Origin of the sequence: Vogesella indigofera, from assembly GCF_003633895.1 — a bacterium.
Taxonomy (GTDB): domain Bacteria; phylum Pseudomonadota; class Gammaproteobacteria; order Burkholderiales; family Chromobacteriaceae; genus Vogesella; species Vogesella indigofera.
Map to the genome: position 1 here is coordinate 1 of NZ_RBID01000004.1, position 46,258 is coordinate 46,258.

Consider the following 46,258-nt stretch of genomic DNA (forward strand, 5'->3'; position numbering starts at 1 on the left):
CTTCTGTGAATCTGCTCTTCTTCATGTCCGTCATTCTCCTTCAGTGACGGACTTCTCTCTACTTTTGATTGGTAAGACCTAAGGGGTGCAGATCAATACTGAAAAGTACAGGCCTAGGCCCCAGTTGCATTGATTGCGGGTCAGGCGCAGCAGGTGATCCGCAATCTCTGTGTTCTTGTCCGACTGTCGTGGCGGATAACGATCGCAGGCTTCGCTGATGCCAAACACCAAGCAGGCCTGCCGGAGCGATAGGCGATGCCGGTCTAGCGCCCATTGTGCCATCTCCCGCAGTCGAGATGGCGTCACACTTTTTCCAGCCCCCCTTTTTTCCAGCGTCTCTTTGACGACTTCGGCCTTGAGGAGCCTTATAACCTAGCTGGCATCAGTCCCAAAGCCTTTGAACGCACCCCGAAATGACAATGGTATTTGTCAATTACCCTTGGGACAGTCCTGTTACGAATTTTTATTCAGTATCTTACGCGACTTTCCATTCAAACCTAGGTAAGCCTTGTGCAATAGCAGAACTCTTGGAGACCGAAACGTAACTAGCTGTCGGTATGCCCATATATAAACAAAAACAAATATAACTGCACATAACTGCAGCATCCACTGTATTTTCCAAAACAGTAGTGCAGGCATAATCGAAAATAGGGCAACGCCCCACAAATACGGTGTAGTTTTACTGTTTCTTTGTGTAAGATGCTTGGCTTCCTGACTACCCACCATCCAACGAACAAGACGCTTGTAAACTATTTGATGGAAATGCAAGCTATCAGGTAATCCTGCCGGTACATTTCTTTTCTTGCGCCGGTAGATTGAAAATAATGTTTCCAGAACCGGATAAATCAAAATCTGCAACGGAAACCAAGGTGACACAGCATCCGGGTGTCGGCTTACCAGCAAAACCGCGATTTGCGCCAGTAAGAAGCCGATGAAATAAGCTCCGGCATCCCCTGCAAAGATCAATCCACGTGGATAGTTCCAAACCAGAAATCCGAAGATTGCCCCTGCCCCTGCCAAGCAAAGTACCAGCAATTCAAGGTCGCCAACTGCAAGTGCGGTATAGCCGAATGCCGCCAAGGCAAAAAGTGCGACTCCCCCCATCAGCCCGTTGTAGCCATCAATAATATTGATGGAATGACATACACCTCCCACCGCAAACACGGTAAACAGGATCGCAACTGTGGGGAATGCCTGCAAGACATAATCCACCCCAGGTATCCCCAGTTTGGGCAGGATGCTGCCACTGAGCCACGCGGCCAACCCAGCAGAGGCGAATGCAGCCAGCAGTCGCCATAGCGGGGAAACCCGCTTGGTCAAATCCTCTGCCAGACCAGCCAGGAATACGGGTAGCCCGGCCAGTAATAACCCACCAAACAACTTGCCGACGTGGTCATGGGCAAACTGCGATACCAGCGCCGCCACCACCATCCCTAGGAAGACCGGTAGCCCGCCGATGCGAGGTGTTGGATTCGCGTGGAATTTCTGCACACCGTTACTGCTATCCATGCTTAGCCGTGCATGCAGATGCTGGGTATGAATCAGCGCGATACAGCCAGCCAGGCTGGTAAGCAGCGCTACAATAAAAATCGATAACAACATGTTTTTAGAAGGTACCTACATGGTTCAAGCAGCACGCTTGATCGTTAAAAGCAGCTTTATGTACGGCATTGTATCGGAACGCTTACAGGATAAATATCCGCCAAACTGACATTGGTGCAATAAAAAACGGCACTTGCCAAGGCAAGTGCCGTTTACCTGAGTTCGCTGAACTTACCACACCTGCAAATAGCTCAGCATCCCTTCCGCCGCCTGACGCCCTTCGAACACTGCCCGTACCACCAGATCGGCGCCACGCACCTGGTCGCCGCCGGCGAAAATTTTCGGGTTGCTGGTCTGGTGTTTGAAGGCTTGCTGCTCCGGTGCCACGGTGCGGCCGCGCTTATCAGTCTTAATGCCGGTGTGGCCGAACCAGTCTGCCGCCTTGGTCTGGAAACCGAACGCGATCACGACGTGATCGCACTCGATGACCTGCTCCGAGCCTTCGACCACCTCGGCGGCACGACGGCCTTTCTCGTCCGGCGCGCCCAGCCGGGTCTCTGCCAGGTGCAGGCGCAGGCTGCCGTCGGCGCCCTCGCCGATGCCCAGCGGCTGGCGGTTCCACAGGAACTCGACACCCTCTTCCTTCGCATTGCCGACTTCGCGCTTGGAGCCTGGCATGTTGGCTTCGTCGCGGCGGTAGGCGCAGATCACGCTCTTGGCGCCCTGGCGGATGGCGGTGCGGTTGCAGTCCATCGCGGTGTCGCCGCCACCCAGTACCACCACGCGCTTGCCCTGCATCGACAGGTGCGCCTCGCCTTCCGGCAGGGTGCCCATGCTGTGGCGCACGTTGTTGATCAGGAACGGCAGCGCTTCCAGCACGCCGGGCAGGTATTCACCGTCGAAGCCGCCCTTCATGAACTTGTAGGCGCCCATGCCCATGAACACCGCGTCATACTCTTCCAGCAGCTCGTCGATGGTGACCTGCACGCCGATCTCGGTGTTGAGACGGAAGGTGACGCCCATCTCTTCCATGATCAGGCGGCGAGTCTTGATCACGCTCTTTTCCAGCTTGAACTCGGGGATGCCGAAGGTGATCAGGCCGCCGATTTCCTCGTAGCGGTCGAACACCACCGGCTTGACGCCGTTGCGCACCAGCACGTCTGCGCAGGCGAGGCCGGCCGGGCCGGCGCCGATGATGGCCACCTTCTTGTCGGTCCAGATCACCTTGGACATGTCCGGACGCCAGCCGGCCTTGAACGCCTCGTCGGTGATGTACTTCTCCACGCTGCCGATGGTGACAGCGCCGAAGCCGCCCTGCTCCAGGGTGCAGGCGCCTTCGCACAGCCGGTCCTGCGGGCAAACGCGACCGCAGATTTCCGGCAGGCTGTTGGTCTTGTGCGACATCTCGGCCGCCTCGAACAGCTTGCCCTCCTTCACCAGCTTCAGCCAGTTGGGGATGTAGTTGTGCACCGGGCATTCCCATTCGCAGTACGGGTTGCCACAGGACAGGCAACGCCCGGCCTGGTCACCGGCATCCACGCTGTGCAGCGGGGTGTAAATCTCTTTGAATTCGATCTTGCGCACCGCGGCTTCGACTTTGTCGCCGGGGTTGCGCGAGAGCTTCATGAACTGGAAAACGTCACCCATGATCATTCCTCCGTCCTTGCGGCCAACGTTGGCCGCAAGGCGTTTCTTTCTTGTCCAGGGGCGGACAGGCCGCCCGTCGCTTAGTCTTTCAGCAGGCTGTCGAGCTTGGCCGCCTTCGGTTTCACCAGCCAGAAGTAGTCGACGTAGTCGTCGAAGTTCTCCAGCATCGCGCGCCCGGTTTCGGAACCGGTCAGCTCGACGTGCTTGGCGATCTTCTCCAGCAGGTAGGCGCGGTACATGCCCATCGCCTCGCCGTTGATCAGGTTGATGTCGACCAGCTCGTTGTTGTAGCGGTAGGCAAACTTCTCGGCACGGTCAAACACGAAGGCGAAGCCACCGGTCATGCCGGCACCGAAGTTGTAGCCGGTCTCGCCCAGCACGATGACGCTGCCGCCGGTCATGTACTCGCAGCAGTGGTCACCGGCGCCCTCGATCACCGCCAGCGCGCCGGAGTTGCGCACCCCGAAGCGCTCGCCGGCGACGCCGGCCGCGAACAGCTGGCCACCGGTGGCGCCGTACAGGCAGGTGTTACCGATGATGATGGACTCGTCCGGCTTGTAGGCGGCGTCCTTCGGCGGGTAGATCACCACCCGGCCACCGGCCATGCCCTTGCCGACGTAGTCGTTGGCATCGCCTTCCAGCTCCAGGTGCAGGCCCGACGCGTTCCACACGCCGAAGCTCTGGCCGGCGGAACCGCTGAACTTCACCTTCAGGCAGCCGAACGGCAGGCCGGCGGCACCGTGCACGCGGGCGATCTCGCCGGACAGGCGCGCGCCGATGGAGCGGTGGATGTTCTCGATGTCGTAACGCAGTTCCAGCATCTGCTTGTTGTGGATCGCCGGCAGCGCATCCTTGAGGATCTGTTCCGCCAGCTCGCCCTTGTCGAACGACGGGTTGGAGTCGGTGACGCAGAAGCGCGGCACGTCATCCGGTACCGTGCCCTGCGACAGCAGCGGCGCCAGGTTCAGCTTGTGCTGCTTGTCGGTGACGCCGGCCTCGAGGTTGAGCAGCTCCATGCGGCCGATCAGCTCCTCCATGTTGCGGGCGCCGAGCTTGGCCATCCACTCGCGGGTTTCCTGGGCGATGAACAGGAAGTAGTTCATCACCATTTCCGGCAGGCCGATGAAGTACTTCGAGCGCAGCTTCACTTCCTGCGTCGCCACGCCGGTGGCGCAGTTGTTCAGGTGGCAGATGCGCAGGAACTTGCAGCCCAGCGCCACCATCGGGCCGGTACCGAAGCCGAAGCTCTCGGCGCCCATGATCGCGGCCTTGATCACGTCGAGGCCGGTCTTCAGGCCACCGTCGGTCTGCACCCGCACCCGACCACGCAGGCCGTTGGCGCGCAGCACCTGCTGTGCCTCGGTCAGGCCCAGCTCCCACGGGCTGCCGGCGTACTTCACCGACGCCAGCGGGCTGGCACCGGTACCGCCGTCGTAACCGGAGATGGTGATCAGGTCGGCGTAGGCCTTGGCCACGCCAGCGGCGATGGTGCCCACGCCCGGTTCGGCGACCAGTTTCACCGACACCAGCGCGGTCGGGTTGACCTGCTTCAGGTCGAAAATCAGCTGCGCCAGGTCCTCGATGGAATAGATGTCGTGGTGCGGCGGCGGCGAGATCAGCGAGATGCCCGGCTTGGAGCAGCGCAGCTTGGCGATCAGTGGCGATACCTTGTCACCCGGCAGCTGGCCGCCCTCGCCCGGCTTGGCGCCCTGTGCCACCTTGATCTGCAGCACTTCGGCGTTGACCAGGTAGTGCGGGGTGACGCCGAAACGGCCGGACGCCACCTGCTTGATCTTGGACATCTTCTCGGTGCCGTAACGCGACGGGTCTTCGCCGCCCTCGCCGGAGTTGGAACGACCGCCGAGGCGGTTCATCGCGGTGGCCATCGCCTCGTGCGCTTCCGGCGACAGCGCGCCCAGCGACATGCCGGCGGAGTCGAAACGCTTGAGAATGCTTTCCACCGGTTCCACCTCGTCGATGGAGATCGGGGTGATGCCGTCGAAGTTCAGCGTCATCAGGTCGCGGAACATCGCCACCGGACGGTTGTTGACCAGCTCGGCATACTGCTTGTACGCGTCGTAGTCGGTGTTCTGCACCGCCTTCTGCAGCGTCATCACCACGTCCGGGTTGTAGGCGTGGTACTCCTCGCCGTGCACGTACTTGAGCAGGCCGCCCTGCGTCACCGCCCGCATCGGGTTGAAGGCCAGCTTGGACAGCTTCTGCTGGTCGTCCTCGAAGTCGTCGAAGTTGGCGCCGGAGATGCGCGACACGGTGCCCTTCAGGCACAGCGCCACCACGTCTTCGTGCAGGCCGATACCTTCGAACAGCTGCGCACCGCGGTAGCTGGCGATGGTGGAGATGCCCATCTTGGACAGCACCTTCATCAGGCCCTTGTTGATGCCCTTGCGGTAGTGCTGCAGCGCTTCGTTGATGCGCAGGTTGACGTCACCGGTGGCCACCAGATCGACAATGCTCTGGTAGGCGAGGTACGGGTACACCGCGGTGGCGCCGTAGCCGATCAGCGCGGCCATCTGGTGCGGGTCGCGCACGGTACCGGTTTCCAGGAGGATGTTGGACTTGCAACGCAGACCGGCATCGATCAGCGCGTGGTGCACGGCACCGGTGGCGAACAGTGCGTGGATAGGCAGACGGTTGGCCGCAATGGTGCGGTCGGACAGCACCACGATCACGGTGCCCTCCTGTACCGCCTCCACCACGTGGGCGCACAGCTTGCGGATCGCCTGCTCCAGATTGCCTTCGGCCGGGTCGTAGCACAGGTCGAAGGTGGTGGCCTTCAGGTAGGCTTCCGGACGGGTGGTGATGCGCAGGAATTTCTCGCGCGACAGCACCGGGCTGCGCACTTCCAGCCGCTTGGCGTGCTCGGCGGTTTCCTCGAACATATTGCGCTCGGGGCCGAACACAGTGTTCAGCGACATCACGATCGCTTCGCGGATCGGGTCGATCGGCGGGTTGGTCACCTGCGCGAACTGCTGGCGCAGGTAATCAAACGGCGAGCGCACCTTCTGGCTCAGCACCGCCATCGGGGTGTCGTCACCCATCGAACCGACCGCCTCCTGACCTTCCTCGGCCAGCACGCGCAGGATCTGGTCACGCTCCTCAAAACTGATGTTGAACAGTTTCTGGTAGGTCAGCAGCTGCTCTTTCGGCCACGCTTCCAGGCCGGCGTCGTCCTCGATCGACAGTTCCAGACGCGAACCGGCGTCCTTGATCCACTGCCGGTACGGCTTGGCGGATTTCAGCTGCGCGTCGATGTCTTCCGGATACAGGATCTCGCCGGTCTGCAGGTCGGCGGCGAACAACTGCCCCGGCTTCACGCGGCCCTTCTTCACCACGTCTTCCGGCTTGTAGTCCCAGACGCCGACTTCGGAGGCGATGGTGAGGATATTGTCCTTGGTCAGCACCCAGCGCGCCGGGCGCAGGCCGTTACGGTCCAGCATGCAACCGGCGTAGCGACCATCGGTCAGCACGATACCGGCCGGGCCGTCCCACGGCTCCATGTGCATGGAGTTGAATTCGTAGAACGCGCGCAGGTCCTTGTCGGTGGAATCGACGTTCTGCCATGCCGGCGGCACCAGCAGGCGCAGTGCGCGGAACAGCGGAATGCCCCCCATCAGCAGGCCTTCCAGCATATTGTCCAGCGACATCGAGTCCGAGCCGTCGGTCTGCACGATCGGGCGGATGGCGTCCATGTCGATGTGCGGCGAGGACATGATGCGCTCGCGCGCGCGCGCCCAGTGGCGGTTGCCCTGCACGGTGTTGATCTCGCCGTTGTGGGCGAGGAAGCGGAACGGCTGCGCCAGCTTCCATTGCGGCCAGGTATTGGTGGAGAAGCGCTGGTGGAATACCGCCAGGCTGGACTCGAAACGCGGGTCGGACAGGTCGAGGTAGAACTTGTGCAGGTTGTCCGGCGTCACCAGCCCCTTGTACGACAGCGTGTGCGGCGACAGCGTCGGCAGGTAGAAGTACGGGTCGTCGGCCTTGTTGGCCTTTTCCGCCTGGCGGCGGCCCATGTACAGGCGGCGCTGGAACGACAGCTCGTCCATGCCGAACGGACAGTTGACGAATACCTGGTAGAAGCTTGGCAACGACGCCAGCGCCTGCTCGCCACAGGCGGCGAGGTCGATCGGCACCACGCGGAAGCCCGCCACTTCCAGCCCCTGCTGCTCCAGATACTCCTTCAGCCGGTTGCGGCTGCGCTCGCCCTCTTGCGGGTGCGCAAACACCAGGCCGGCGGCGTACACTGCCTTGAGGGTGATGCCGGCTTCGGCGGCCACTTCGCGCAGGAAGCCGTCCGGCTTGCGAAACAGCAGGCCACAGCCGTCACCGGATTTGCCGTCGGCGGCGACAGCACCGCGGTGCGTCAGCTTGGCCAGCGAGGAAATGGCGGTGTTCACCAGCCAGTGTGACGGCTTGTCGTCCAATTGCGCGATCAAGCCGAAACCACAGCTGTCTTGTTCGAAGTCGGGGCTGTATAAGGTGCCCTCCAACCAACGCTGTCTGTCCATTCTAGGTCCCTGATTATAATGTGTAGCGAATGGATTGATTCTAAGGTCAAGATAGCTGACCTGCAACCGCTTTTTGTGCGACGCATTATCGACATAAAATCAACAACTTGAGTCGTTTTTATGCAAAAAAAATACAACACAAACACCACAAAAGTTTATGTTTAAGAGACATCAACATTCAAAAACACGACCAGACAAAGCCACGTCTGACACCCTACAAACTACTGTGTAATGTATACAAAACAGGATAAGCGATGAGCATGCGCGACGGCCGTCCCGCCCCGACGCCCAGCCTGTTCCGCCAGCTGGCGGAGCAGGCGCTGGCGCGCTCGGCCGGCGCCCCGCTGGTGGCCGGCAACCGTGTCGAGCTGCTGTTCGACGCCGCGGCCAACTTTGCCGCCTGGCTGGACGCCATCGCTCGCGCCGAACACTGCATCCTGGTCGAAATGTACCTGTTCGCCGACGACGATTTCGGCCGCCAGCTGCGCAGCGCGCTGCAGGACAAGGCACGGCAAGGCGTCAGGGTGTACCTGCTCTACGACTGGCTGGGTAGCTGGCGCGAACACTACCGCGGCTTTTTCAAACCGCTGCTGCAGGCCGGCGCCGAGGTACGGGTGTGGCAGCCGCCGTCGTTCGGCAAGGGCTTCCGCCTGCTGGGCCGCGACCACCGCAAGCTGATCGTGGTCGACGGCCACACCGCCTTCATCGGCGGGCTGTGCGCCAGCTCGCGCTGGAACGACTGGCGCGATACCGGGCTGCGGCTGCGGGGGCCGCTGCTGGACGATGCCGTCGCCGCCTTCGCCGACAGCTGGCTGCACGCCGGCGACGGCGCGCTGCCGCCTGTCGCCACCGACCGCAGCAGCCATGGCGAGGTCGCCGCGCGGCTGATCGCCACCACCCCGGCCACCGCCAACCTGATGCGGCTGGATCTGCTGATCGCCGGCTTTGCGCGGCGGCGGCTGTGGCTGACCGATGCCTACTTCATGGGCACCAGCACCTATCTCACCGCCTTGCAGCAGGCGGCGCGCGACGGCGTCGACGTGCGGCTGCTGGTGCCGCGCTCCAGTGACATCGGCTGGATCGCCACCGTGTCACGCACGCTGTACCGGCCGCTGCTCAGCGCCGGAGTGCGGGTGTTCGAGTGGGACGGCACCATGATCCACGCCAAGACCGCGGTCGCCGACAGCCGCTGGGCGCGCATCGGCTCCACCAATCTCAATGTCTCCAGCTGGCTGGCCAACCGCGAGCTGGACCTGGCGATCGAGGACGAGGCGCTGGCGCGGCAGATGGAAACCCGCTTCCTGCACGACCTGGACAACGCCACCGAGATCGTGCTCAGCGGTCAGCACCTGCGCCCGGCGCTGAAACACGCGCGCGGCGAGCGCCGCCGGCTGCCGGTGCGACAGCAGGCGGTGGTCGGTGCCGCCGCCGCCGCGCGCCAGGCGCTGCGCATCGGCGATGCCGTCGGCGCCGCGGTGCGTGGCACCCGCAACGTGGAGCAGAGCGAGGCCGCCTCCTTCCTCAGCATCGCGCTGACCCTGCTTGGCCTGACCCTGCTCGTGCTGCTGTTTCCGTGGCTGGCGGCGCTACCGCTGGCGCTGCTGCTCGGTTTTGCCGGCATCTCGGTGCTGCTGCGCGCCGCCACGCTGTACCGCCGGCGCTGGCAAAAAAAACAACACCCCGCCGCGCCCGCCAGGCCGGACAAGCCGCCGCCGGACGATGATGTTAAGCCTTGATTTTGCGACCATCCGCCGCGCCCCGGCCAGCCTTGCCCGGCGCAGTATTACCGCGAAATGACAGCAACGGCGGGCGCACGATACTGCTGTGCAACATCTGTGCCGCCATTGCCGCTACAATGCGCGCTTTCTTGGGTTATTCGAAGGTGTTTTCCGTTGCGGCCAACCTTGCAGGGCCACCCGGACGACAACACCCTAAGCCGGCAGACGTGAAGGCAAAGCAAGGCTTTGCCCAGTGCGGACCGCGGTGCAAAGCGCCCCTTTGCTCCGGCCTTGCGCCCGATTTCCATCGGGAGGGCAAGACGGAAAAACCACGCGCCTCAAGGCCAGCCATCCAGGGCGGCGGCATCACGTCGTACGTACAGAACTGTGCCCCAACGCGCACCGAGTGACACTTCCGGCCATGCCGCGAAGGCCGTAACAGGCGTTACAGGTGCCCGGGATCTTCCCTGCCCGCAGCAGGGGACCCAAGCCTTCGTCTGCAGCCGCCTTGCGCATCACGGCAGTGTCCGAGTTAACCGCAACAAGGACTCAGGTATGCGTTTTCACTTCCCGATCGTCATCATCGACGAAGATTTCCGTAGCGAGAACACCAGCGGCTCCGGCATCCGCGAGCTGGCCAACGCCATCCAGGCCGAAGGCATGGACGTGATCGGCTACACCAGCTACGGCGACCTGACTTCGTTCGCGCAGCAGCAAAGCCGCGCCGCCGGCTTCATCCTGTCGATCGACGACGAGGAATTCCAGACCGACGAAGATGCCACCTCGGCACTGGGCGGCCTGTACGGTTTTGTCGCCGAGATCCGCCGCCGCAACCCGGACATCCCGGTGTACCTGTACGGCGAGACGCGCACCGCGCGCCACATCCCCAACGACATCCTGCGCGAGCTGCATGGTTTCATCCACATGCACGAGGACACCCCGGAATTCGTGGCGCGCCACATCATCCGCGAGGCCAAGAGCTACCTCGACACCCTGGCGCCGCCGTTCTTCCGCGCGCTGGTCAACTACGCGCAGGATGGTTCCTACTCCTGGCACTGCCCCGGCCACTCCGGCGGCGTGGCCTTCCTGAAGTCGCCGGTCGGCCAGATGTTCCACCAGTTCTTCGGCGAAAACATGCTGCGCGCCGACGTGTGCAACGCGGTAGAAGAACTCGGCCAGCTGCTGGACCACACCGGCCCGGTCGCGGCGTCGGAACGCAATGCGGCGCGCATTTTCAGCTCCGACCACTGCTTCTTCGTCACCAACGGCACCTCGACCTCGAACAAGATCGTGTGGCACAGCACCGTCGCCGCCGGCGACATCGTGCTGGTCGACCGCAACTGCCACAAGTCCAACCTGCACGCGATCATGATGACCGGCGCCATTCCGGTGTTCCTGATGCCGACGCGCAACCACTACGGCATCATCGGCCCGATCCCGAAGGCGGAATTCTCACTGGACGCGATCCGCGCCAAGATCGCGGCCAACCCGTTCGCCCGCGAGGCACTGGCCAAGAACCCGAACGCCAAGCCGCGCATCCTGACCATCACCCAGTCCACCTACGACGGCATCATGTACAACGTCGAGGAGATCAAGGGCATTCTGGACGGTGAGGTCGACACCCTGCACTTCGACGAAGCGTGGCTGCCGCACGCCAGCTTCCACGACTTCTACGGCGACTTCCACGCTATCGGCGAGGGCCGTCCGCGCTGCAAGGAGTCGATGATCTTCTCGACGCAATCCACGCACAAGCTGCTGGCCGGCATCTCGCAGGCGTCGCAGATCCTGGTGCAGGACCCGCAGAACCGCCAGCTGGATACCCACAGCTTCAACGAAGCCTACCTGATGCACACCTCCACCAGCCCGCAGTACGCGATCATCGCCAGCTGCGACGTGGCGGCGGCGATGATGGAACAGCCGGGCGGCCAGGCGCTGGTGGAAGAATCGCTGGCCGAAGCGCTGGAATTCCGCCGCTCGATGCGCAAGGTGGACGAGGAGTACGGCGAGGACTGGTGGTTCCGCGTGTGGGGCCCGGAAAAGCTGTCGGAAGACGGCATCTGCGACCCGCAGGACTGGGAACTGAAAACCGGCGAAACCTGGCACGGCTTTGCCGGCATCGAGGACGGCTTCAACCTGCTGGACCCGATCAAGGCCACCATCCTGACCCCGGGCCTGAACGTGGACGGCAGCTTCGAAGAGCTGGGCATCCCGGCCTCGATGGTGACCAAATACCTGGCCGAACACGGCGTGGTGGTGGAAAAGACCGGCCTGTACAGCTTCTTCATCATGTTCACCATCGGCATCACCAAGGGCCGCTGGAACACGCTGCTGGCGGCGCTGCAACAGTTCAAGGATGACTTCGACAAGAACCAGCCGCTGTGGCGCTGCATGCCGGACTTCATCGCCAAGCATCCGGAGTACGAGCGCGTCGGCCTCAAGGACCTGTGCCTGAAGATCCACCGCGCCTACCACGAGCACAACGTGGCGCGGCTGACCACAGAGATCTACCTGTCGGAAATGGTGCCGGGCATGAAGCCGTCGGACGCGTTTGCCAAGATGGCGCACCGCGAAGTGGAGCGCGTGCCGGTGGACCAGCTGGAAGGTCGCATCACCGCGGTACTGCTGACCCCATACCCGCCGGGCATCCCGCTGCTGATTCCGGGCGAAGTGTTCAACAAGACCATCGTCGACTATCTGCGCTTCACCGAGCAGTTCAACCGCGGCTTCCCCGGCTTCGAGACCGACGTGCACGGCCTGATCGCCGAAGTCCGTGACGGCAAGAAGACCTACTTCGTGGATTGCGTGAAGGCCTGATCCCGAGCACGGGCAAACGATGCGGCCAACCTTGTACAAGGTTGGCCGCATTTTTCATGGCCGCGCGCCAGGCTCACTGGTAGCCGCGAAAGGTGCGGGCGAAGCTGCCGTCGCGCAGCAGCGCCTGGTAGCTGTGGCGCAGCCGTGCCAGCGTCGCCGGCGGTGTGCCGAGGCTGGCGGCCAGGTACAACTCCATGGTCAGCGGCAAGGGCAGCAACTGGCGGAACTGGCGGCAATCCAGCAGCTCGCGGCGGCAATAGGCCTGCAAGCTGTCCGCGGAAATCGGCACCGCATCGATCCAGCCCAGCTGCAGCCGGCGCAGATTGGTTTCCATATTGTCGGCGACATCCAGCCCGGCGTGGCGGTTGGCGCTGGCCTCGGCAAAACCCTGCTCGCGCAGCCACTGGCCGCGCACATCCTGGTTGCTGATGCCGATGCGCAGGCGACCCGCCTCCGCCAGCGTGCTGGCGCGCAGGTCGCGACGGCTGACCAGCGCATACAGCGCCACCCGCTCCGAACCCAGCCGCCCCAGCCAGTGGAACTGCGCCTCGCGCGCCGGCGTGCGCGCCAGCGAATAGATCAGCACGTTGGGCTGGTGGCTGGCCAGCGCCATGCTGCGCGCCCACGGATAGACATGATGCTGGAACGGCAGCCCGGCATGACGCAGCAACTGCTCGACAAAGCGCGGCGCCGGCCCCTGCAGGCGCTGGCCGACGATGAAATTGAACGGCGGCGCGTCTTCGGTCACCACCTTGAGCATGACATGTGCCCCCGCCAGCAGCGGCTGCAGGCAGCAACAGGCCAGCAACAGAGCATTCGCAAGCCGCATAAGCCCTCCGCGACGGGACAAGGGAGCCTCTTGCTGCGTTGTAGCCCACCGCGGCACGCGGCACAAGCCGGCCGCCAGCAAAGCGCCACGGCTCCGTAGCGCTACGGAACGACTGCCACCAGCGGCAATGCCATAATGGCAGCATGACACCCCTGCGCCCCTATCTGCTGCCCGCCAGCTGGCTGCTGCTGAGCCTGCTCGCCGGCGGCGTGCTGCTGCTGGCCGGCTTCAGCCAGCAACGCAGCCTGTTCCAGCAGAACAGCAGCATCGCCCACCGCCTGCTCAGCCAGAAAATGGTGCAGCACGAGGCGGTGCTGGCCACCCTCGCGCTGCAGCAACGGCCGCCGCCAGCCGCGGAACTGCTGGCCGGCCTGCGCCCGGCGATGCCGCAGCTGCTGGCGCTGGGCCTGCGGCAGGACGGCCGCTGGCTGGGCAGCGGCAGCACACCGCCGCCACTGGCCGCCACGCTGGCACGGGCGCGGCAACAGCACCGCATCCAGACCCAGGCCGCCGGGGTCGCGCAATACTGGCTGGTGGCGCCGTCCGGCTGGAGCCTGCTGCTCGACAGCCGCCGCCTGCTGGCGGCCAGCGAATGGCCGGCCACGCTGCAGCGGGTGCAGCTGCACCTGCCCGGCGGCAATAGCGTGCTGCTGAACCAGCCGATGCCGGACTGGGGCTGGCCGATGGCGCTCGACAAGCCGCTGCCGACCAGCGCGCAGCCGTTCACCTTTCACAGCCAGCAGCGCTACGGCATCGCGCAGTGGCCGTGGCTGAGCTGGCTGGCCACGAGCGCGGCGCTGGCGCTGCTGCTGGCGTGGCAGCACAGCCGCCGCCAGGCGCGGCAACAGGCGCAGCGCGAGCGGGAACAGGCAAGGTTGGCCGCGGTCAGCCGCCTCAGCACCTTGGGCGAGATGGCCGCCGGCATGGCGCACGAGCTGAACCAGCCGCTGACCGCTATCCTCGCCAACCTGCGCGCCTGCCAGCGGCTGCTGGACGACGACGACGAGCGCGACACGGTGCGCCAGGCGCTGGCCAGCAGCGCGGCGCAGGCCAAGCGCGCTGGCGACATCATCGCCCGCCTGCGTGCGCTGGTGACGCAGCAGGCGCCGCGGCCACTGGCCGCCGTCGACAGCGCCGCACTGCTGGCCTCGGTGCAGGACCTGCGCCGGGCCGAGCTGGCGGCGCTGGGCATCCGCCTGCACTGCCTCGATGCCAGCGGCGGGCGGCGGGCGCTGGCCGACAGCGTGGCGCTGGAGCAGATCGTGCACAACCTGCTGCAGAACGCGGTCGACGCGCTGGCCGGCCAGCCCGGCAGCATCGAGATCCGCGCCGACAGCGACGCCGGCCGCTACCGGCTGCAAGTCAGCGACAGCGGCCCCGGCATCGCCGCCACCGACCTGCCGCAGCTGTTCCAGCCGTTTTTCAGCACCAAAGCCGGCGGCATGGGGCTGGGACTGAGCCTGTGCGAGACACTGGCGCACAGCCTGCACGGCCAGCTCACTGCGGCCAACCTGCCCGCCGGCGGCGCCTGCTTCACGCTGCGCCTGCCGCTGGCCGACGAGGACAACGCATGAACCAGCAGCACTCTCCACTGATCTACCTGGTCGACGACGACGACGCAGTGCGCGAGGCACTGGCACTGCTGCTGAAAAGCGTCGGCCTGCGCGCCGAGGGCTTTGCCAGCCCGCAGCAGTTCCTGGCGCAGCACGACCGCCACAGCATCGGCTGCGTGGTGCTGGACATCCGCATGCCCGGCATCAGCGGGCTGGACGTGCTCGACACCCTTGCCGCCGGCAGCGACCTGCCGGTGATCATGCTCACCGGCCACGGCAACGTCGACCTCTGCCGCCGCGCGTTCAAGAACGGCGCCGAGGAATTCCTGCAGAAACCGGTCGACGACGACGTGTTCCTCGACAGCGTGCAAAAAGCGGTGCGCCAGCACATCGCCCGCCGCGACAAGCAGGCCGCCAGCCTCGCCGCGCAGCAGCGGCTGCAACGGCTGTCCGGACGCGAACTGGACGTGCTGCAGCGTATCGCCGACGGCATGACCAACAAGGAGATCGCGCGCGAGCTGGCGCTGTCGCCGCGCACGGTGGAAACCTACCGCGCCAACGTGTTCGCCAAGCTGGAAGTCGACACCCTGGCGCAGCTGATCCGCCACTACCTGCTGCTGCTGCCGCAACGCTGAGCACCGCGCCGGCAATGCGCGGCCCCCCCGGCGTCAAGCGCGCCGGGCGGCCCTGCCCTCGCCGCCGCTCGTGCCGCGACCAGCCTCCGGCTCCGTACTGCTACGGAGGCCGCCGCGTAATCGACCGAATATCGCGCCGGCGGCGCAGCAGCTAAGCTGATCCTGTCGTCCCCACTCATTCCGCACAGGAGCTTGATCATGATCCGTACCCTCATCGCCGTTACCCTGCTCGCCGCCAGCGCCGCCCATGCCGCCCCGGTGACCGAACGCAATATCGCGCTGGCCGACGCGCAGAAGCTGGCCAGCGACGCGGTGGCGCAGTGCCTGGCCAAGGGCTGGAACGTCGGCGTCAGCGTGGTCGACCGCGCCGGCAACCTGAAAGCCTTCGCCCGCGCCGACAACGCCGGCCCGCACACCATCGAGGCCAGCCGTGCCAAGGCGTTCACCTCCGCCTCCGCCAAGGCGCCGACCCAGGCGATGATGGAAAACGCGCAGAAGAATCCCGGTGCGGCCAACCTCACCGACATCCCCGGCTTCCTGCTGCTGGGCGGCGGCGTGCCGCTGAAGGCCGGTAACGAGGTGATCGGCGCCATCGGCATCGGCGGCGCCCCCGGCGGCCACCTCGACGAGCAGTGCGCACTGGCCGCCATCGATGCCAACGCCGCGCTGTTCAAGTAAGTCCCAGCCCGCGTTTCGCAGCATGAAAAAAGCCACGCCCGAGAGCGTGGCTTTTGTTTTCCCGGGCTGAGTTGCGGCCAGAGTTGGCCGCAGGACATACCCGCACCAAAAACGTAGCCCGGCGAAGCGCCAGGCAGCGGCCAGCCGGCCATGAAAAAGCCACGCCCGGGAGCGTGGCTTGTAAGCAACTGCGTTGCGGCCAACGTTGGCCGCAGCGCTTACTCCGCCAGCGCCTGCGCCAGGTCGGCGAGGATGTCGTCAATGTCCTCGATGCCGATCGACAAGCGCAACTGGCCCTCGCGGATGCCCAGCGCCGCCTTCTGCTCCGGCGGCATGCCGCCGTGCGACATGGTGTAGCTGTGGTTGACCAGCGACTCCACCCCGCCCAGCGATTCCGCCAGCAGGAACAGCTGCAACCGGCTGGCGACGCGGCTGGCGGCGGCGCGGCTGTCTTCCTTCAGGTAGACGGTGACGATGCCGCCGAAGCGGCGCATCTGGCGTTTCGCCAGCTCGTGCCCCGGGTGTTCGGGCAGGCCGGGGAAGAACACCTTGTCGATGGCCGGATGGCCCTGCAGGAAGGCGGCCACCTTCTCGGCGTTGTCGCAGTGCCGCTCCATGCGCAGCGCCAGCGTCTTGATGCCGCGCAGGGTCAGGAAACAGTCCTGCGGCCCCGGTACCGCGCCGGCGGCGTTCTGGATGAACTTGATCGCCTTGAACAGCGCCGCGTCGTTGACCGCCACCAGCCCCAGCAGCACGTCGGAATGGCCGCCGAGGTATTTGGTGGCGGAGTGCACCACGATGTCGGCACCCTGGTTCAGCGGGTTCTGCAGGTAGGGCGTGGCGAAGGTGTTGTCCACCGCCACCACCGCCCCGTGGCTGTGCGCGATCGCCGCCAGCGCGGCGATGTCGACCATGCCCAGCAGCGGGTTGGTCGGCGTCTCCAGCCACACAAGCCGGGTGTTGCTGCTGATGACGGCCTCAAGGTTGGCCGCATCGGACAGGTCGGCAAAGGTCACCTTGATGCCCTGCGCCGCCAGCACCTTGTCGAGGATGCGGTAGGCGCCGCCGTACAGGTCAGCCACCGCGATCACCTCGTCACCGGGCTTGAGCGTGGCGCGCAGCACCGCGTCGATCGCCGCCATGCCGCTGGCGAAGGCGAGGCCGTGCGCCGCGTCTTCCAGCGCCGCGAAGTTGGCCTCCAGCGCCGCCCGCGTCGGGGTGCCGGTGCGGGCGTAGGCGAATTCCAGCGACTCGCCCACCGCGTCGTGGGCAAAGGCGGAGGTCTGGTAGATCGGTGGCATCACCGCGCGGTTGTGCTGGTGGTAGTCAAAACCGGCGTGGATCGCCTTGGTGGCAAATTTCATGGTATCCCTCGTTTCGCTCATGGCCGCATGGGGCGCGTCAGCGGGCGTGGGCGCGGCCGAAGTGGCGCTCCACCCGTTGCTGCACCTGTTCGAACAGCGCGCTCAACACCCAGTAGATCGCCGCCGCCATCAGGTACAGCGGCAGCGGCTGGAAAGTCTGCGCGATCAGGTCCTTGGTCACCATCATCAGCTCGGAGACGGTGATCACCGATACCAGCGAGGTGTCCTTGATCAGCGAGATCAGGCTGTTGGCGAGGCTGGGCACCGCCAGCCGCACCGCCTGCGGCGCGATGACGAAGCGCACCGCCGGCCACCAGCCCAGTCCCAGCGATAGTGCCGCGTCCCACTGCCCGCGCTCGACACCGGCCATCGCGCCGCGCAGGCTCTCCGACAGATAGGCGGCCACGTTCAGCGTCAGCGCCAGAATGCCGGCGGTGACCGGCTCGAACTCGATGCCGACGCTGGGCAGGCCGTAGTAGATGACAAAAATCTGCACCAGCAGCGGCGTGCCGCGCATCAGGCTGACATACAGCGCCGCCAGCTGCGACAGCAGCGGCACCTGCGCGATGCGCAGCAGCGCCACGGCGAAGCCCAGCGTCAGGCCCAGCACCATCGCCGAGACCGCGAACAGCAAGGTATAGCCGACCCCGGTCATCAGCACCGGGACGGCAGTCATTGCCAACTCAAGCCATTCCATCATTCATCCTTCAAATACAAACGCCTCCGCGACTGGCGGAGGCGTCAAGGTTGGCCGCAGCGCTCAGCGTGCGCCCGGAGCCTTCGATACGTCGATGCCGAACCACTTCACCGAGATTTTCTTGAAGCTGCCGTCCTTGTGCAAGGCATTCAGCGCGCCGTCCAGCGCCACCTTGAACTTCGGATTGCCCTTGGCGAACGGGATGCCCATCTGCGTCGCGCTGCCCACCGCGGCGCCTGCCTTCAGCGGCAGCTTGGCTTCCTTGATCGCGAACGGGATCAGCAGGCTGTCGTTGATGCCGGCGTCGATGCGGCCGGTGGCCAGATCCTGGAAGATTTCCGGTGCCGACGGGTAGAACTTGGACTCGATACCGCCCTGCGCCTTCACCATCTCGGCGTAGTTGCTGCCCTGGGTCACGCCCATCTTCTTGCCGGCGAGGTCGGCCAGGCTCTTGAAGCTGCGCTTCTCGTTCTTGCGCACGATCAGCTGCGCGCTGGAGATGGTGTACGGTTGCGAGAAGTCGAACACTTCCTTGCGCTTGTCGGTGATCGACACCTGGTTCAGCACCACGTCGAACTTGCCGCCCTGCAGGCCGGCCAAGAGGCCGCTCCACTCGCCGGTGATGAATTCCGGCTTCAGCTTCAGCTTCTGTGCCAGTGCCGCGCCCAGCTCCACTTCAAAACCGGTCAGCTTCTGGTCCTTGTCCTTAAAGTTGAACGGTGGGTAGGTGCCTTCCAGCGCGATCTTCAGCGTGCCGCGCTGCTGCACGGTGTCCAGCAGGTCGGCAGCGTAAACGTTGGCCGCAACGCCCAGCAGCGACAGGGTAAGCAGAATTTTTTTCATCTTTTATTCCTTTTTGATATTGATTTCAAAATCAATAAAATAGAAAGAACTATAACAAAGCCGACCGCTTTGCTCCAGCCTTGGCAGCGAATGAAAACGCATAAGGAAATCACCAAAAGCGGATAACAGCGGTGCCGAGTCAGCGGCAATCCAGAGCGCGATTGTACGCAATATCCCGCGCGCTGGCGCGGAAGTATTGCCAGTTGCCAGCTAGGCGGCCCGCCAGGCCACAGCCTGCCGGCAAAGAAAAAGCCCGGCGACGCCGGGCTTGCTGATGCCGTCGCGGCCGGCACGGCCGGGAACGGGCTTAGACGTTGAACAGGAAGTTCAGCACGTCGCCGTCCTGCACCACGTAGTCCTTGCCTTCGGCGCGCATCTTGCCGGCTTCCTTGGCCTTGGCTTCGCCGCCGTAGGCGACGAAATCGGCGTAGGAGATGGTCTGCGCGCGGATGAAGCCGCGTTCGAAGTCGGTGTGGATCACGCCGGCCGCCTGCGGCGCGGTGTCGCCGACGTGGATGGTCCAGGCCCGCACTTCCTTCACCCCGGCGGTGAAGTAGGTCTGCAGGCCCAAGAGCTTGTAGCCGGTGCGGATCAGGCGGTTGAGACCCGGCTCTTCCAGGCCCATGTCGGCGAGGAATTCCACCTTGTCGGCGTCGTCGAGGTCGGCGATTTCGCTCTCGATGGCGGCGCACAGTGCCACTACCGGCGCGCCTTCGGCCTCGGCCAGCGCCTTCAGCTTGTCCAGGTGCGGGTTGTTGTCAAAGCCGTCTTCCGCCACGTTGGCGACATACATCGCCGGCTTGATGGTCAGCAGGCACAGCGGCTTGAGCAGCGCCTGCTCGTCGGCATCCAGCTTCATGCTGCGTACCGGCTTGCCTTCGTTCAGGTGCGGCATCAGTTTTTCCAGCAGCGCCACCAGCTTCTGCGCGTCCTTGTCGCCGGCGCGGGCCTTCTTGCCGTCGCGGATGATCGCCTTTTCCACCGCCGACATGTCGGCCAGCGCCAGTTCGGTGCCGATGGTTTCCAGGTCGGCGATCGGATCGACACGACCGGCAACGTGCACCACGTTGTCGTCGTCGAAGCAGCGCACCACGTTGACGATGGCGTCGGTCTCACGGATGTTGGCCAGGAACTTGTTGCCGAGGCCCTCGCCCTTGGAGGCGCCAGCCACCAGACCGGCGATGTCGACGAATTCGACGATGGCCGGCTGGGTCTTCTGCGGGTTGACGATCTTGCACAGCTCGTCCAGGCGCGGATCCGGTACTTCCACGATGCCGACGTTCGGCTCGATGGTGCAGAACGGATAGTTGGCCGCTTCGATACCGGCCTTGGTCAGTGCATTGAACAGGGTGGACTTGCCGACGTTGGGCAGACCGACAATACCGCATTTCAGACTCATGGGAATTCCTCGAATTTTCCGGCCTGCGCGCTTGGCGCCGCAGGCATTGACCGGTGGCATTGTACCACCTGGCCGATCATTTTTTGTGCACTCGGGTGTTGGCCACAGCCTGCGGCCAACGTTTACTTGGCGGCGGTGTGCAGCGTTTTCATCGCCGCCGCGCTGTTGCCGGCCAGCACGTCCGGCATCACCTGCAGCGCCTTGGTGATGGCCTCGTCGATCGCCTGCTGCTCTTCGGCGCGCGCCTTCTTCAGCACGAAGTTGGCGACCTCGTTACGGTCGCCGGGATGGCCGATGCCCAGGCGCAGACGCCAGAAGTTGGGCGAGCCCAGCTTGGCGATGATGTCCTTCAGCCCGTTGTGGCCGCCGTGGCCACCACCCTGCTTCAGCCGTGCCGCGCCCGGCGGCAGGTCCAGCTCGTCGTGCACCACCAGGATTTCTTCCGGCGCGATCTTGTAGAAACGCGCCAGCGCGCCCACCGCCTGGCCGGACAGGTTCATGTAGGTCATCGGCTTGAGCAGCCACAGATCGCCTGTGGCCAACGTGGCGCGCGATACCTCGCCGAAATACTTGCCCTCGCCACGCAGCGGCGTCTTGTGCTGCCAGGCCAGTTCGTCCACCAGCCAGAAGCCTGCGTTATGGCGCGTTCTTTCGTATTCCGGCCCGGGATTTCCCAGTCCCACCACCAGACGGATTGCCGACATTCTCTTGACCCCAACAATGAAAAACCCGCTGCAGAGAGTATCAGCAGCGGGCCTCGTACCGCACCGTCAAACGGTGAGGCGCTTAAGCATTACACGCGAGCGAAGTCGATGTGCAGCACCAGTTGCTTGAACGGGTGGTTCTGGAAAGCAGCAACTTTAACTTGCTCTTTCTGACCGTCGATCACCAGTTCCAGCACTTCGTTGTGGAAGGCTTCGGTTTTCAGCGCGTAGTACATGGTGTTGTGGTCCAGGGTGATGGACACGGCTTCTTTACCTGCGCCGTAAACAACAGCAGGGGTTTGACCAGCGCGACGCAGGCGGCGGCTCGCACCAGTACCTTCCAGAACGCGCTTGGTAGCGATAACTTCGATTGCCATTTGAATAACTCCAGTTAGCTTTGCAGCTTGATTTAAATCTCCAGCCCACCGCGACCAGTGGGCTGAACGTTTACGGCAGGCAGGCGCCCGACGAAACCAGATCCTCATTGAAGAGGTAGGACACCGATTCTTCGTTGTTGATGCGACGCAGGGTTTCTGCGATCAGGCCACCAATCGATACCACGCGGATGCGGGTGCTCTGCTTGGCTTGCGCCGACAGCGGAATAGTATCGGTGATCACGACTTGGTCGATGTCCGAATTGTTGATGCGATCCACGGCCTGTCCGGAGAAGATGGCGTGGGTTGCGTAAGCCAGTACGCGCTCGGCGCCACGCTCTTTCAGCGCGGAAGCGGCCTTGCACAGCGTATTGGCGGTGTCGATCATGTCGTCGATGATCAGGCAGGTACGACCCTGCACATCACCGATGATGTTCATCACTTCGGCCACGTTGGCTTTCGGACGACGCTTGTCGATGATGGCCAGATCGGTATTCAGCGCCTTGGCCACGGCACGGGCACGGACCACGCCACCGACGTCCGGGCTGACCACGATCAGGTCTTCGATGCGCTGCGAGCGAATGTCTTTCAGCAGCACCGGGGTGGCGTAGACGTTGTCCACCGGCATGTCGAAGAAGCCCTGGATCTGGTCGGCGTGCAGGTCAACGGTCAGCACGCGGTCGATACCGGCGCTGGTCAGCATGTTGGCCACCAGTTTGGCGGTAATCGGCACCCGGGCAGAGCGCGGACGACGATCCTGGCGGGCGTAACCGAAGTACGGAATCGCGGCGGTGATACGACCGGCGGAGGCGCGTTTCAGCGCGTCGGCCATGGTCAGGATCTCCATCAGGTTGTCGTTGGTCGGCGCACAGGTCGACTGCAGGATGAACACGTCGCGACCGCGCACGTTTTCCAGCAGCTCAACGGCGACTTCGCCATCGCTGAATTTGCCGACATCGGCACGTCCCAGCGAAATGTCGAGGTGCTTGACCACGTTTTGCGCCAGTTCCGGATTTGCCGTCCCGGTGAAGACCATCAAACTATCGTATGCAGCCATAAAAGAATTGCCTTAAATCGGTAGATAAAGAAAAAGCGTGTAAGGAGCCTTACACGCTTTTTTTCTTAGTTTACTCTCGTAAGCCTGGCTGAGGAGGAAGGATTCGAACCTTCGCATGCCGGAATCAAAATCCGGTGCCTTAACCAACTTGGCGACTCCCCAGTATTCTTTAAATTGTGCAGGGTTTGGCTGAGGAGGAAGGATTCGAACCTTCGCATGCCGGAATCAAAATCCGGTGCCTTAACCAACTTGGCGACTCCCCAGTAGCACTGCTATTCCCCGTCAAACATCGGATGCGCTGCCAACCCCTTGGCAACAAAGCCGCTGAATCGTGACGACAAGGACTGATATACTGTTTTTGCTTGATCTTCGTTACCGCATTCCAGAAATACACAGGCTCCGGAACCGGTCATCAACGGCGAGCCACATTCTCTTAATGCGCTCAAGGCTTCATTTACCGCTGGATACATTTGGCAAACAACGCTTTGCAAATCGTTTTGTTTTTGCGGCGTCGTTGCTAGGGTTCGCATTGTGGAGAAACTGGCCTGCCCTGTCAACACCTGACGTGAAAATTCCTTGAAAACCGTCGCCGTCGGCACATGCACTGTTGGGTGCAACACCACATACCAGGCCGCCGGCAGGCTGATCTCGCTCAGCTGCTCACCGATGCCGGTGGCGCGCGCATTGCGCCCGAAGATGAACACCGGCACGTCGGCCCCCAGCTGTACACCCAGCTGCATCAGCGCCGCGCGCGACAGGCCGCAGCCCCACAGGCGGTTGAGTGCCAGCAGCACCGTCGCCGCATCGGAAGAGCCACCGCCGAGGCCACCGCCCATCGGAATGCGCTTGTGCAGGCGCAGGCTGGCGCCCAACGTGCTGCCGCTGGCCTGCTGCAACAGCCGCGCCGCACGCACGGTCAGATCGCTGTCTGGCGGCACACCGGGGATCGGGTTCAGCAGCACGATGTCGCCGTCGTCGCGCAGCGCGATGTCGATGCTGTCGCACAGGTCGATAAAGCGGAAATCGCTGTCCAGCAGGTGATAGCCATCGTCACGCTTGCCGGTGATCAGCAGGTTAAGGTTGAGTTTGGCCGGAGCGGGAAAGGCATGAAAAACGGAATCGGTCATGGCAAAGCGGGGGCAACGGGTAGCAAGGGAACAAACTGGCGCCAGTCGGACAGCACCAGACGGATGGTCAGGCCCTCGCGCTCCAGCTCGATGCGGCGCGGCTGGGCAAGGTTGGCCGCATCGCGGTGGATGCGGATCAGCCAGCCCTGCTGCTGCAGGTGGCCTTCCGGGGTGGTGGTGTAGGGAAACTGCGGCGCCGGGTGGCCGCGCACCCACCACACCAGATTGGCCAGCGGCAGCGGCCAGCCCAACTGGCGCTCGGTCAGCGTCTCGACATCGCTGGCGAACTGCTGCTGGCCATCGGCCAGCAGGGTGACGCCATGACTGTCGCGGTGCAGGCTGGCCACGGTATTGCCCACCGGCGTCTTGATCGCCAGCTGGTCGTCGTCCACGGTGTGCTGCCAGTCAAAGCCGGCGACGTGGCCCTTGCCGTCCAGATTCACCGCCAGCCGGCCGGCGACGTCGAAAGGCTGGTCCTGCACCTGCGGCTGCAGCGGCGCCGCAGTGGACGGCACCTCCTGAAACGAGGCACAGCCAGCGAGCAGCCACAACGGCAGCAGCAGTAACAGCCAGCGCGCGATCATGGCTGCAGGCGTTGCAGGGTTTCACGCAGCACCGGGTGATCCGGCTCCTTCTTGCGCGCCTCGGCCCACAGCTTGCGCGCCTCGTCGAGGCGCCCGGACTGCCACAGTACCTCGCCCAGATGGGCGGCCACTTCGGCGTCCGGCATGCTGGCGTAGGACGCCTGCAGGTATTGCAGCGCCTGCTCCAGTTTGCCGAGCTTGTAGTACACCCAGCCCAGGCTGTCGAGGATCATCGGATCGTCCGGTGCCGCCTGGTGCGCCTTCTCCACGTAGGCCAGTGCCTCGCGGTAGCGGGTGGTGTGGTTGCTGAGCGCATAGCCCAGCGCATTCAGCGCGTGCACATGGTCCGGCACCAGCTCCAGCACCTGCAGCAGGTCTTTTTCCGCCAGCGGGAACTGCCCGTCCAGTTCCGACAGCAGCGCGCGGTCGTACAGCAGTTCGGTGGCACGCGGTTGGCGTTGCAGGCCCTGGTTCAGCAGCGTCATCGCCTGCGCGCGGTCGCCGGCATTCTTGGCGATCTGCGCCTGCAGCGTGACCACCCGCACCAGCTGGTTGCCGTCGTTGCCCAGTGGCTGCAGGTCGTTGATCGCCTGCTGCCAGTTGCCGTCCGCCGCGTCCAGCTGTGCCAGGCGCAGCCGTGCCGGCAGGTAGTTCTCGCCCTGCCCCACCTGCTGATACCAGTGGCGCGCCTGTTGCGGTTGTTTCTGTTCGTCCGCCAGCTGGCCCAGCGTGTAGCGCAGGGTGTCGGCATCGGCGTAACCGGCCTGCAGCGAGGCCTCCAGCTGGCGGCGCGCCAGCGGCAGGTTGCCGTTCTGGAACGCCAGCAGGCCGGCCATGTTCAGCAGTTCCGCTTGTTTTGGGTATTGCTGCAGCGCCTTTTCGGCGTGGCGCTGGGCGTCGGTGTAGCGCTTCTCGCTGGCCAGCAACCGTACCATGGTCAGGTTCAGCTCCAGGCTGGCGGCAGGACGCAGTTGCAGCTGCGCCTGCAGGAAGTCGATGGCGCCAGGCACCGAGTGGCGGCGCAGGCGGTCGACCTGCCACAGCAGCGGCAGATCCCACGTCGGGGCAATCTTGGCGAGACGGGCGAACTCCTTGTCGACCTCGGCCTGCTCGCCGGCCTCGGCGGCCACCGCCAGATGGGCAAAGCGCGCTTCCGGCAGCTCCGGATAGCGTTCGGCGAGATCGCTGACCAGTTTCGCCGCGGCGACCCGGTCCGGCTGCCGTGCCAGCAGCCGCGCCAACTGCACGAAAATGGCACCGGCACGCGCCGGTTGTCGCGCCAGCATGCCTTCCACCAGCGGCTGGCTTTCCGCCAGCTTGCCGGCACGCAGCAGCGCGATCAGCAGCTGTTCGCGTGCCGAATCGGCATCCGGGTCCAGCTCGATCCACAAGGCCAGCGCCTCGGAGGCCTGGCGCACGTTGCCGGAGAACATCGCGAATTCGGAGGCGCGCTGCGCCACGCGCGGGTCGCGGGTTTCGCGCGCCAGTTGCAGATAGGTTTCCGCGGCGACACCGGCGCCGCCGCGCTGCACCACGATCTCGCCGGCCAGCAGGCCGTACAGCCACTCCTCGCTCAGCTCCAGCTTGGGAATGCGCGGGTTGTCGACCGTTTCCTCCTCGACCGCCTCGTCGGCGAGATCCTCGACCACCGCTTCCGCGCTGACGGACGACGCGGGGGGAGCGGGCGGGACACTGGCGCAGGCGACCAGGGCAAGGGGAGCAAGTGCTGCGGCGATACGGAGTAGTGCGTTCATGCTTGGCCTAAACATCGGTTCAGACGGGTAGAATACCACGCCCATTCATTTAATCATGCTCACGGCAAGGAAAACTGCAATGCCGGAATTGCCAGAAGTCGAAACCACCTGTCGCGGCATCGCGCCCCTGCTGCTGCACGCCACCATCCGTGGCGTGACCGTGCGCGAGGCGCGCCTGCGTTGGCCGGTGCCGCCGGATCTGGCGGCCAACCTTGCCGGTCGCCGCGTGCGCGGCATCAGCCGCCGCGCCAAGTACCTGCTGGTCGACTTCGAACACGGCACGCTGATCCTGCACCTGGGCATGTCCGGCAGCCTGCGCTTCGTGGCGCCGGGCACGCCGCCGGAAAAACATGACCATGTAGACATCGATCTGGGGCAAACGGTTCTGCGTTATCGCGATCCGCGCCGTTTTGGCGCCATCCTGTGGCAGCAGGGCCCGGTCGAGGCGCACCCGCTACTGGTGCAGCTGGGGCCGGAGCCACTGTCGTACGCCTTCGACGGCGCGGTGTTGCAGCAGGCGATCCGACGCCGCGGCAGCGCCATCAAACTGGCGATCATGGACAACCACGTGGTGGTCGGCGTTGGCAACATCTACGCCAACGAAGCGCTGTTCCACGCCGGCATCCACCCGGCCCGCGCCGCCAACGGCCTCAGCGGTGAAGAGTGTGCGCGGCTGGCCGCCGAGATCAAGACGGTGCTGGCGCGCGCCATCGACGCCGGCGGCAGCACGCTGCGCGACTTTGTCGACGCCAAGGGTAAACCGGGCTACTTCCAGCAAAGCTATATGGTCTACGGCCGCCGCGACCTGCCCTGCCACGTCTGCGGCAGCCTGATCCGCGAGCTGCGCCAGGGGCAGCGCAGCTCCTGCTTTTGCCCGCATTGCCAGCCGTGTTAAATTGCGCCGCGTCGCCTGACTGATAAAGCCTATCGTGCATCGTCCCACCTCCTGGCCTACCCGCCTGCTCCGCCTCGGCCGCCTCGGCATGCACTTGCTGCGCGGTCTGCTGGTGATCGCCACCCGCTACCCGCACCTGTCGCAACCGGCCCGCGCGGTGATCACCCAGCGCTGGTCGCGGCACCTGCTGCACATCCTGGCGATCAAGGTGCGCGTCCACGGCACGCCGCCGGCGGTCTACCCGGCCAACACGCTGGTGGTCGCCAACCACATCTCGTGGCTGGACATCTTCGCGCTCAACAGCGTCACCGTGTCGCGCTTCGTGGCCAAGAAGGAGCTGCGCGACTGGCCGCTGGCCGGTTTCCTGATCAAGAACGCCGGCACCCTGTTCATCGACCGCAACAACCGCCGCGACGCCAGCCGCGTCAACGAGCAGCTGGCCAAGGCCTTGCAGGACGGCGGCTGCATGGCGGTATTCCCGGAAGCCACCACCTCCGACGGCCGCAGCCTGCTGCCGTTCAAGGCCTCGCTGTTCGAGGCCTCGCGCCTGGCGCACGCCACGGTGCAGCCGGTGGCGATCCGCTACCTGACCCCCGGCGGCCACTACTGCGCCGCCGCCGCCTACGCCGGCGACACCAGCTTCTGGCAGAGCCTGTGCCTGATCCTGGCCAGCCGCGCCATGGTGGTGGAGCTGAGCTACACCGCCGCCATCCCGCCCTACGACACTGCGCTGGCCAGCCGCTTCCAGCTGTCGGAAACCGCGCGCGACGCCATCCGCGACGCACTGCAGCTGCCGGCCGAGCCCGTCGCCGCCGCCGAATAGCCATCTAGGCCAGCCCCGGCCGGCCCGCACGCCGCCGGCATGGGGCATCACCGATGCTGCACCGCAATAATGCCAGCCTGCTAGCCGGAAAAAGCCAATACGGAGATTCCCCAATAGGGTTTTCCGCGATGGGGAAATACCCAATGTTGGCGCCCTGCCCGCCTGCCGCATGATCCTCGCCAAGACGCCAACACAGCGTGGGCGACCATCACGGCGCCAGACACAGGAGAGTGCACCATGCAGAAAAAACCGTTCTACAAGAGCCTGTATTTCCAGGTCATTGTCGCCATCGTACTGGGGGTCACCCTCGGACACCTGATGCCGGAATTCGGCGCCAAGCTGAAGCCACTGGGTGACGGCTTCATCAAGCTGGTGAAGATGATGATCGCGCCGATCATCTTCTGCACCATCGTGGTCGGCATTGCCGGCATGGAAGACATGAAAAAGGTTGGCCGCGTCGGCGGCAAGGCCTTGCTGTACTTTGAAGTGGTGACCACGCTGGCGCTGGCCATCGGCCTGCTGGTGGTGAACTACGTGCAGCCGGGTGCCGGCATGAACGTGGACCCGAGCACGCTGGACGCCGGTGCCATCGCCAAGTACACCGAAAAAGCCGCCGGCCAGAGCACGGTGGACTTCATCCTTCACGTGATTCCGCAAAGCGCGATCGGCGCCTTTGCCGAAGGCGAGATCCTGCAGGTGCTGCTGTTCTCGGTGCTGTTCGGCGCCGGCCTGTCGCTGATGGGCGAGCAGGGCAAACCGGTACTGGGCTTCTTTGAAAAAGTGTCGCACGTGCTGTTCGCGATGATCGGCTTCATCATGAAGCTGGCCCCGATCGGTGCCTTTGGCGCGATGGCATTCACCATCGGCAAATACGGCGTCGGCAGCCTGGTGCAGCTGGCATCGCTGATGGGCACCTTCTACCTGACCTGCGTGCTGTTCGTCGGTCTGGTACTGGGCAGCATCGCCCGCTTCTACGGTTTCAGCGTGTGGAAGCTGATCAAGTACATCAAGGAAGAGCTGCTGATCGTGCTGGGCACCTCGTCGTCCGAATCCGCGCTGCCGCGCCTGATGACCAAGCTGGAGCAGCTGGGCTGCGCCAAGCCGGTCGTCGGTCTGGTGGTACCGACCGGTTACTCCTTCAACCTCGACGGCACCTCGATCTACCTGACCATGGCGGCGATCTTCATTGCCCAGGCGTGCAATATCGACCTGACCCTGACGCAAGAGCTGACCATCCTCGGCGTGCTGCTGCTGACCTCCAAGGGCGCCGCCGGTGTCACCGGCTCCGGCTTCATCACCCTCGCCGCCACCTTGGCCGTGGTACCGGAAATCCCGGTCGCCGGCCTGGCGCTGATCCTCGGTATCGACCGCTTCATGTCCGAAGCCCGTGCCATCACCAACCTGATCGGCAACGCGGTGGCCACCGTGGTGGTCGCCAAGTGGGAAGACTCGCTGGACGTGGCTCAGATGCAGCGCGAGCTCGCCAACCCGACACCGATCAACCACGGTGCACCGGTACAAGCGCCGCACCTGATCCGCGAAGTATCGCAAGAACTGAGCTGATCCCGGCCTGCAGCCAAACAAAAAGCCCCTGTCGCGAGACAGGGGCTTTTTCATTGCCAAGGTTGGCCGCAACCCTTGCGGCCAACCTTTACTTGCTCTTGCCAATCTTGCGATACGGCGGGCACGGTAGCGAGAACTGGGCGCGGTCTTCCAGCCGCACCGCGGTCAGGCTGCCACCCCACAGGCAGCCACTGTCGATGGCCAGCACGTCCTCGGTCAGCATCAGCCCCAGCGCCGACCAGTGGCCGCAGATGATCGGCGTGTCCATGCTGCGCCGCCCGTCCACCGCGAACCACGGCCGCAGCTGCGCCGGCGCGCCGTCCAGCTCGCCCTTGTAGGACAGATCCAGCTCGCCGTCGCTGTTGATGAAGCGCATCCGCGTCATCGCGTTGATGATCAGCCGCCAGCGGTCCATGCCCTTCAGCTCGCCGTGCCAGCGCGCCGGCTTGTTGCCGTACAGCTTGGCGAACAGCTTGCGGTAGTCCTTGCCCGACAGCTCGTCCTCCACCTCCTCCGCCAGCCGCAGCGCCTTGTTGATGCTCCACTCCGGCAGCAGGCCGGCGTGCACCATCGCGTAGCCCTGTTCGTAGATCATCAGCGGCTGGCAGCGCAGCCAGTCCAGTAGCAACTTGCTGTCGGCGGCGTCCAGCACGTCGTTAATGGTGTCGTCGCTGTGGATCTTGCCGTAGCCCTCGGCCACCGCCAGCAGGTGCAGGTCGTGGTTGCCGAGCACCATCTGCGTGCAGTCCTGGTGCTCGAACACCCAGCGCAGCACCGCCAGCGATTCCGGGCCGCGGTTGACCAGGTCTCCGGTCAGCCACAGCGTGTCGCGGCCGGGGTTGAATTCAATCTGGCGCAGCAGCGCCATAAAGGGCGTGAAGCAGCCCTGCAAATCGCCAATCGCGTAGGTGGCCATGTGTTGTTGTCCTGTTGATGAATGCGGCCAACCTTGGCCTGAGCCGTGCCGCAACGTCGCGCCCGCCGCGATTGCCACGGCAGCGCGCCGGCCGCCAATGATAAAGGAAAGCGCATGGCCGTATCGTGCCGCTGGCTCTACAATGCGCGTTGTCCATGAAAGATTGACGACACCTCATGTCCCTGCTGCAACTGAATCCGCCGCAACGCGCCGCCATCATGTCGCTGGACGGCCCGCTCTTGGTGCTGGCCGGCGCCGGCTCCGGCAAGACGCGGGTGATCACCCAGAAGATCGAGTACCTGATCCGCGAGGGCAATTACGACGCGCGCAACATCGCCGCCATCACCTTCACCAACAAGGCGGCGCGCGAGATGCTGGAGCGCGTCGGCAAGCTGATGAACAGCCGCGAGCTGAAGGGCATCACCGTGTCGACCTTCCACTCGCTGGGCATGCAATTGCTGCGCCAGGAGGCGCCGCACCTCGGCTACAAGCCGCAGTTCTCCATCCTCGACAGCTACGACGCCGCCAAGATCATCTCCGACGTGCTAAAGACCACGCACAAGGACGAGGTGCGCAAGGTGCAAAGCCGCATCTCGCTGTGGAAGAACGAACTGCTCGGCCCCGACGCCGCCATCGTGCAGGCCGACAACGAGTTCGACCGCATCTGCGCGATGACCTACGCCAGCTACCAGACCACGCTCACCGCCTACCAGGCGATGGACTTCGACGACCTGATCCGTTTCCCGGTCGAGCTGTTCCTGAGCAACGCCGAGGTGCTGCAGAAGTGGCAGCACAAGCTGCGCTACCTGCTGATCGACGAATACCAGGACACCAACACCTGCCAGTACCAGCTGGTGAAGCTGCTCACCGGCGCGCGCGGCATGTTCACCGCGGTGGGCGACGACGACCAGTCGATCTACGCCTGGCGCGGCGCCAACATGGAAAACCTGCGCCTGCTGCAGCACGACTTCCCCAGGCTGAAGGTGATCAAGCTGGAGCAGAACTACCGCTCCACCGCGCGCATCCTGCGTGCCGCCAATTCGGTGATCTCCAACAATCCCAAGCTGTTCGAGAAGCAGCTGTGGAGCGAACTGGGCCTTGGCGAACCGATCCACGTGGTGCAGTGCAAGGACGAGGAGCACGAGGCCGACGTGGTGGTGCAGCGCCTGTTGGCGCACAAGTTCGAGCACCGCACCGAGTTCAAGGACTACGCGATCCTCTATCGCGGCAACTACCAGGCACGCATCTTCGAGCAGGCGCTGCGTAACCAGCGCATCCCCTACCAGATGGCCGGCGGGCAGAGCTTTTTCGACAAGCCGGAAATCAAGGACGTGCTGTCCTACCTGCGCCTGATCGCCAACCCCGACGACGATCCGGCCTTCATCCGCGCGCTGACCACGCCCAAACGCGGCGTCGGCGCCACCACGCTGGAGCGGCTGGGTGCCTGGGCCGGCCAGCGCGGCAACAGCCTGTTCGCCGCCGCGCACGAGGAAGGCTTCCAGCTGCAGGTCGGTGCCGCACAGCTGGCACCACTGCAGGACTTCTGCCGCTTCATCGTCAACCTGGAATACCGCGCCACGCGCGAGCCGGCCGGTGAACTGGTGATGGAGATGCTGAAGGCGATCGGCTTCGAGGCCTGGCTGTACGACAGCGAGGACAGCCAGCGCGCCGCGGAAGTGAAGTGGAAAAACGTGATGGACCTGGTGGCGTGGCTGCAGAAGAAGGGCGACGCCGACGGCAAGAACCTGATCGAGCTGTCGCAGACCATCGCGCTGATCACCATGCTGGAAGGCCGCGACGAGGGCGAGGTCGACGCGGTGAAGATGTCCACCCTGCACGCGTCGAAAGGGCTGGAGTACCCGCACGTGTTCCTGATCGGCTGCGAGGAAGGCATCCTGCCGCACAGCGAATCGGTGGACAACGGCATGGTGGAGGAAGAACGGCGGCTGATGTACGTCGGCATCACCCGCGCCCAGCGCAGCCTGACACTGACCTACTGCGTGAAGCGCCGCCGCGCCGGCGAGTGGCTGTTCGTCGAGCCGTCGCGCTTCATCGGCGAGATCAACGGCGACGACATCCGCCACTTCGGCAAACCCGGCGCCGAGCCCATCGTCAGCAAGCGCGAAGGCAAGAGCAAGCTCGCCAGCCTGATGGCCAGCCTGGACAGCAAGGTACAGAAGCCGGAGGAGTGAGCGCCGCCTTACGGCCAACGTTGGCCGCAATGAAAAACGCCGCGCAACAGCGCGGCGTTTTTCATGACCACTGCCAGCAGCTTACTTGGCGGCGTTGGTCAGGTATTCCACGGCAGCCTTGAATTCGGCATCGGAGCCGCTGTAGCCGCCCTTGGCCGGCATCGCGTTGAGGCCCTTGGTCGCGGAAGCCACCAGACCGTCCAGACCCTTGGCCAGACGTGGCGCCCAGGCGGCCTTGTCGCCGAACTTCGGTGCGCCGGCCGCGCCGCTGTCATGGCAGGCCATGCACACGCTGGCGTACACCTTCTTGCCCACCACCGCCGGATCCGCAGCCGCGGCACCTTCGGCACCACCTACTGGCGGCTCGGTGAACTGGCCACCGCCGGCGTTACCCATATAGGCCACCGCGCGTTTCAGCTCGTCGTCGGACAGGTCGGCCGCGCCGCCCTTGGCCGGCATCGCGTTGAAGCCTTCCAGTGCGTGCTTGACCAGGGTATCCCAGCCCTGTGCCACGCGCGGTGCCCAGGCACCGGCGTCACCGAATTTCGGTGCGCCAGCCAGGCCGGCGCCGTGACAGGAAATGCAGATGCCGCTGTAAACCTGCTGGCCGGTGCGCATGCCCGGAGGCGCGTCGCTGGCCACGGATTCGCCGATCGGCTTGAGGCGGGCGGCAACGGCTTCCTTGCTCATCACTTCCGCATTGACATCAAAACCGCTGGTGGCCAGTTTCGCCAGCAACCAGATACCCACCACGACCAGTACGACGATACCGAGCAAGATCGTGACGATCTGGCCTGGCGCTTTGGTTTCGTTACTCATTCCAGCCTCGCTGTAATAATGTCATTCAAAAATTGGGGAAATTATACGGAAAGCCCCCGCACAAGGCAAAGGCGCCAGGAACTTTCCGGAAATCCGTGAAACCGGCAGTCACGACTGGACGCTGGGCGCCGCTTTGCGCTATGATCCGCCTGCTTTTTTGCGCAGCACCCGTAGCTCAGTTGGATAGAGTGTCAGTTTCCGAAGCTGAAGGTCAGTGGTTCGATCCCACTCGGGTGCGCCAATCCGCCGGATTATCCGGCATCCCGCCGCAGTGTTCTTTGCGGATTGTCAAAGCAGCCTCCTCGCTGCGTCTCCCCTCGCTGTCAGCTGCATTTATATACCCTGGGCATGTTCCGTGCGCAGGCAATCGCCGCGACTGTTGCACATGCACACGCCGGCACGCGCGCCAGATGCCATCCTGCTGCAAATTCCTGTTCGTCGCGGCAAATCTCCGTAAGATGTCGCCTTCACGAAAACAGGCAGGAGATGTCATGCAGTTGCAAGCCGTTACCGCCGCACTCGAACAGATCGTGTGCTACGACAAGACTGGTTATTCCCCTCTTGAACTTGCAGGTCAGCGTATCGGCTGTGTCAACGACATCTGGCGCGAACGCCTGCTGGCGCAGGAAGCGGCGATCTTCCGCGAGGAAAACGGCGTGCTGAAGGCGCTGGATGACGAAGCCGACTTTGCCGCGCGCAGCGCCACCCTCGCCTCCGCCGCGCTGCGCTGGCGCGATGCCGGCTGGCTCAACGGCTGGCGCGACGAGAAATTCACCGCCTATTTCACCGACGGCACGCCGGCCTTCGAGATGGAACGCGCCGCGTTCCGCCCGCTGGGGCTGACCAGCCGCGCAGTGCACCTCAACGGCCTGCAGCGCATGGCCGACGGCGAAATCCGCATGTGGGTCGGTCGCCGCAGTCCGTTCAAGGACGTGGCGCCCAACCGCCTCGACAACCTGATGGGCGGCGGCATCGCCGCCGGCGAGAGCATCCAGATCGCGCTGGAGCGCGAGGGCTGGGAAGAAGCCGGCATTCCGCCGACCCGGCTGGAACTGCTGCCGCAGACCGCGCTGCTGCTGGCCGAGCGGCCGGTGCCGCGCGGCCTGCACCGCGAATGGCTGTACGTGTTCGACCTGTGGCTGAAGGAAGGCGAAATCCCGCAGAACCAGGACGGCGAAGTGGCCGAGCACGTACTGATGCCGCTGCCAGAAGTGGAACAGCACTTGGTCAACGGCCAGTTCATGAGCGACGCCGCGCTGACCGCCATCGATTGCATGGCGCGACTGGGCTACTGGGGCGACGATGCCGCGCTGCACGCGCTGCTGGCCGGCGTACGCGGCGTGCCCGGCACCGATACCGCCGGCCGCTGAGAACCTGTTCACGGTCTGCTGCGCCCCGTGAAACCTTGCGCGGTGAGTACGGCGTCGGCATGCGTGTTTAAAGCCGGATAAACGCCGCTTCCTCAGCCGTTTTCGCCTTGGTCTCGCGTAAGCGCGAGATCGTGAGCATGCCCCGAGCCAACACCAGGTTGGCCGCAGCCCTTGCGGCCAACCTTGCCGCCTGCCGCGACGGGTGGATTTTTGCTACAGTGACCGTCTTTCCCCGTAGCCAAGCCGCCGCGTCATGACCGCCTTTACCAGCTGCAATCCTGCCTCCGGCGAGGTGGTGTATACCCGCCCCGCCCTGTCCGCCGATTCCCTGCCGCCACAACTGGCCGCGCTGCGCCGCGCGCAGCACGCGTGGTCGCACCTTGCGACCGCCGAACGCGCCGAACGCCTGCTGCTGCTGGCCGACCAGCTGGCGGCCAGCCGTCATGCGCTGGCGGCGCTGGTGTCGCTGGAAGTGGGCAAGCTGGAACGCGAATGCCTGGCCGAGATCGACAAGTCGGTGCAGCTGATCCGCTACTACGCCGACCTGGCACCGACGCTGCTGGCCAGCAAGGACATCGCCACCGGCGCCAGCAAGAGCGGCGTCGCCTTCGAGCCGCTGGGCATCGTGCTGGCGATCATGCCGTGGAATTACCCGATCTGGCAGGTGCTGCGCTTCGCGGTACCGGCGCTGATGTCCGGCAACGCCTGCCTGGTGAAGCCGGCGCCGTCGGTGCCGCAGTGCAGCGCGCTGCTGCTGGACATCGTGCGCCGCGCCGGGCTGGCGGTGCTGGACGTGGCGTGGATCGACCACGAGGCGGTCGACGACGCGATCCGCGGCTGCGACGCGGTCGCCTTCACCGGCTCCACCACCACCGGGCGCCAGATCGCGGCCATGGCCGGTCGTCACCTGAAAAAGACGGTACTGGAGCTGGGCGGCAGCAACCCCTTCATCGTGCTGGCCGACGCCGATGTCGAAGCCGCCGCCAGCGAGGCCGCGCACTCGCGCTTTCGCGACGCCGGCCAGAGCTGCAACGCCGCCAAGCGCATGATCGTGGTGCCGGAGATCGCCGATGATTTCGTCGCCGCGTTCCTGGAACACGTCCGCGCGCTGGTGCCCGGCCATCCGGCCGACGCCGCCACCACGCTGGCGCCGCTGACCCGCGCCGACCTGCGCGAGGCGCTGCACGCGCAGGTGCTGGACGCGCAGGGCCACGGCGCGCAGCTGCTGGCCGGCGGCATCATGCCGCACGGCGCCGGCTTCTACTACCCGGCCACGGTGCTGGACCACGTCAACAGCGCCTGCCGTATCTACCACGAGGAGGTGTTCGGCCCGGTGGCCAGCATCCTGCGTGCGGCCAACGTCGACGACGCCATCCGCCTCGCCAACGACACCCCGTTCGGCCTCGGCGCCACCATCTTCAGCGCCGACACCGAGCAGGCGTGGCGGCTGGGGCGCGAGATCGAGGCCGGCGCGGTGTTCATCAACCGCTACACCAGCTCCGACCTGCGCCTGCCCTTCGGCGGCGTCAAGGCCTCCGGCTACGGCCGCGAGCTGTCCGAGTTCGGCCTCTACGAATTCGTCAACGTGAAGACCTACTGGCAAAAATAAGGCTCGGGGCGGCCGCGGCCTGCAACAAATTCGCCATGCGCCGGTCGCATAGTGCTTGTTGCCTTCATTCCGTGGATCGCCATGCTGCCTCACCGCTCCCGCCCCGCCCATACCCGCCGCGCACGCGTCCTCCCTGCCCCGCTGTCGCACGCCACCCTCGGCGAGGCCGTCGGCCGCCACCCGCGCCAGCAGTTGCGCTGGCTCGGGCTGCTGGCGCTGCCGCTGCTGTTGCCGCTGACCTTGCCCGGCATGGCCACCAGCGTCGGCGTGCTGTGCCTGCTGCTGGCCGGCGGCCTGCTGCTGGCGCGACCGGTGACACTGCCGCCGTGGCTGGCGCGGCGACGCCTGCCGCCGGCGCTGGGCGAGCGCCTGCAACGGCTGCTGGCACAATTCAACCAGCGCCTGCTGACGCGCAGCCGGCCGCGGCTGTTGCGGCTCAGCTCGCCGCGCTACCGCTACCTCAATGGCGGCATGCTGGCGCTGGCCGGGCTATCGATGATGGTGCCGGTGCCGGTGATCTCCTTCGACAATATGGTGCCCGCCGCCGCGGTGGTGCTGCTGGCGTGGGGGCTGCGGCTGCGCGACGGCGCGCTGCTGCTGGCCGGCTACGTCGTCACCGTGCTGGCGTGGGCCTATGTCGCGCTGCTGTGGTGGGCCGGCGCCGAGATCCTGGCCTGGGGCTACCGCCTGCTGCGCGGCGGCTGGACCGGTTAAGCGCCACGCCCACCACTCCTGTGTGGCGCCGCCTTGCCGTACCGCTGCTAAGTTCAGCGTTGGCGTGGGGACACGGCGAGGTGTGGTGAGCAGCGCCAGGCCGCCACTTGCGCGTATCATCGTGGGCTTGAGCGGGCCACGCCCGTACTGGCACAGGAGTCCCCCATGAGCAGTCTCATCCTCTACGGCAACCGTCTGTCCGGCCACAGCTACAAGATCAGGCTGGCACTGGTGCTGGGCAATATCGCACACCAATACCGCCACGTTGCGCTGTCCACCCCGCGCGCACAGCGCCCGGCCGATTTCCGCGCCGCCAGCCGCTGGGACGAGGTGCCGGCGCTGGTGGTCGACGGCGTGGCGATGGTGCAGTCCAACGCCATCCTGCAGTGGCTGGCGGAGAGCCAGGGCGTGCTGGCCGGCCAGCCGGGCGAGCGCCAGGCGCTGCGCGAATGGCTGAGCTGGGAGAGCAACCGCATCGGCCTGTCGCTGCCCAATCTGCGCTACGCGCGCCGCTTCGAGCCGCAGCCGGCGGCAGTCGAAGCCTGGTTGGAACAGCGCTGCCGCGCCGATCTCGACGTGCTGGACGCGCAGCTGGCAACGCAGGACTACCTGCTCGCCGGCGGCCTGTCGCTCGCCGACCTGTCGGCCAGCGCCTACCTGTGGTGGGCCGCCGACGCCGGCATCGACCTGCAAGCCTGGCCGCAGGTCGGCGCCTGGCTGGCACGCATCGCCGCCCAGCCCGGCTGGCAGCATCCGGACGCGCTGATGGCGCCGGAGCGTGGGCACTGACATGAGCGCGCCGCAGCGCATCTGGCTGGCCCGCGCCGCCCCGGCCAAACCGGCACTCGGCGCCGCCTGCAACGGCTGCGGCGTGTGCTGCGCCGCCGCCCCCTGCCCGCTGTCAAAGCTGCTGCTGCGCCACCGTGGCGGCGCCTGCCCGGCACTGCAGTGGCAGGCCGCGGCCGCGCGCTACCACTGCGGCCTGCTCACCGCCCCCACCCACTACCTGCGCTGGCTGCCCGCCGTCGCCGTGCCGCTGTTCACGCCGCTGGCGCGACGCTATCTGGCGATCGGCGCCGGTTGCGACTCGGACACCAGCGCTGAACCGGAAACCACCTCATGACCGATCTGCTTGCGCCACTGGCCGCCATTGTCGGCGCCGCCAACCTGCTGACCACGCCGCACGACATCGCGCCCTTCATTACCGACTACCGCGGCCGCTACCACGGCTCGCCGCTGGCGGTGGCGCTGCCGGCCAGCCGCGACGAAGTGGCGGCGCTGGTGCGCTTCTGCGCCGCCCACCGCATCGCCATCGTGCCGCAAGGCGGCAACACCTCCACCTGCGGCGCGGCGACGCCGGACGGCAGCGGCCGGCAGCTGGTCATCGCGCTGCGGCGGTTGAACCGCATCCGCGCCGTCGATGCGGCCAACCAGACCATCACCGTCGAAGCCGGCTGCACGCTGGCGGCGGTGCAGACGGCCGCGGCCGGCGCCGGGCTGCTGTTCCCGCTGTCGCTGGCGAGCGAGGGCAGCTGCCAGATCGGCGGCAACCTGTCCACCAACGCCGGCGGCCTCGCCGTGCTGCGCTTCGGCACCATGCGCGAGCTGACGCTGGGGCTGGAGGTGGTGCTGCCGGACGGGCAGTTGCTGGACGCGCTGACCGCGCTGCGCAAGGACACCAGCGGCCTGGACGTGAAGCAGCTGTTCATCGGCGCCGAGGGCCAGCTCGGGCTGATCACCGCCGCCACGCTGAAGCTGTTCCCGCAGCCCACCGCGCACGCCACCGCGCTGCTCGGTGTTGCCAGTGCCGACGAGGCCATCGCCACCCTCAACGCGCTGCAGGCGGCGTTCGGCGACCGGCTGACCAGCTTCGAGATGATGTCCGAGGTGTGCCAGCAGCTGGTTGAAAAGTACCAGCCCGGCGCGCTGCCGTTCCAGGCGCCGTGGGCGCTGCTGGTCGAGCTGTCCGACAGCGGCGACAACACCAGCCTGCAGGAGCGGCTGCTGCAGTGGCTGGCCGCGCGCGGCCTCGGCGACGGCGTGCTGGCGCAGAACGACAGCGAACGCACGCGGCTGTGGCAGCTGCGCGAACAGATGTCGGAGCTGCAAAAGCGCGACGGCCCCAGCATCAAGCACGACATCGGCGTGCCGACCTCGGCGATTCCGGCCTTTCTCGACGCCTGCGGCGCGGCGCTGCAGGCCGCCTTCCCCGGCGTGCGCATCGTCGCCTTCGGCCACGCCGGCGACGGCAACCTGCACTACAACATCAGCCACACCCGCCCCGGCAATGCCGAACTGTTTGCCGACGAGGACGCGGTCAACGCCATCGTCTACGAACAGGTTCACCGCCTGCGCGGCACGCTGGCGGCCGAACACGGCGTCGGCCAGCTCAAGGGCCACTGGCTGCAGCGCTACAAGGACCCGGCGGCGCTGGCGGTGATGCGCGCGGTGAAACAGGCGCTCGATCCGCAGCGCATCATGAACCCGGGCAAGTGGCTGTAAACACGGCCACGCACCAAAAACAATGCGGCCAACCTTGGCACAAGGTTGGCCGCAAGCACATCGACCATGCATTTGTATTTCTATAAAAAACAATGGCATGGAAATACAAAACAGCCATAATCCGGCAACAAAAGCCCTCAAGAACAAGCGCGCCGCGCCGATAAGGGATCATCCCTTGCCACCGGCATCGCTCTGCGAGATCGCGCTTCGTGCAAATCAATACCAATACGCTGGCCATGCATGCGCAGCGGCAACTAGAAAAGTCGAGCAACAGCCTGACGCGGACCCTGGCGCGGCTGTCTTCCGGCCTGCGCATCAACAGCGCGATGGACGACGCCGCCGGCCAGGCCAGCGCCAGCCGCATGGATGCAAAAATCCGCGGCGAGCGCCAGGGCCTGCGCAATGTCACCGACAATACCTCGATGCTGCAGGTGACCGAAGGCGCGCTGGCCAAGGTCAGCGACATGCTGCAACGCATGCGCGAGCTGTCGGTGCAGGCCGCCAACGGCACGCTGAGCAGCCCCGACCGGCAGGCACTGCAGGCGGAAGCCAACCAGCTGCTGCAGGGCATCGACCAGATCGGACGCGAGACGGAATTCAACGGCCAGCAGGTGTTTTCACAATCCACCACCAGCCTCGGCGGGGATGCAGACAAGCGCGCGGTGATGGACGGCCTGCAACTGGGCTGGCTGGAGGCGTCGGAACGCCGCATCAAGCAGTTCTACGGCATCCAGGGCGACGGCGCCACCATGACGGTGAACCTCAATCCGGGCACCCCGGGCGGCACGCTGGCCTCGGTCAGCTACACCGGCACCGATGGCGGCGGCAGGATGCTGGGCGTGGCGCTCAATGTCGAGATGGCCGACTTCACGCCGGCCAACCTGCCCAACGGCGGTAGCGCCCCGTTCTACAACGATCGCGTGATCGCCCACGAGATGGTGCACGCGGTGATGGGACGCAGCATGAACATCACCACGCTGCCGACCTGGTTCATGGAGGGCACCGCCGAATTCATCCACGGCGCCGACGAGCGGCTGGCCGGCGACGTGGCGGCGGCCGGCAGTGCCGCCGCCCTGGTCGGCGGCAATAACCTCGGCGGCGCGTGGGCCAGCGACTCGGCGCACTATTCGGCCGCCTACGCCGCCACCCGCTACCTGCACCAGCAGGTGAAACAAGCCGGCGGCAGCGGCATCAAGGACGTGATGCAGGCGCTCAATGGCGGCGCCACGCTCGACGCCGCGATCAACAGCGCCACCAAGGGCAACCTGGCCAGTAGCGCCGCCTTCATCGCGTCGTGGAACACCAACGGCGCCGCCTTCATCGGCAGCATGGACCTGAGCAATGCCGACACCGGTGCCGTCGGCGGTGCCGATGCCGACGGCGGCACGGTGCTGAGCGCGGAAACGGCGCTGGACGACAACAACGCCTCGCTGTCCGGCGCCAACGTGCTGCAGGGCTTCAAGCTGGATTTCCCCGACATTGCCGGCGCCACCGGGCAGAACTTCTTTACCGTGCAAAGTGGCAGCAATGCCGGCGACACGCTGCAAGGCTCGGTCGGCGCGGTGAACGTGGCCTCGCTCGGGCTGCAGGATCTCGATCTCGACAAGCTGGCCAAGTTCGCCATCTTCCACCTCGACCAGGCGCTGGACTACGTCTCGCAGGAGCGGGCCAAGATTGGCGGCATGATGTCGCGGCTGGACAGTGCCAGCCAGAACCTGCAGAGCTCGACCGAGAACGCCAGCGCCGCACGCTCGCGCATCATGGACGCCGACTACGCGCAGGAAACCGCCAACCAGACGCGGCAAAGCGTGCTGCAGCAGGCCGGCACCGCGATGCTGGCGCAGGCCAACAGCCAGAGCCAGAACGTGCTGCGGCTGCTGCAGGTCTAAGCGCCGCCTTCACTGCGGCGGCGCGCCACGGCTCAGGGACGCTGCGGGCATTGTTGCCAGCGCAAGCACGCACGGCAGGCCGCGCCACCGGCGCTCGAATGAGCGGCAACACCCACAAAACAATGCGGCCAACCTTGTCTCAAGGTTGGCCGCATTGGCGTATTCGGTGCTGGTAGCGCGGCCGGCCGGTCACGGCGAGCAGGCAAAAAAAATCCCCTGAGGGTTTCCACAGGGGCCAACACGAGGAAGAAACACCACACCGGCACGGGGCCGACGGATGCTTCGAGGGGCTAACACCACAAAAACCTTTCGGCTTGAGTGCAGCGCACAATTTAAGGCAATTACTCTAATTTGTCCACTGCTTTATCAGGGGCTTAGCCGCGGTTCACGATCCCGCGCGCCCAAGTCAGGCAAGGCGGAGCTGGCCCAAAAAGCGCCGTTGATGCTGATATCGATACCCATGTTTTGGCCAATGCCAACACAGGATCACCCACTGATATCAGGTCGCAGCAGATTGTGCACAGGTTCTTGTGCGACGACACACCGTTGCCGACGCTCGCCGCGGCGGGCAGATCGGCGCCTCAATCGCGTACCGGACGCTTGGCCAGCATGCGCTGCACGCTGCGGCGGTGCATGTTCAGCGCGCGGGCGGTGGCGGAAACATTGCCGTCGTGCTCGGCCAGCACCCGCTGCAGGTGTTCCCAGCTGACGCGCTTCAGCGACATCGGCGCGACGGGCAGCGCGCGCTCCGGGTTCGGTGCCGGCGCGCCGAGCGCGGCCAGGATCTCGTCGGCGCCGGCCGGCTTGGCCAGGTAGTTGACCGCGCCCAGCTTCACCGCCTCCACCGCGGTGGCGATGCTGGCGTAGCCGGTCAGCACCAGCAGCCGTGCCTGCGGCGCGGCGGCCAACAGTTGCGGCAGCAGGCGCAGGCCACTGTCGCCGTCAAGATTGAGGTCGAGGATGATCGCCTGCGGCGCACTGGTCACCGCCTGCAACGCGGCGGCCACGTTGGCCGCATGGCGTACCGCATGGCCGCGGCGCTGCAGGCTGCGCGCCAGCATCGCGGCGAACACCGCGTCGTCTTCCACCAGCAGGATGTCCATCATGCGTCGCCCTCCAGCGGCAGCCGAAGCGTGGCGCACACGCCACCGGCGGCATCGTTTTCCAGCCGCAATTCGCCCCCCAGGTGCGACAGCGTCACGTGCGACAGCATCACGCCAAGGCCGAGGCCGGCCGGCTTGTCGCTATCCAGCGGCGCCAGCCCGGCGCGCGCCAGCTGTGCGGCGCTGAGGCGGCCACGACGGTTGCGGATGCGCAGTTGCAGCTGCCCGTCGGCGATGGCGGCGTCGAGTTCCACCTCGCCGCCGCCAGCATCCGCCGCATTGTTGAGCAGGTTGCACAGCGCCGGCCAGAAGCGCGGGTCCGGCGCCATCAGCGGCCCGCCGTGCAGCAGGCCGTCGCGCTGCAGCCGCACCCCCGGCCGTGTCGCCTGCCAGCCCTGCAGCTGCTGCGCCAGCGCGTCGCCGATCGGCTGCGGCGGCGGCCGGCTTTCGGCGCCGGCCTTCAGCTGCACCAGCGCCTGGCGACACAGCGCCAGTTGCTGCCGCATCAGCTGCAGGTCGGGCTGCAGCGCGGCATCGGCGGCAGTACTGGCGCACAGCTCGTCGCACAACAGGGTCAGCGTGTTGAGCGGCGTCGACAGGCTGTGTGCGGTGCCGGCCGCCTGCACCCCCAGCGCCACCAGCTGCTCGTCGCGCAGCTGCGCCTCGCGCGCCTGCGCCAGTGCCGCCTCGCGCTGCGCCAGCTGCCGCGCCAGCGACGACACGAAGGTGGTCAGCAACAGCACCGACACCGCAAAAGTCAGCCACATGCCGACCAGATGCAGGCGGAAGGCGTAGGCGGCATCGTCGCCGGCCAGTGGCCACGGCAGGTGCCAGCCAAACAGCAGCGCGTAGCCGCCCAGGCTCAGCAGCGCCAGCAGCCACGCCTGGCGCGGCGGCAACAGCAAGGCTGCCAGCAGCACCGGCGGCAGGTACAGCGAGGCCAGCGGGTTGGCGGCGCCGCCGCTGAAGGCCAGCACCTCGGAGAGCACCAGCACGTCGCCGAACAGGCCGAGCGCCAGCTGCGAGCGTGGCGGCAGCGGCCAGTGCCGCAGCGCGAAGTTGAGCACGGCCAGCGTCGCCAGCGCCTGCACCAGCAGCAGCCACGGCAACTGCAGCGCCAGCTGTGCGGCCAACAGCAGGGTCAGCAGCGCCGCGCCCAACATCAGCCAGCGCAAACGCCGTACCGCCTGCGCCACCGGCCCAAGGTTGGCCGCAAACAGCAGCGGAAAAGTGGAAGTCATCATGGCGGCTACTTTAGCATCGCCGTCGCCGCGCGCGGCAGGCTGCGACGATTTGTCGCAGCGGCCGGTCGCGCCTTTTGCCGGGCACAGGCTTGACAGAAAAAAAACGGACGGCTAATATGCGCCGCTCTTGTCGGGGGGATTCCCGAGCGGTCAAAGGGATCAGACTGTAAATCTGACGGCTCAGCCTTCGAAGGTTCGAATCCTTCTCCCCCCACCACAAGACTCATCAAAGCCCTGCGCACCGCGTCAGGGCTTTTTTGTTTACCCGCGCCGCCAGCCCGCGGCCGCAAAAAAAAAGCCGCCCGCTGCTGCGGACGGCCACTTCCAGTTCGCTTGGCGAAGACGCCTCCCCGCCAATCCCGACTATAGCCAATGGTCGGCGGCGACGGAATGCGGCATCTTGTCGCAGCCTGCCCTGTCCCGCAGCCCTTAATCCAGATCCAGCCGCACCAGCACCGCATCGCAAAACGTCGCCGTACTCGCGTCCCCGCCAAGATCGGGGGTGGCGATGCCGTCGGCCAGCGTGCGCCGCACCGCCTGCTCCAGGCTTGCGGCCAACGTTGGCTGCGCCCACCAGTGGCGCAGCAGCAGCGCCAGCGACAGCAGCGCCGCCACCGGGTTGGCAATGCCGCGACCGGCGATGTCCGGCGCCGAGCCGTGCACCGGTTCGGCAATCGCCGCCTCGGCGCCCAGGTTCAGCGACGCCGCCACCCCCAGCCCGCCGCCGAAAGCCGCCGCCAGATCGGAAAGAATATCGCCGTAGAGATTGGGCGCCAGCAGCACGTCGAAACCTTGCGGCGCCTGCGCCAGCTTCAGCGCGGCGGTGTCGACCAGCAGCTCGTCCACCGCGATCTGCGGATAATCCGCGGCCACTTCGCGCGCCGCGTCGCGGAACAGGCCGTCGGTGAGCGGCATGATGTTGGCCTTGTGCACGATGGTGACGCGCCGGCGGCCGCCGTCCTGCGCCAGGCGGAACGCGGTCTCGGCGACGCGGCGCGAGGCGGCACGGGTGATGCGCTTGATGGCGGTGGCGGTGTCGCCGTCGGACTGCTCCTCGCCGACATACAGGTCTTCGGTGTTCTCGCGCACGATCAAGAGGTCGATGCCCTCGGCCGCGCCGCAGCCGGGCAGGCTCAGGGTTGGCCGCACATTGGCGTGGCAGCCCAGCTCGCGCCGCAGCTGCACGATCGGCGAGCGGTAACCGGCCACCGGATACGCCGGCGAGCTGACCGCGCCGAACAACACCGCGCCGCAATCGCGCGCCGCGGCCAGTGTCGCCGCCGGCAACGCCGTGCCCTGCTGCCGGAAGGTGTCCCAGCCGGCGTCGGCGGTCACGATCTGCAAAGCCGGCAGCAGCCGATGCAATACCCGTACCGCCTGCGGCACCACTTCGCGGCCGATGCCATCGCCGCTGATCACGCATAGTTTCATCTTCTGCTCCCGCTCCGTGTCGCCTGCTTGTTGTTGCATGGCAACATATCGCGCCGCCCGGCACAGGGCAAGTGGCGCCGCCACCTGCGCCGCCAAGCTCGCCACGGCGGGCTATTCGAGAACGGCTATCATTCTATCCCCTGATATAAATCAAAAAAGCAATAAAGACAGAACCTTTACATCCAAGCAGTTATTTGGAAGTCGGGTTAGAATACGCACTTGTTGAATTTGCCCGTTTGATAAAGACGACACTCATGGCTACTCTTTCCTCCGAAACCGTCCTGTCCGTCCATCACTGGAACGACACCCTGTTCAGCTTCACTTGCACCCGCGATCCGGGTCTGCGTTTCATCAACGGCCAGTTCGTGATGATCGGTCTGGAAGTGAACGGCAAACCGCTGATCCGCGCCTACTCGGTGGCCAGCGCCAACTGGGAAGAGCACCTTGAGTTCTACTCGATCAAGGTGCCGAACGGTCCGCTGACCTCGCGTCTGCAGAATATCCAGCCGGGCGACAAGGTGGTGATCTCCGGCAAGCCGACCGGTACCCTGGTGCAGGACAACCTGCTGCCGGACGCCAAGAACCTGTACCTGCTGTCCACCGGCACCGGCCTCGCCCCGTTCATGTCCATCATCAAGGACCCGGACGTGTACGACCGCTACGAAAAAATCGTGCTGATCCACGGCGTACGCTGGGTCAGCGAGCTGGGCTACCAGGACTACATCACCAAGGAACTGGCCGAGCACGAGTTCCTGGGCGAAATGATCCGCGAAAAGCTGATCTACTACCCGACCGTGACGCGCGAACCGTTCCGCAACCAGGGCCGCCTGACCGACCTGATCCTCAACGGCAAGCTGGCCAGCGACATCGGCCTGCCGCAGCTGAACCCGCAGACCGACCGCGCGCTGCTGTGCGGCAGCCCGGCGATGCTGGAAGACACCTGCAAGCTGCTGGACAGCCTCGGCTTTGTCGAGTCGCCACGCATGGGCGAACCCGGCCACTACGCCATCGAACGCGCCTTCGTCGAAAAGTAATACCGGCCCTGCCGCTTGCGGCCAGCCTGTCACACCCCGCCGCGTGCGGGGTGTTTTGCTGTTGGCGCCAGCTGCCGCGCAGGTGAGCGTGCCGGGCATGGCGTGTCTCGCGGCCACGGCCATTGGCACCCACCGCAGCCATGACGATGCCAATTGTGGATAACTTACGGAATCAGCCTGCCGCTGTGGATAAGCTGAAGTGCACCGCAACCCTGTCATGCGACAGCCGGACGGGCACAGGGAAACGGGGAAACGGGGAAACGGGGAAACGGGGAAACGGGGAAACGGGGAAACGGGGAAACGGGGAAA

At 65.4% G+C, this 46,258-nt stretch carries 36 protein-coding genes and 4 tRNA genes; 19 read left to right on the forward strand and 21 right to left on the reverse strand.

The annotated features are described in order from the left end of the window. Positions 1-453 precede the first annotated feature (453 nt). From C8E02_RS01645 to gltB, 3 genes are all read right to left on the reverse strand, one after another. The gene (locus C8E02_RS01645; RefSeq protein ID WP_053068186.1) at positions 454-1,602 is read right to left on the reverse strand and encodes an MraY family glycosyltransferase; all 1,149 of its coding nucleotides are present in this window, start codon (positions 1,600-1,602) and stop codon (positions 454-456) included. 171 nt (positions 1,603-1,773) lie between these two features. Next, positions 1,774-3,189, reverse strand: a complete 1,416-nt coding sequence (locus C8E02_RS01650; RefSeq protein ID WP_120809425.1) for an FAD-dependent oxidoreductase — start codon at positions 3,187-3,189, stop codon at positions 1,774-1,776. A gap of 80 nt (positions 3,190-3,269) precedes the next feature. After that, positions 3,270-7,715, reverse strand: a complete 4,446-nt coding sequence (gene gltB, locus C8E02_RS01655) for a glutamate synthase large subunit (protein ID WP_120809398.1) — start codon at positions 7,713-7,715, stop codon at positions 3,270-3,272. A 254-nt stretch (positions 7,716-7,969) separates the two neighbouring features. Between gltB and C8E02_RS01660 the strand changes: the two genes are divergently transcribed. Next, positions 7,970-9,451, forward strand: a complete 1,482-nt coding sequence (locus C8E02_RS01660) for a phospholipase D-like domain-containing protein (protein ID WP_245961035.1) — start codon at positions 7,970-7,972, stop codon at positions 9,449-9,451. A 537-nt stretch (positions 9,452-9,988) separates the two neighbouring features. Then, the gene (locus C8E02_RS01665; protein ID WP_120809399.1) at positions 9,989-12,247 is read left to right on the forward strand and encodes an arginine/lysine/ornithine decarboxylase; all 2,259 of its coding nucleotides are present in this window, start codon (positions 9,989-9,991) and stop codon (positions 12,245-12,247) included. Positions 12,248-12,320: 73 nt separating this feature from the next. Here the strand turns inward: C8E02_RS01665 and C8E02_RS01670 are convergent, their stop codons facing one another. Continuing rightward, positions 12,321-13,076 carry a substrate-binding periplasmic protein gene (locus tag C8E02_RS01670; RefSeq protein ID WP_120809400.1) on the reverse strand — a complete coding sequence of 252 codons (756 nt, stop codon included), beginning with the start codon at positions 13,074-13,076 and terminating at the stop codon, positions 12,321-12,323. A 143-nt stretch (positions 13,077-13,219) separates the two neighbouring features. Between C8E02_RS01670 and C8E02_RS01675 the strand changes: the two genes are divergently transcribed. The 3 genes from C8E02_RS01675 to C8E02_RS01685 all read left to right on the forward strand — a co-directional run bounded on the left by C8E02_RS01675 (position 13,220) and on the right by C8E02_RS01685 (position 15,942). Beyond that, complete coding sequence (locus C8E02_RS01675) at positions 13,220-14,650, forward strand: sensor histidine kinase (protein WP_120809401.1); 1,431 nt, start codon at positions 13,220-13,222, stop codon at positions 14,648-14,650. Further along, the gene (locus C8E02_RS01680; RefSeq protein WP_120809402.1) at positions 14,647-15,264 is read left to right on the forward strand and encodes a response regulator transcription factor; all 618 of its coding nucleotides are present in this window, start codon (positions 14,647-14,649) and stop codon (positions 15,262-15,264) included. The genes C8E02_RS01675 and C8E02_RS01680 overlap by 4 nt, the downstream gene beginning before the upstream one ends. Positions 15,265-15,462: 198 nt before the next feature. Next, complete coding sequence (locus C8E02_RS01685; RefSeq protein ID WP_120809403.1) at positions 15,463-15,942, forward strand: GlcG/HbpS family heme-binding protein; 480 nt, start codon at positions 15,463-15,465, stop codon at positions 15,940-15,942. A gap of 218 nt (positions 15,943-16,160) precedes the next feature. Here the strand turns inward: C8E02_RS01685 and C8E02_RS01690 are convergent, their stop codons facing one another. The 12 genes from C8E02_RS01690 to C8E02_RS01745 form a co-directional block, all read right to left on the reverse strand. Next, entirely contained in the window at positions 16,161-17,327 is a 1,167-nt protein-coding gene (locus C8E02_RS01690) for a cystathionine gamma-synthase (protein ID WP_120809404.1), read from the reverse strand. A gap of 16 nt (positions 17,328-17,343) precedes the next feature. After that, positions 17,344-17,982 carry an amino acid ABC transporter permease gene (locus C8E02_RS01695; RefSeq protein ID WP_245961037.1) on the reverse strand — a complete coding sequence of 213 codons (639 nt, stop codon included), beginning with the start codon at positions 17,980-17,982 and terminating at the stop codon, positions 17,344-17,346. An 84-nt stretch (positions 17,983-18,066) separates the two neighbouring features. Further along, positions 18,067-18,846 (reverse strand): transporter substrate-binding domain-containing protein, encoded by a 780-nt coding sequence (locus tag C8E02_RS01700; protein ID WP_120809405.1) that lies wholly within the window; start codon positions 18,844-18,846, stop codon positions 18,067-18,069. 307 nt (positions 18,847-19,153) lie between these two features. Beyond that, positions 19,154-20,245 (reverse strand): redox-regulated ATPase YchF, encoded by a 1,092-nt coding sequence (ychF, locus tag C8E02_RS01705; RefSeq protein ID WP_120809406.1) that lies wholly within the window; start codon positions 20,243-20,245, stop codon positions 19,154-19,156. A 122-nt stretch (positions 20,246-20,367) separates the two neighbouring features. Continuing rightward, positions 20,368-20,949 (reverse strand): aminoacyl-tRNA hydrolase, encoded by a 582-nt coding sequence (gene pth, locus C8E02_RS01710; RefSeq protein WP_120809407.1) that lies wholly within the window; start codon positions 20,947-20,949, stop codon positions 20,368-20,370. 89 nt (positions 20,950-21,038) lie between these two features. Then, positions 21,039-21,326, reverse strand: a complete 288-nt coding sequence (gene rplY, locus C8E02_RS01715) for a 50S ribosomal protein L25 (protein WP_047967957.1) — start codon at positions 21,324-21,326, stop codon at positions 21,039-21,041. A 70-nt stretch (positions 21,327-21,396) separates the two neighbouring features. Continuing rightward, the gene (locus C8E02_RS01720) at positions 21,397-22,380 is read right to left on the reverse strand and encodes a ribose-phosphate pyrophosphokinase (RefSeq protein ID WP_120809408.1); all 984 of its coding nucleotides are present in this window, start codon (positions 22,378-22,380) and stop codon (positions 21,397-21,399) included. 85 nt (positions 22,381-22,465) lie between these two features. Next, positions 22,466-22,542 (reverse strand) — tRNA-Gln (locus tag C8E02_RS01725). 24 nt (positions 22,543-22,566) lie between these two features. After that, positions 22,567-22,643 (reverse strand) — tRNA-Gln (locus C8E02_RS01730). 9 nt (positions 22,644-22,652) lie between these two features. Next, positions 22,653-23,507, reverse strand: a complete 855-nt coding sequence (ispE, locus tag C8E02_RS01735; RefSeq protein WP_120809409.1) for a 4-(cytidine 5'-diphospho)-2-C-methyl-D-erythritol kinase — start codon at positions 23,505-23,507, stop codon at positions 22,653-22,655. Further along, positions 23,504-24,091, reverse strand: a complete 588-nt coding sequence (gene lolB, locus C8E02_RS01740; protein WP_211329132.1) for a lipoprotein insertase outer membrane protein LolB — start codon at positions 24,089-24,091, stop codon at positions 23,504-23,506. Before lolB ends, ispE begins: the two co-directional genes overlap by 4 nt. Then, positions 24,088-25,845 carry a tetratricopeptide repeat protein gene (locus tag C8E02_RS01745; RefSeq protein ID WP_170152077.1) on the reverse strand — a complete coding sequence of 586 codons (1,758 nt, stop codon included), beginning with the start codon at positions 25,843-25,845 and terminating at the stop codon, positions 24,088-24,090. Before C8E02_RS01745 ends, lolB begins: the two co-directional genes overlap by 4 nt. Positions 25,846-25,924: 79 nt before the next feature. Between C8E02_RS01745 and mutM the strand changes: the two genes are divergently transcribed. The 3 genes from mutM to C8E02_RS01760 all read left to right on the forward strand — a co-directional run bounded on the left by mutM (position 25,925) and on the right by C8E02_RS01760 (position 29,126). Continuing rightward, on the forward strand, positions 25,925-26,740 hold the full coding sequence (gene mutM, locus C8E02_RS01750; RefSeq protein WP_120809411.1) for a bifunctional DNA-formamidopyrimidine glycosylase/DNA-(apurinic or apyrimidinic site) lyase: 816 nt from the start codon (positions 25,925-25,927) through the stop codon (positions 26,738-26,740). 34 nt (positions 26,741-26,774) lie between these two features. Continuing rightward, a complete protein-coding gene (locus C8E02_RS01755) occupies positions 26,775-27,563 on the forward strand; it encodes a lysophospholipid acyltransferase family protein (protein WP_245961038.1) in 789 nt (262 codons plus the stop codon). Positions 27,564-27,800: 237 nt separating this feature from the next. Beyond that, entirely contained in the window at positions 27,801-29,126 is a 1,326-nt protein-coding gene (locus C8E02_RS01760) for a dicarboxylate/amino acid:cation symporter (protein WP_120809413.1), read from the forward strand. Positions 29,127-29,214: 88 nt separating this feature from the next. Here C8E02_RS01760 and C8E02_RS01765 read toward each other — a convergent pair whose 3' ends face one another. Next, the gene (locus C8E02_RS01765) at positions 29,215-30,042 is read right to left on the reverse strand and encodes a symmetrical bis(5'-nucleosyl)-tetraphosphatase (RefSeq protein ID WP_120809414.1); all 828 of its coding nucleotides are present in this window, start codon (positions 30,040-30,042) and stop codon (positions 29,215-29,217) included. A gap of 176 nt (positions 30,043-30,218) precedes the next feature. Here C8E02_RS01765 and C8E02_RS01770 point away from each other — a divergent pair, with 176 nt between their 5' ends. Continuing rightward, the gene (locus C8E02_RS01770) at positions 30,219-32,234 is read left to right on the forward strand and encodes a UvrD-helicase domain-containing protein (RefSeq protein WP_120809415.1); all 2,016 of its coding nucleotides are present in this window, start codon (positions 30,219-30,221) and stop codon (positions 32,232-32,234) included. An 81-nt stretch (positions 32,235-32,315) separates the two neighbouring features. Here C8E02_RS01770 and C8E02_RS01775 read toward each other — a convergent pair whose 3' ends face one another. Continuing rightward, on the reverse strand, positions 32,316-33,053 hold the full coding sequence (locus C8E02_RS01775; RefSeq protein WP_120809416.1) for a c-type cytochrome: 738 nt from the start codon (positions 33,051-33,053) through the stop codon (positions 32,316-32,318). A gap of 164 nt (positions 33,054-33,217) precedes the next feature. On the opposite strand from C8E02_RS01775, the gene C8E02_RS01780 reads away from it, so the two are divergent. From C8E02_RS01780 to C8E02_RS01815, 8 genes are all read left to right on the forward strand, one after another. Next, positions 33,218-33,294, forward strand: a tRNA-Arg gene (locus C8E02_RS01780). A gap of 250 nt (positions 33,295-33,544) precedes the next feature. Further along, positions 33,545-34,423: an NUDIX hydrolase gene (locus C8E02_RS01785; protein WP_120809417.1), complete on the forward strand. Its 879-nt coding sequence runs from the start codon at positions 33,545-33,547 to the stop codon at positions 34,421-34,423. A gap of 253 nt (positions 34,424-34,676) precedes the next feature. After that, positions 34,677-36,032 carry an aldehyde dehydrogenase family protein gene (locus C8E02_RS01790; protein WP_120809418.1) on the forward strand — a complete coding sequence of 452 codons (1,356 nt, stop codon included), beginning with the start codon at positions 34,677-34,679 and terminating at the stop codon, positions 36,030-36,032. Positions 36,033-36,113: 81 nt separating this feature from the next. Beyond that, positions 36,114-36,746, forward strand: a complete 633-nt coding sequence (locus C8E02_RS01795; RefSeq protein ID WP_120809419.1) for an exopolysaccharide biosynthesis protein — start codon at positions 36,114-36,116, stop codon at positions 36,744-36,746. A 165-nt stretch (positions 36,747-36,911) separates the two neighbouring features. Continuing rightward, positions 36,912-37,535 (forward strand): glutathione S-transferase family protein, encoded by a 624-nt coding sequence (locus C8E02_RS01800; protein WP_120809420.1) that lies wholly within the window; start codon positions 36,912-36,914, stop codon positions 37,533-37,535. A gap of 1 nt (position 37,536) precedes the next feature. After that, positions 37,537-37,869: a hypothetical protein gene (locus C8E02_RS01805; protein ID WP_120809421.1), complete on the forward strand. Its 333-nt coding sequence runs from the start codon at positions 37,537-37,539 to the stop codon at positions 37,867-37,869. Then, the gene (locus tag C8E02_RS01810; RefSeq protein WP_120809422.1) at positions 37,866-39,248 is read left to right on the forward strand and encodes an FAD-binding oxidoreductase; all 1,383 of its coding nucleotides are present in this window, start codon (positions 37,866-37,868) and stop codon (positions 39,246-39,248) included. Before C8E02_RS01805 ends, C8E02_RS01810 begins: the two co-directional genes overlap by 4 nt. A 209-nt stretch (positions 39,249-39,457) precedes the next feature. Next, complete coding sequence (locus C8E02_RS01815) at positions 39,458-41,137, forward strand: flagellinolysin (protein WP_211329133.1); 1,680 nt, start codon at positions 39,458-39,460, stop codon at positions 41,135-41,137. A gap of 581 nt (positions 41,138-41,718) precedes the next feature. Here C8E02_RS01815 and C8E02_RS01820 read toward each other — a convergent pair. Both C8E02_RS01820 and C8E02_RS01825 read right to left on the reverse strand, forming a co-directional pair. Continuing rightward, a complete protein-coding gene (locus C8E02_RS01820; RefSeq protein ID WP_120809423.1) occupies positions 41,719-42,243 on the reverse strand; it encodes a response regulator transcription factor in 525 nt (174 codons plus the stop codon). Further along, positions 42,240-43,484 (reverse strand): ATP-binding protein, encoded by a 1,245-nt coding sequence (locus tag C8E02_RS01825; protein ID WP_120809424.1) that lies wholly within the window; start codon positions 43,482-43,484, stop codon positions 42,240-42,242. The genes C8E02_RS01820 and C8E02_RS01825 overlap by 4 nt, the downstream gene beginning before the upstream one ends. Before the next feature lie 132 nt (positions 43,485-43,616). Here C8E02_RS01825 and C8E02_RS01830 point away from each other — a divergent pair. Beyond that, positions 43,617-43,701, forward strand: a tRNA-Tyr gene (locus C8E02_RS01830). A gap of 212 nt (positions 43,702-43,913) precedes the next feature. Here the strand turns inward: C8E02_RS01830 and C8E02_RS01835 are convergent. Then, on the reverse strand, positions 43,914-44,915 hold the full coding sequence (locus C8E02_RS01835) for an isocitrate/isopropylmalate dehydrogenase family protein (RefSeq protein ID WP_120809430.1): 1,002 nt from the start codon (positions 44,913-44,915) through the stop codon (positions 43,914-43,916). Positions 44,916-45,169: 254 nt separating this feature from the next. Between C8E02_RS01835 and C8E02_RS01840 the strand changes: the two genes are divergently transcribed. Then, positions 45,170-45,949, forward strand: coding sequence for a ferredoxin--NADP reductase (locus tag C8E02_RS01840; RefSeq protein WP_047968497.1), 780 nt, complete (start codon positions 45,170-45,172; stop codon positions 45,947-45,949). Positions 45,950-46,258: the final 309 nt, after the last annotated feature.

Excerpts from the sequence above, each read along its gene's own strand:
- C8E02_RS01700 (WP_120809405.1), bottom strand. The coding sequence starts at position 18,846 with ATGAAAAAAATTCTGCTTACCCTGTCGCTGCTGGGCGTTGCGGCCAAC.
- C8E02_RS01795 (WP_120809419.1), top strand. The coding sequence starts at position 36,114 with ATGCTGCCTCACCGCTCCCGCCCCGCCCATACCCGCCGCGCACGCGTC.
- C8E02_RS01690 (WP_120809404.1), bottom strand. The coding sequence starts at position 17,327 with ATGAGCGAAACGAGGGATACCATGAAATTTGCCACCAAGGCGATCCAC.
- mutM (WP_120809411.1), top strand. The coding sequence starts at position 25,925 with ATGCCGGAATTGCCAGAAGTCGAAACCACCTGTCGCGGCATCGCGCCC.
- ychF (WP_120809406.1), bottom strand. The coding sequence starts at position 20,245 with ATGAGTCTGAAATGCGGTATTGTCGGTCTGCCCAACGTCGGCAAGTCC.
- C8E02_RS01695 (WP_245961037.1), bottom strand. The coding sequence starts at position 17,982 with ATGACTGCCGTCCCGGTGCTGATGACCGGGGTCGGCTATACCTTGCTG.
- C8E02_RS01835 (WP_120809430.1), bottom strand. The coding sequence starts at position 44,915 with ATGAAACTATGCGTGATCAGCGGCGATGGCATCGGCCGCGAAGTGGTG.
- C8E02_RS01840 (WP_047968497.1), top strand. The coding sequence starts at position 45,170 with ATGGCTACTCTTTCCTCCGAAACCGTCCTGTCCGTCCATCACTGGAAC.
- C8E02_RS01675 (WP_120809401.1), top strand. The coding sequence starts at position 13,220 with ATGACACCCCTGCGCCCCTATCTGCTGCCCGCCAGCTGGCTGCTGCTG.
- gltB (WP_120809398.1), bottom strand. The coding sequence starts at position 7,715 with ATGGACAGACAGCGTTGGTTGGAGGGCACCTTATACAGCCCCGACTTC.
- C8E02_RS01665 (WP_120809399.1), top strand. The coding sequence starts at position 9,989 with ATGCGTTTTCACTTCCCGATCGTCATCATCGACGAAGATTTCCGTAGC.
- C8E02_RS01775 (WP_120809416.1), bottom strand. The coding sequence starts at position 33,053 with ATGAGTAACGAAACCAAAGCGCCAGGCCAGATCGTCACGATCTTGCTC.
- C8E02_RS01680 (WP_120809402.1), top strand. The coding sequence starts at position 14,647 with ATGAACCAGCAGCACTCTCCACTGATCTACCTGGTCGACGACGACGAC.
- C8E02_RS01685 (WP_120809403.1), top strand. The coding sequence starts at position 15,463 with ATGATCCGTACCCTCATCGCCGTTACCCTGCTCGCCGCCAGCGCCGCC.
- ispE (WP_120809409.1), bottom strand. The coding sequence starts at position 23,507 with ATGACCGATTCCGTTTTTCATGCCTTTCCCGCTCCGGCCAAACTCAAC.
- C8E02_RS01760 (WP_120809413.1), top strand. The coding sequence starts at position 27,801 with ATGCAGAAAAAACCGTTCTACAAGAGCCTGTATTTCCAGGTCATTGTC.
- C8E02_RS01745 (WP_170152077.1), bottom strand. The coding sequence starts at position 25,845 with ATGAACGCACTACTCCGTATCGCCGCAGCACTTGCTCCCCTTGCCCTG.
- C8E02_RS01765 (WP_120809414.1), bottom strand. The coding sequence starts at position 30,042 with ATGGCCACCTACGCGATTGGCGATTTGCAGGGCTGCTTCACGCCCTTT.
- C8E02_RS01670 (WP_120809400.1), bottom strand. The coding sequence starts at position 13,076 with ATGCGGCTTGCGAATGCTCTGTTGCTGGCCTGTTGCTGCCTGCAGCCG.
- C8E02_RS01820 (WP_120809423.1), bottom strand. The coding sequence starts at position 42,243 with ATGATGGACATCCTGCTGGTGGAAGACGACGCGGTGTTCGCCGCGATG.
- C8E02_RS01645 (WP_053068186.1), bottom strand. The coding sequence starts at position 1,602 with ATGTTGTTATCGATTTTTATTGTAGCGCTGCTTACCAGCCTGGCTGGC.
- C8E02_RS01650 (WP_120809425.1), bottom strand. The coding sequence starts at position 3,189 with ATGGGTGACGTTTTCCAGTTCATGAAGCTCTCGCGCAACCCCGGCGAC.
- C8E02_RS01805 (WP_120809421.1), top strand. The coding sequence starts at position 37,537 with ATGAGCGCGCCGCAGCGCATCTGGCTGGCCCGCGCCGCCCCGGCCAAA.
- C8E02_RS01800 (WP_120809420.1), top strand. The coding sequence starts at position 36,912 with ATGAGCAGTCTCATCCTCTACGGCAACCGTCTGTCCGGCCACAGCTAC.
- C8E02_RS01810 (WP_120809422.1), top strand. The coding sequence starts at position 37,866 with ATGACCGATCTGCTTGCGCCACTGGCCGCCATTGTCGGCGCCGCCAAC.
- lolB (WP_211329132.1), bottom strand. The coding sequence starts at position 24,091 with ATGATCGCGCGCTGGCTGTTACTGCTGCTGCCGTTGTGGCTGCTCGCT.
- C8E02_RS01720 (WP_120809408.1), bottom strand. The coding sequence starts at position 22,380 with ATGGCTGCATACGATAGTTTGATGGTCTTCACCGGGACGGCAAATCCG.
- pth (WP_120809407.1), bottom strand. The coding sequence starts at position 20,949 with ATGTCGGCAATCCGTCTGGTGGTGGGACTGGGAAATCCCGGGCCGGAA.
- C8E02_RS01660 (WP_245961035.1), top strand. The coding sequence starts at position 7,970 with ATGAGCATGCGCGACGGCCGTCCCGCCCCGACGCCCAGCCTGTTCCGC.
- C8E02_RS01770 (WP_120809415.1), top strand. The coding sequence starts at position 30,219 with ATGTCCCTGCTGCAACTGAATCCGCCGCAACGCGCCGCCATCATGTCG.
- C8E02_RS01825 (WP_120809424.1), bottom strand. The coding sequence starts at position 43,484 with ATGATGACTTCCACTTTTCCGCTGCTGTTTGCGGCCAACCTTGGGCCG.
- rplY (WP_047967957.1), bottom strand. The coding sequence starts at position 21,326 with ATGGCAATCGAAGTTATCGCTACCAAGCGCGTTCTGGAAGGTACTGGT.
- C8E02_RS01785 (WP_120809417.1), top strand. The coding sequence starts at position 33,545 with ATGCAGTTGCAAGCCGTTACCGCCGCACTCGAACAGATCGTGTGCTAC.
- C8E02_RS01790 (WP_120809418.1), top strand. The coding sequence starts at position 34,677 with ATGACCGCCTTTACCAGCTGCAATCCTGCCTCCGGCGAGGTGGTGTAT.